The 52,145-nt window shown below is 50.2% G+C and carries 43 protein-coding genes and 1 riboswitch (1 of these 44 only partly in view); of the genes, 11 read left to right on the forward strand and 32 right to left on the reverse strand.

Annotated features, from left to right (window positions below; translation table 11 throughout):
• The 3 genes in view from AC0MA3_RS22330 to AC0MA3_RS22340 are tightly spaced (at most 12 nt apart) and all read left to right on the forward strand, a layout consistent with a single transcriptional unit that may run on beyond the window.
• Positions 1 to 38: the 3' portion of an SIR2 family NAD-dependent protein deacylase gene (locus tag AC0MA3_RS22330; protein WP_474657844.1), read on the forward strand. The gene continues 1,150 nt to the left of window position 1, outside the view; the window shows 38 of its 1,188 coding nt (coding positions 1,151–1,188); its start codon lies beyond the left edge, outside the window; it ends in the stop codon at positions 36 to 38.
• Positions 28 to 1,827 carry an ATP-binding protein gene (locus AC0MA3_RS22335; protein ID WP_474657845.1) on the forward strand — a complete coding sequence of 600 codons (1,800 nt, stop codon included), beginning with the start codon at positions 28 to 30 and terminating at the stop codon, positions 1,825 to 1,827. The genes AC0MA3_RS22330 and AC0MA3_RS22335 overlap by 11 nt, the downstream gene beginning before the upstream one ends.
• A 12-nt stretch (positions 1,828 to 1,839) precedes the next feature.
• Complete coding sequence (locus tag AC0MA3_RS22340) at positions 1,840 to 2,055, forward strand: KTSC domain-containing protein (protein ID WP_474657846.1); 216 nt, start codon at positions 1,840 to 1,842, stop codon at positions 2,053 to 2,055.
• 111 nt (positions 2,056 to 2,166) lie between these two features.
• On the opposite strand, the gene AC0MA3_RS22345 is transcribed toward AC0MA3_RS22340, so the two are convergent.
• The 8 genes from AC0MA3_RS22345 to AC0MA3_RS22380 all read right to left on the reverse strand — a co-directional run bounded on the left by AC0MA3_RS22345 (position 2,167) and on the right by AC0MA3_RS22380 (position 13,118).
• Positions 2,167 to 3,840, reverse strand: coding sequence for an extracellular solute-binding protein (locus tag AC0MA3_RS22345; protein ID WP_474657847.1), 1,674 nt, complete (start codon positions 3,838 to 3,840; stop codon positions 2,167 to 2,169).
• The gene (locus AC0MA3_RS22350) at positions 3,837 to 5,234 is read right to left on the reverse strand and encodes a response regulator transcription factor (protein ID WP_474657848.1); all 1,398 of its coding nucleotides are present in this window, start codon (positions 5,232 to 5,234) and stop codon (positions 3,837 to 3,839) included. Before AC0MA3_RS22350 ends, AC0MA3_RS22345 begins: the two co-directional genes overlap by 4 nt.
• Positions 5,227 to 6,972 (reverse strand): sensor histidine kinase, encoded by a 1,746-nt coding sequence (locus AC0MA3_RS22355; RefSeq protein ID WP_474657870.1) that lies wholly within the window; start codon positions 6,970 to 6,972, stop codon positions 5,227 to 5,229. Before AC0MA3_RS22355 ends, AC0MA3_RS22350 begins: the two co-directional genes overlap by 8 nt.
• Positions 6,973 to 7,108: 136 nt before the next feature.
• Entirely contained in the window at positions 7,109 to 8,944 is a 1,836-nt protein-coding gene (locus AC0MA3_RS22360) for a type 2 periplasmic-binding domain-containing protein (protein ID WP_379150745.1), read from the reverse strand.
• Between the two features lie 109 nt (positions 8,945 to 9,053).
• Complete coding sequence (locus AC0MA3_RS22365) at positions 9,054 to 9,947, reverse strand: carbohydrate ABC transporter permease (protein WP_074087733.1); 894 nt, start codon at positions 9,945 to 9,947, stop codon at positions 9,054 to 9,056.
• A gap of 15 nt (positions 9,948 to 9,962) precedes the next feature.
• The gene (locus AC0MA3_RS22370) at positions 9,963 to 10,922 is read right to left on the reverse strand and encodes an ABC transporter permease (RefSeq protein ID WP_379150739.1); all 960 of its coding nucleotides are present in this window, start codon (positions 10,920 to 10,922) and stop codon (positions 9,963 to 9,965) included.
• A gap of 287 nt (positions 10,923 to 11,209) precedes the next feature.
• Complete coding sequence (locus AC0MA3_RS22375) at positions 11,210 to 12,124, reverse strand: fumarylacetoacetate hydrolase family protein (RefSeq protein ID WP_474657849.1); 915 nt, start codon at positions 12,122 to 12,124, stop codon at positions 11,210 to 11,212.
• Between the two features lie 118 nt (positions 12,125 to 12,242).
• A complete protein-coding gene (locus AC0MA3_RS22380) occupies positions 12,243 to 13,118 on the reverse strand; it encodes an SMP-30/gluconolactonase/LRE family protein (protein ID WP_474657850.1) in 876 nt (291 codons plus the stop codon).
• A gap of 174 nt (positions 13,119 to 13,292) precedes the next feature.
• Between AC0MA3_RS22380 and AC0MA3_RS22385 the strand changes: the two genes are divergently transcribed.
• A complete protein-coding gene (locus AC0MA3_RS22385; RefSeq protein ID WP_474657851.1) occupies positions 13,293 to 13,919 on the forward strand; it encodes a GyrI-like domain-containing protein in 627 nt (208 codons plus the stop codon).
• 44 nt (positions 13,920 to 13,963) lie between these two features.
• Here AC0MA3_RS22385 and AC0MA3_RS22390 read toward each other — a convergent pair whose 3' ends face one another.
• Positions 13,964 to 15,436: an MDR family MFS transporter gene (locus tag AC0MA3_RS22390; protein ID WP_474657871.1), complete on the reverse strand. Its 1,473-nt coding sequence runs from the start codon at positions 15,434 to 15,436 to the stop codon at positions 13,964 to 13,966.
• 302 nt (positions 15,437 to 15,738) lie between these two features.
• A complete protein-coding gene (locus AC0MA3_RS22395) occupies positions 15,739 to 16,353 on the reverse strand; it encodes a 50S ribosomal protein L25 (RefSeq protein WP_474657852.1) in 615 nt (204 codons plus the stop codon).
• 560 nt (positions 16,354 to 16,913) lie between these two features.
• Here AC0MA3_RS22395 and AC0MA3_RS22400 point away from each other — a divergent pair.
• The 3 genes from AC0MA3_RS22400 to AC0MA3_RS22410 all read left to right on the forward strand — a co-directional run bounded on the left by AC0MA3_RS22400 (position 16,914) and on the right by AC0MA3_RS22410 (position 19,369).
• On the forward strand, positions 16,914 to 17,192 hold the full coding sequence (locus AC0MA3_RS22400) for a GNAT family N-acetyltransferase (RefSeq protein WP_379150723.1): 279 nt from the start codon (positions 16,914 to 16,916) through the stop codon (positions 17,190 to 17,192).
• A 49-nt stretch (positions 17,193 to 17,241) separates the two neighbouring features.
• A complete protein-coding gene (locus tag AC0MA3_RS22405; RefSeq protein WP_379150719.1) occupies positions 17,242 to 18,093 on the forward strand; it encodes a GNAT family N-acetyltransferase in 852 nt (283 codons plus the stop codon).
• Positions 18,094 to 18,298: 205 nt separating this feature from the next.
• Entirely contained in the window at positions 18,299 to 19,369 is a 1,071-nt protein-coding gene (locus AC0MA3_RS22410) for an SDR family oxidoreductase (protein ID WP_474657853.1), read from the forward strand.
• Between the two features lie 66 nt (positions 19,370 to 19,435).
• Here the strand turns inward: AC0MA3_RS22410 and AC0MA3_RS22415 are convergent, their stop codons facing one another.
• From AC0MA3_RS22415 to AC0MA3_RS22435, 5 genes are all read right to left on the reverse strand, one after another.
• Entirely contained in the window at positions 19,436 to 19,804 is a 369-nt protein-coding gene (locus AC0MA3_RS22415; protein ID WP_379150713.1) for a winged helix-turn-helix transcriptional regulator, read from the reverse strand.
• Positions 19,805 to 19,887: 83 nt separating this feature from the next.
• A complete protein-coding gene (locus AC0MA3_RS22420; RefSeq protein WP_474657854.1) occupies positions 19,888 to 20,586 on the reverse strand; it encodes a hypothetical protein in 699 nt (232 codons plus the stop codon).
• Between the two features lie 83 nt (positions 20,587 to 20,669).
• A complete protein-coding gene (locus AC0MA3_RS22425; protein WP_379150708.1) occupies positions 20,670 to 21,122 on the reverse strand; it encodes a flavodoxin in 453 nt (150 codons plus the stop codon).
• A 204-nt stretch (positions 21,123 to 21,326) separates the two neighbouring features.
• Entirely contained in the window at positions 21,327 to 21,692 is a 366-nt protein-coding gene (locus AC0MA3_RS22430; protein ID WP_474657855.1) for a VOC family protein, read from the reverse strand.
• Positions 21,693 to 21,790: 98 nt separating this feature from the next.
• Complete coding sequence (locus AC0MA3_RS22435) at positions 21,791 to 22,657, reverse strand: helix-turn-helix domain-containing protein (RefSeq protein WP_474657856.1); 867 nt, start codon at positions 22,655 to 22,657, stop codon at positions 21,791 to 21,793.
• A 280-nt stretch (positions 22,658 to 22,937) separates the two neighbouring features.
• On the opposite strand from AC0MA3_RS22435, the gene AC0MA3_RS22440 reads away from it, so the two are divergent.
• Complete coding sequence (locus AC0MA3_RS22440) at positions 22,938 to 23,801, forward strand: class I SAM-dependent methyltransferase (RefSeq protein ID WP_379150699.1); 864 nt, start codon at positions 22,938 to 22,940, stop codon at positions 23,799 to 23,801.
• Between the two features lie 12 nt (positions 23,802 to 23,813).
• Positions 23,814 to 24,551, forward strand: a complete 738-nt coding sequence (locus AC0MA3_RS22445; RefSeq protein ID WP_474657872.1) for an RluA family pseudouridine synthase — start codon at positions 23,814 to 23,816, stop codon at positions 24,549 to 24,551.
• A gap of 79 nt (positions 24,552 to 24,630) precedes the next feature.
• Here AC0MA3_RS22445 and AC0MA3_RS22450 read toward each other — a convergent pair whose 3' ends face one another.
• The 8 genes from AC0MA3_RS22450 to AC0MA3_RS22485 form a co-directional block, all read right to left on the reverse strand.
• Complete coding sequence (locus tag AC0MA3_RS22450) at positions 24,631 to 25,086, reverse strand: MarR family winged helix-turn-helix transcriptional regulator (protein WP_474657857.1); 456 nt, start codon at positions 25,084 to 25,086, stop codon at positions 24,631 to 24,633.
• Between the two features lie 253 nt (positions 25,087 to 25,339).
• A complete protein-coding gene (gyrA, locus tag AC0MA3_RS22455; protein ID WP_474657858.1) occupies positions 25,340 to 27,781 on the reverse strand; it encodes a DNA gyrase subunit A in 2,442 nt (813 codons plus the stop codon).
• A gap of 491 nt (positions 27,782 to 28,272) precedes the next feature.
• A complete protein-coding gene (gene parE / locus AC0MA3_RS22460; protein WP_474657859.1) occupies positions 28,273 to 30,255 on the reverse strand; it encodes a DNA topoisomerase IV subunit B in 1,983 nt (660 codons plus the stop codon).
• 65 nt (positions 30,256 to 30,320) lie between these two features.
• Positions 30,321 to 31,298, reverse strand: coding sequence for an ABC transporter permease (locus AC0MA3_RS22465; protein ID WP_379154057.1), 978 nt, complete (start codon positions 31,296 to 31,298; stop codon positions 30,321 to 30,323).
• Positions 31,299 to 31,302: 4 nt separating this feature from the next.
• The gene (locus AC0MA3_RS22470; protein WP_474657860.1) at positions 31,303 to 32,283 is read right to left on the reverse strand and encodes an ABC transporter ATP-binding protein; all 981 of its coding nucleotides are present in this window, start codon (positions 32,281 to 32,283) and stop codon (positions 31,303 to 31,305) included.
• Between the two features lie 55 nt (positions 32,284 to 32,338).
• Complete coding sequence (locus AC0MA3_RS22475; RefSeq protein WP_379150681.1) at positions 32,339 to 33,244, reverse strand: GDSL-type esterase/lipase family protein; 906 nt, start codon at positions 33,242 to 33,244, stop codon at positions 32,339 to 32,341.
• Between the two features lie 205 nt (positions 33,245 to 33,449).
• Positions 33,450 to 34,244 (reverse strand): CAP domain-containing protein, encoded by a 795-nt coding sequence (locus AC0MA3_RS22480; protein ID WP_474657861.1) that lies wholly within the window; start codon positions 34,242 to 34,244, stop codon positions 33,450 to 33,452.
• 289 nt (positions 34,245 to 34,533) lie between these two features.
• Positions 34,534 to 36,495: a WG repeat-containing protein gene (locus tag AC0MA3_RS22485; RefSeq protein WP_474657862.1), complete on the reverse strand. Its 1,962-nt coding sequence runs from the start codon at positions 36,493 to 36,495 to the stop codon at positions 34,534 to 34,536.
• A 123-nt stretch (positions 36,496 to 36,618) separates the two neighbouring features.
• Positions 36,619 to 36,718: riboswitch (purine riboswitch) on the forward strand.
• Between the two features lie 57 nt (positions 36,719 to 36,775).
• Here AC0MA3_RS22485 and ade point away from each other — a divergent pair.
• The gene (gene ade, locus AC0MA3_RS22490; protein WP_474657863.1) at positions 36,776 to 38,530 is read left to right on the forward strand and encodes an adenine deaminase; all 1,755 of its coding nucleotides are present in this window, start codon (positions 36,776 to 36,778) and stop codon (positions 38,528 to 38,530) included.
• Between the two features lie 410 nt (positions 38,531 to 38,940).
• On the forward strand, positions 38,941 to 39,195 hold the full coding sequence (locus tag AC0MA3_RS22495) for a hypothetical protein (protein ID WP_474657864.1): 255 nt from the start codon (positions 38,941 to 38,943) through the stop codon (positions 39,193 to 39,195).
• A 516-nt stretch (positions 39,196 to 39,711) separates the two neighbouring features.
• Here the strand turns inward: AC0MA3_RS22495 and mglC are convergent.
• From mglC to AC0MA3_RS22540, 9 genes are all read right to left on the reverse strand, one after another.
• A complete protein-coding gene (mglC, locus tag AC0MA3_RS22500) occupies positions 39,712 to 40,719 on the reverse strand; it encodes a galactose/methyl galactoside ABC transporter permease MglC (protein WP_379150665.1) in 1,008 nt (335 codons plus the stop codon).
• Between the two features lie 14 nt (positions 40,720 to 40,733).
• Positions 40,734 to 42,245, reverse strand: a complete 1,512-nt coding sequence (locus tag AC0MA3_RS22505; RefSeq protein ID WP_379150662.1) for a sugar ABC transporter ATP-binding protein — start codon at positions 42,243 to 42,245, stop codon at positions 40,734 to 40,736.
• Between the two features lie 124 nt (positions 42,246 to 42,369).
• Positions 42,370 to 43,446, reverse strand: a complete 1,077-nt coding sequence (locus AC0MA3_RS22510; protein ID WP_379150659.1) for a galactose ABC transporter substrate-binding protein — start codon at positions 43,444 to 43,446, stop codon at positions 42,370 to 42,372.
• A 139-nt stretch (positions 43,447 to 43,585) separates the two neighbouring features.
• On the reverse strand, positions 43,586 to 44,605 hold the full coding sequence (locus tag AC0MA3_RS22515; RefSeq protein ID WP_474657865.1) for a substrate-binding domain-containing protein: 1,020 nt from the start codon (positions 44,603 to 44,605) through the stop codon (positions 43,586 to 43,588).
• Complete coding sequence (locus AC0MA3_RS22520; protein ID WP_474657866.1) at positions 44,602 to 46,422, reverse strand: sensor histidine kinase; 1,821 nt, start codon at positions 46,420 to 46,422, stop codon at positions 44,602 to 44,604. Before AC0MA3_RS22520 ends, AC0MA3_RS22515 begins: the two co-directional genes overlap by 4 nt.
• A 3-nt stretch (positions 46,423 to 46,425) precedes the next feature.
• Entirely contained in the window at positions 46,426 to 48,075 is a 1,650-nt protein-coding gene (locus tag AC0MA3_RS22525; RefSeq protein WP_379150649.1) for a response regulator, read from the reverse strand.
• 214 nt (positions 48,076 to 48,289) lie between these two features.
• A complete protein-coding gene (locus tag AC0MA3_RS22530; protein ID WP_379150645.1) occupies positions 48,290 to 48,754 on the reverse strand; it encodes a GNAT family N-acetyltransferase in 465 nt (154 codons plus the stop codon).
• On the reverse strand, positions 48,744 to 49,934 hold the full coding sequence (gene purT, locus AC0MA3_RS22535; protein WP_474657873.1) for a formate-dependent phosphoribosylglycinamide formyltransferase: 1,191 nt from the start codon (positions 49,932 to 49,934) through the stop codon (positions 48,744 to 48,746). Before purT ends, AC0MA3_RS22530 begins: the two co-directional genes overlap by 11 nt.
• 147 nt (positions 49,935 to 50,081) lie before the next feature.
• Positions 50,082 to 52,145 (reverse strand): dynamin family protein (locus AC0MA3_RS22540; RefSeq protein WP_474657867.1); only part of this gene is annotated, 2,064 nt, incomplete at its 5' end.

The following is a 52,145-nucleotide window of genomic DNA, read 5'->3' on the forward strand; positions in this document are numbered from 1 at the left end:
AGAAAAAGAGCATAGAGGAGGCTGTGCATGGAAAATGATATTACTTTCTTAGGGAAAATTATCAGAGTCGATTCAAATATTGTAGAAGTAGAAATTAGTGATAACATACCATCTTCTAGCCCAATCATTGAAGGAAAGGTATACAAAATCGGTCAAATAGGCACTTTTGTAAAAATGCCAATTGGCAATGTGGTATCATACGGAATTGTTTCCAGCGTGAGTAATACTCCAAGCAAACTTAACGATAGTGATTTAAAACAAACAATCGGGTCACGATTTCTAACCGTTAACTTAGTTGGAGAAAAGATAGGAAACGGAGATTTTGAAAAAGGAATCGGTTTATATCCAACTATAAATGACGAAGTGCATATTGTAACAGAATCTGATTTGGCCGATATATATGGAAAAGGAAGCGAGGGTTCCACTCCTATTGGAAAACATTCGTCATCGGATAATTTAGATGTATTCGTTGATATACATAAGCTTGTACTCCGGCATGCATCAATATTGGGTTCAACAGGAAGTGGAAAATCAAATACAACTGTGGGAATAATTAAAAGAATTATTAATGATTATTCAAACTCAAGAATGGTTCTCATTGACCCTCACGGAGAATATGCATCAGCATTTCCTGAAGCCAAAGTTTTTAAAATCAATGATCAAGTTAATCCTTTATATATTCCTTTTTGGCTTATGAATTTTGATGAATTAGCTTATTTTCTTGTAGGTGCTAAACCAACAGACGATCAGAGGCCTGAGTACAGATTACTAAGAGAATTGGTTGTCCAGTTTAAAAAAGAAAATTGTCGTTTGAAAGCTGGAGACGTTAATCAAGACTATATAACTGCCGATTCGCCGATACCTTTTAACTCCAAAAAGCTATGGCACGAAATGAATTGGTGGTTAAATGCAAGTTTTTCTTCAACTAAAAAAGATGAGCAAACTAAAGAAGATTCCGAGAAATATCTCAAAACACAGGAAGATCAATTAACTAAAGATACTGGAGATCATGAAAATCTTCAAGGAGCAAAATTCCATTCTCATTTGGATACTGCTGCAAATACGCCTCCATATAAAAGCCAACATAACGAGTACTATTCCTATGAAAAAAAGCTACTTAGCAGACTGAGAGACAGCAGGTATAACTTCATGTTCCATCCAGGTGATTACAAAGACGCAGATTCTCCAAAGGATTTGCATAACCTACTTAATGACTGGATTGGCAATCATCAAAGACTGACAATTCTTGATTTGAGTAATGTTCCTTTTGAAGTACTGGACATAGCAGTTGGCTTAATAACACGTTTTGTCTACGATAGTATGTTTTGGGGCCGAAACGATATTCGTACAGGTAAAAATAGACCACTATTTCTTGCCTATGATGAGGCACATTCATATTTGGGAAAGAACGATGCCACCAGTTATGCTAAGGTTGCTGTAGAAAAAATCTTTAAAGAAGGCCGGAAATTTGGATTGGGTGCACTTGTAATCTCACAACGTCCTTCGGAAATTTCAGAAACCATATTGGCACAAGTCGGTACCTTTATAGCTCTTCGACTTACTAACTCATCAGATCAGTCGATTGTAAAATCTTTAGCGCCCGATAATATGAATAGTTTAATAGATTTATTACCATCTTTAAGAATTGGAGAAGCTATCGTTGTAGGGGAAGCTATTAAAATTCCATCTAGAATTCGGCTTCCATTACAAAATCCTAGACCAGATAGTGCAGATCCTAAGTTGGTTGAAAAATGGAAAAATGAATTTACAGAAGATCTTCAGTGTTATCAAAAAGTAGTAACTAAAATTAGAGAACAAAAATTATAGGGAGGCTTTTTTATGGATAGAAAATATGTTGAATCATCAATGATAACTAGCATTGGGTATGATGAATCTCAAGCTGTTTTAGAAGTGGAATTCAAGTCAAATGGACATGTCTGGCAGTACTATAATGTAACAGAGTATATTTGGTTTGAAATGAACTCTGCCCCTTCAGTCGGTAAATATTTTCTTGCTAATATTAGAGGAACATTCTCTGAAAGCAGAGTAGGCTAGCAATAGTGCGGGGCAAACTTTCTAAAAGTATGCCCCGTTTCCTTAATGTTGGTCTTTTGCTCTTGCACCTCGTAAAAAAATAACGGTTTGGGTCGCTCGTAACAATTCATGTTACTTGGCGCCCACAATCTGCGTAACTTCTTGGGTAATTACCTCTCCGCCCATACGCTTCCACTTGGCTACAAAGAGGTCAAAATCACTGAGAGGCGAATCACCTACGATAATATTCAGGAAGGTTTCACTCTCCAGCTTCTGCAGTTCAGGCCACTTGGTGCGCATATGCAGTGTACTGCCGTAATAGACACTCCGCACTCTCTCAATTGCTGTCGTAGTCAATACAGCAACTCCGTATTTGTAGGCATTTGTCGCCTTCCAGCCCTCCAGATTTTTTTTGGGCTGCTCTTCCTCTGCAAGCCAGTGTTCATAGAGCAGTCTGGTCTCAGGGTCCAATGAATCCGGATCGATCTTGCCGTGAACTGCCTGCTGCAACTCCGCATAATGCTTCTCGGTGGCATCCGAATAATCAATCAGCAGATCGAACGGGTAATACGCACGCAGCTGAATACCGGTCTGCGCCGAGAAATCATCCAGGCTGTGAACCGCAGCCTCGTTCGGATCTCTTCTCCGCTCCAGCCGGGTAAAGACATTCAGCAGCTTCATTACCGCTTCGGGATGCTCATAGCCTTTGCGGACGACAAGATAGCGGTCAGTGACAGGAGCCATATGCGTTACAAACTTACCGGATGCATCAAGCGGGGCTGCATAGGCCCGCCATTCCGCCTTGGTATCCGCGGCGACTGCCTCCGACAGCGGATAGTACGGCATCCACCACGGGCCGAAGAACATCCCCGCCTTGCCGGAAATAATCGGCTCCTGCGTTTCCTTATACAGGGCAAAGTCAGGGTCAATGAGACCCCGCTTATACCAGTCGGCCAGCTTGCCAAGTGCCTTCTTGGTCTCCGGGGTAATCGAGCCATAGACAATATGACCCTGGCTGTCTTGGATCCAATTGGTAGGGAAAGCATGAAATGCGCTGAATACAGTATCCAAGCCATTAACATGAGGTTTCGTTCCGTACACGATATTGCTATAGGCGCTAAGGCCTACAGTGTCCCGCTTGCCGTTACCATCCGGGTCTTTCTCCATAAATGCCTTGGCAATGGCTTCAATATCCTCAAAAGTACGCGGAGACGGCAGTTCTACCTTGTCCAGCCAGTCTTGACGGACCCACAGCAGAGACGGCGAATCCGCATTAATCGCCACATTGGGCAGACCGTACAACCTGCCGTTCCGGGAGGCATCTCCAAGCGCTTCACCTTGGGTAGAATCATACATATCCTTGATCAGCTCCGACGCATACTCCGTGTAAATATCGGTCAGATCGGCAATCATATCGCTGTCAATCAGCATTTTGAGCTGGTCCCTGTCGACCACCATGGCATCCGGGAGATCGTTGCTATCGATTGCCAGCTGGACTTTTTGCGTAAATGTCTCCTCACCTTTCGCTTCCCAGGAGTGAATAACCTTGATATTCGTCAGACTCTCCAAATAACGGGAGATCGGGTTATTGTCATTACTATCTCCCGTATTGAGCCTGGAATCCGGCACTTTGAAGCCAATTCGCATCATCACCGGATTCTCATATCTCCCGTAAGCGGCCGCATCTGCAGAATTTGCCGGATCTGCAGTGCTATCTGAGCTTACTGCCGGCATCCTGTCTCCCCGGCAAGCCGCCAAGGAGAGCAGAGCCACGGCAGCAAGAACAAAATACACCGTTCTCCTCACCGCTCCATCCCCTCCGCACGATATTCGCTCGGCAGCTTGCCTACATGTTCACGGAACAGCCTGCTGAAGTAGCGGTCATCCTCAAATCCCGATTTCCCTGCAATTTCACATACTGGATAATGGGTCTCCAGCAGGAGCGTCTTGGCTAATTCCAGACGCATGCTCCGCAGACTATCCCCAAAAGTCTCTCCGGCAAACCGGGCAAAGCATTGGCTGAAATAGCCTCTACTCATATTGATCTCGGCAGCGACATCCCCTTGATTGATTTTGTCTCCCGCATGGGTCCTCATGTAGCGGACAGCACGAATCAGACAGAACATGACCTCTTTGCTCAGCCCGAGCTCAAGCATCCGCCGCTGGACAGATCCGGCGAACTGCCGGAGCCAGTTCTTCCATTGATACCAGTTCAAGTTCCCGGTAATCGAGGCTTCCAGCTGTTCTGATTCTTCAGCCTTCAGGATCAGCCCGCCCCAGTCCTGGAGCAGCGAATGGCTGAATGCCGTAATATGTTCATACCCCGGCTGCAGCTGCTGCACGCTGGAGATGAACCCTTCCCAAGCTGTACCGTCAAGCGTCCATCTAAGATTCAGCCCTTCCTGCAATAATTCTTCTCCTGAGGGAAATGGCTCAACAGCCATTCGTTTCAGCTCACCAAAGTTCAGCCTGGCAGGATCCTCCATCCCGCTGTAATAAAAAAGTGCTTGCCGCAGCGTCTTGCCCAGCAGATGTTCCACTTCCTGAAGCTGCTGGTCTTTCAATCCGCTAACCAGCACCATCCTCCAGCGTCCGCTAAGTATATTTGTGAACTCCAGACAGACTTCATGCTCCGTAAAGCGGCTCAGCAGTGGGGTCATCCACATATCCTGAAATGAGATGAGCGGATTATTCTTCGTTACCGAAAGCCGAAACAGCTCTTCTTCATTCATTCCCTGCAGCCGCGGGAGATAGATCAGCGCCAGGTCAGCAGCCACTACTCTGGTTTCTCCACGCGCCAGCAGCTCCCGTGTGCTGTCTTCCCATTTTACACGCTCAACCAGCCGGCGGATGGTCTCATCGGCATTCTCCACCTCAAGCAGGGTCTTGACTATGTAATCTACGGCTCCGAGACGCAATGCTTCCTGCACATAGTCAAATTCATGATGACAGGTCAGCACTACACAGCGTATAGCCGGGAAGCGCAGTCTTACCTGCCGGATAAGTTCAAAGCCGGACATGCCTGGCATGGTCAGATCGACAAATAACAGGTCAGTCTCCTGTTCCTGGAGCAGCGTCAGCGCGGTATTGCCATCACCGGCTTCGCCGATAATCACCACCCCGAAGGACGACCAGTCAATCAGCGAGATGAAGCCTTTGCGCACCAGGCGCTCGTCATCGACTACAACAGCTTTAATCATCGAAGTCCTCCTTGCCCTTAATGGGAATGAGAATGGATATGATGGTTCCTTCCCCTACTTTACTTTGAATCTGAAGAGTCATCTGCTCTCCGTAATACGTCCTCAGCATACGCATGACGTAAGAGAACCCAATACCAAGCCCGCGTTTTCCTACTTCTCCGTCCGCCAGCAGCTCACCGATCTGAGCCTCATTCATGCCTATTCCATTATCTCTGACGCATAGCTGCACTTCACCGGGGCCGTGGGCTGTAATCATGACATCTACCCTGCCCTTGTCGCTGAGTCCGTGATAGATCGAGTTCTCAACGAGCGGTTGGAGCAGAAAGCGCGGAACCGCCGCATTTAGCACTGCTTCTTCGGCCTGCACATTGAATTCAAACTCATAATCATAGCGGATCCGCTGCAGCTCCATATAATTACGGATAGCTTCAATCTCCTCACGAACCGTTACGATGATACTCTGTTTGCCGAGGTTGTAATGGAGCACCTTCACCAGCAGCGTGACCAGCTTGTCGATCTCCTTCTGGCCATTCAGCCGTGCAAGCCACTGCACCGTATTCAGCGTGTTATGGAGAAAATGAGGGTTGATCTGGCTCAGCAGCTTCTCGATTTCAGATTGGCTTTTCTGCTTCTCATTACGGGCTACCGCCTGAATCAGTTCGTTCACCTGATCCTTCATCTGCTGAAAGTTCGTCAGCACGAAGTCGAACTCCTCCACATTGGTGAAGGATACCGGGGCCGTTACATTCTCCGCCATCCGGATTATTTCAAGGTTCACCTTGCGCAAGGGACCATAGATCCTTTTCCAAATCAGCCAGGCCAGCATTCCGGCAAACAGCAGCGTGGACAGCGCGAGTAGTATCATTTTATAGAACCAGTTATAAATTTCGCTGTTAAACACTGACTTCTTCACCACAGCCACAAGCTTCCAGCCTTGCGGACTCTCATACCGAAACAGATGATAGCCGTCAAGCTCCTCATGCTCAGGCCCCGAGTTTGTACCGGCTGCTTCCACAACCCGTGCAGGTACTTCTCCGTCAATCACATGCGCATTCGTGCCGTCCTGGTTGACCAGCAGATGATTCACCTGCATCCCGTAAGCCTGCGGGTTGAAAATTTTGCGCAGCAGGCTGTAGTTCGTCTCCAGATAAACATATAAATCATGCTGGCCGTTCACCCGGACGATTCTGCGTTCCGAAAAAACAACATTGTCACCAACCGCATACATCGTCCCGTGAGGCCCGTAATAATCAGCACCGTTATAACGCATAAAAGAAGGAAGCCGGCTGATATCGAAATCCCGGCGGGTGCTCATATTGGTGAACAGCACCGGGTCTTCACTGCCCGGCATAATATAGGCGGTCAGTCCGATGTAGGGGTTGGTGAAGTTCACGAGATTGATCTTCTCATTGATGGAATTCATGATCTGGGATTTCCGGTAGATCTGCTTCTCCTCCAGAAAGGACGACATCTCTGCTACGATTTGACCGTCCAGGGCAAACTGCTTGGAGGCAAAATCCAGATTATCGATGGCATTCTCCAGGCTGAGCGCTTCCTGCCGCAGACTTGCGCTGATCCCGCTGCCGATTTTGCCGGACAGAATAGAGTAGATTGAAGTATAGGATACTATTCCGACTATGAGTAGTGGCAGCAGTGTCCCGACCAGCAGGTATATCACCAAGGTCGTCCGCAGTGAATGGCTTGCCGGAGCATGCTTTCCCGCGTTTCTTCTGAGCATCCGCACGTCCTTTTTTCTCCTCCGATGAAAGCGTTTTATCTCATAAATCCAGAATACCAGATTTACGTTCATACGAACAGAATAAGGCAGAGCAGCCATATCTCTGCCCTGCCTTGCTCTTATAGTTCAGGATGTGTTACTTCACGCTTTTACGGGCCTCAAACAGCTCCTGTGCTTTCTTGACTGAGAAGTCCATCACATCGGCATATCCCAGTCCGTTCACCTTGTCATGCATTTCTTTGTTCAGTTTGTCGAATTCGGCCTGGTTTTTGGCAAAGACCATTTTCCAGGAAATTTGCTGAATCACCGTACCGATCTGCTTGTTTTTCTGTTCCAGTGTTTTGTCCATGGTCAGCGGTTCTTTCCCGGTGAAGCCCTGAGGGGCAACGGCAAGCAGATTATTCTTCTCAAAATATTCCTTGGCCGTCAGCACGCCCATTTTTGCTCTCCAGTCACTGTCCAGCTTCGACGGGTTGCGTTCCAGGGAGGTTTTCCACAAATTGTGGTCAAAAGGCTCACTGGTCTGCGGATTCACCATTGCCGGAACCACGAACGAGAAGTTCATCTGATTCGAGCCGTAGTAGTAGTCCCCGCCGCCGTATTCATCCGGAACCTTGGTGTTCTGCTGATCAGCGTAAGCTTTCCAGCCAAAGTCGGTAACGACCGGTTTGCCGCTGCTGTCAATATCCCAGGTCAGTCCCTTCGGACCGTTCGGTACCGCCGTTCCGCTGCCTGCCGAGATCATTGCGCCTTCCGGTGTGTACATCCAGTTGATAAATTCCATAATCCGCGCCGGATCCTTGGCCTTCGCACCGATGGAGATGATCCCATTGCCGCCGTAGACATTGAAGCCTGTAGAATACATCAGCTCATCCTTGAATGGTACGAGAGCGAAGCCCTTGCCTTCTGCCGTTCTTTCCGGTGTATTATAGTTGGCAGCGCCGAGCCAAGGGAACCAGGAAAAGAGAAGACGGCCATCCTTATACTTGGCAACCACATCATCAAATTTCTGTGTCAGAGAGTCGGGATCAAGCAGCCCCATTTGATTGGCCTCAAAATACAGCTTGAGCGATTTCATGTACCAGCTCTCGTCTGAGAGGAAATCATAATATTTCTCTTCATCCGCTTTGACGTAAAGGGCAGTGTCAGGAATTTCATCATAGCCCATCATATTGGCGAATTGTTTCGCCAGTGTCATTTTATAGTTGCCGTCCCAGTCGGACCAGAGCGAGAAGGCATAGGTTTTTTTACCCAGCTCATTCTTGGGCTCCAGCTCCTGCATCTTCTTCAGCACCGGCAGGTAATCCTCGATCTTGTTGATCGCCGGAGCCCCGATTTGCTGATACAGATCCCAGCGCAGATCCGGTCCCCAGGTCATATCCTTGCCTTCAGAAGGTCCTGACGGGTTCGTTGCCACATTGTTCCCCATCCCATAGACTGCGTTGCCCCCGCCAAAAGCAACCTTTGCTTTCTCAATGGCTTTGGGAAACTGCTTCGCAATATCCGGGGCGTACTTGTCGAGCAGACCGTCCTTGGTCCAATCCAGCAGCAGGTTGCCCTTAATGGCATTCGGATAATGGTTCTTGTCATCCCCGAAGATGATAATATCGCCCAGATCACCGGAAGCCATCATTGCCGAGATTTTAGTGTCGCCTCCGGTCAGATTGGAAGCTACGATATCCAGCTCAATATTGAATTTGTCTTTGATAATTTTGGCGAACCATCCGGTCTGCGGACCTGCATAGTTAGCTGTGGTCGAGAACACCGTCAGCTTGAGCGGCTTGGAATGGTCGAGTGTCCCGTCACTGGGCGCTGTCGTCTCAGCTGCTGCGTTGGTTGCTTCAGCCGTAGGCTTATCACTGGCCTTCGCTGTGTTCGTCTTGTCCGAATTCCCGTTCCCTCCACCGCAGGATGCCAGGACCAGCACCATAATCATGCTCAGCAAAATAAGCGGCAGCTTCTTAAATCTCATTGTGTCATACCCCCTAATGAATTGGTAAGATGTGAAATGGTGCTCATAAGTTAAAGCTCCACCGGCTTGGCAGAGCCGAACTCCAGCTGTACATGCTGTTACTGAACAGTCAGCCCTTAACAGCGCCGATCATGATGCCTTTGACAAAAAAACGCTGGAAAAACGGATATACAATCAGAATGGGCAGCACAACGATCATCGTCACCGTCATCCGCACAGAGGTTGGTGTCTGCATGTTCTGCACACTGGCCGCCATATCCGGGGAGCTTCGGATGAGTGCAGCCAGCGAGCTGGACTCATTCAGGTACCTCCAGAGCAGGAACTGCAGCGTGAAATATTTGGTGTCCGTCATCAGGAATGCCGTATCAATGAAGGAGTTCCACTGGTTGACCGCCGAGAAAATCGTAATGGTAGCCAGAATCGGAGTGGTCAGCGGGACAATAATACTCCAGAATGACCTCAGGTATCCTGCGCCGTCCATAGCTGCCGACTCCTCCAGTGAGGGCGGAATCGCCTCAACGAAGGTTTTGACAAGAATGATGTTGAACGGAGTAATAATCGTCGGCAAAATATAGGCCAGATAATTGTTGGTCAAATGCAGGTTGTGCATCGTAATGTACCAGGGAATCAGCCCTGCGCTGAAATACATGGTGACTACGACGCTACGGTACCAGACCTGACGGCCCCACATCTCCTTCTTCGTGAACAGATAACCGAGAAAGGCCGAAGCGCCTACAGTTAGCAATGTACCGACAACTGTCCGGTAGACCGAGACCAGCGCTGCATGGCTAAGCCCGCTAATCCGCAGCACCTTGGAATAGTTGTCGAAATGGATCTGCTGCGGGTAGAACTTGATGTAGCCTGCCGCGCTGAGATCATTGGAGCTGATCGTGTTGATGAACAGGTAATAGAAGGGATAAATACAGCTCAGGGTGAACAAACCAAAGAGCACATAGATGATTCCCTGGAACAGGACATCGCCGGGCTTTAGCTTTTTACGCAACTGGAATCACCGTCCTTAAATAATCGATTCATCGCGCACAACTTTGGACAACGTATTGGCCGCAAACAGCAGAATGACACTGACGACCGACTTCAGCATGCTGACCGCCGTGGCGAACGGAAAATTGTTGGCAAACGCGATATTGTACACGTATAAATCGAGCACCTCTATCGCATCCTTGTTCATGGCATTCTGGAAGGCAAAATACTGCTCCATGCCGTTGTTGACAAAATTCCCGATGGAGAGCAGCAGCAGTACGAAGAAGGTCGGAATGAGACCGGGAACGGTAATGTGCCAGATTTTGCGGAACCGGCTGGCCCCGTCTACTTCTGCCGCTTCATACAGTTCCTGGTCAATGCCGGCAATAGCCGCCAGATAGAGAATAGCCCCCCACCCCAAGGACTTCCACCAATACCAGGCAATCATCGTCACCCAAATATGCGAACTGGAGGCCAGGAAATTGAATTCCTCATTCACAAAGCCCAACTGGATCAGAATGTGGTTCACCACGCCGTTGTCGACAGAGAACAGGGAGAAGGCCAGGGCATAGACCAGAATCCAGCTGATAAAATTCGGTATCGTCGTCAGCGTCTGCACGAACTTGCGGTACCAGCCTGCCCGTATCTCCGTCAGCAATATGGCGAAAATAACAGGAAAGACAGAGGTGACCAGACCGAGTGAACTCATAGCTACTGTGTTCTTCAGTACGCGCAGCACCTCTTCTGTCTGCGTGGGATTAGCAACAATGGTCCTGAACCACTTCAGTCCTACATAAGGTGTATCCGCCAGCGGAATCCCAGGGATGAAATCATAAAAGGCGTAGATCCACCCGCTAACCGGCAGGTAATAAAAAACAAAGGTCACTACAAGAAAAGGAAGCGCCATCAGAAACAGTTTGTGTTTGTTCTGCAGCTTCCTGCGGGATCGCCGGACCGGATCCACACCGCGAAGCAGTTCGCCAGAAGGTACCCCCATATCAAATCTCCTCTACCTGGATTTTGTTTGCGCTTTCATTGTAGGGCATAACAAATCTCCGCCGGGAGAGAGGACCGCCAGGCCTTCTGCGAGAGCCGTAAGACAGTATCAGACGATTTTCACAGGTCAACGGACGAATTTCCCATAGCAGGCTATGGGGTCCAAAAAAAGAGGAGCCGTTCATTGGCAAGCTCTGCCAATGAACGGCTCCTTCCTTCGTACATCCCATGAATTCGTGCGGACGCCAGGATGCAGCGGATATTCCGCTGTATCCCCATCTCCTCCGCCTAAGCCTTGTCTGTAATCATGCGGTTAGTTAAGCTCCCAAGCTTCTCAATCTCCACAGTAACCTCGTCACCCGGCTGCAGGTACATCTGAAGCTCCGGCGGATATCCCATCATAACGCCCTCCGGGGTTCCTGTAAGAATGATGTCCCCTGGAGAAAGTGTCATGCACCGGGAGATATAGCTGATGATCTGCTGGCAATTGAAGATCATGTCCGAAGTGTTGGAATCCTGGCGGATCTCCCCGTTGACTGAACTTCTGATGCGCAGCAAACCGGGCTCCCCCACCTCATCTTTTGTTACCACATAAGGCCCGACCGGCGCGAACCGGTCGCATGATTTACCTGCGAGCCACTGGCTGGTGCGCGTCTGCAGATCACGTGCGGACAGATCATTGGCGGCAAAATAGCCAAACACTGCATCCAGCGCCTCTTCCTCGGTTATATTCTTGACGGTCCGCCCGATCACAATGCCCAGCTCAGCTTCATAATCGACCTTCTGTGTGGTGCCCGGGAGAGGAACCTCCATGCCGTGTCCGGCCAGACTGTTCGTGAATTTGCTGAAAAGAATCGGATATTCAGGCAACGGCATTCTGGTTTCTTCGGCATGTTTGCGGTAGTTCAGCCCGATACAGATGATTTTGCCGGGATCAGCCACACAGGGCGCGAAATCAAGCGAATCTTCCTCTTTATAAATAAACTGGGTACCTTCGCCCATTACTGACAAGTTGTCCACGAATTCACGCAAACTGCCGAGTGCGGTCTCTCCTCCGTCCAGTAATTCTCTTAGTGTAGCCGGTACAGCTTCCGCTATCCGCGCTGGCACCGTACGCAGTGCCTCTTCTACATCCAATATGCCTTCTGCTCTCTTCACGCCGAGATGCAGGGTTCCTGATTCCCAATAATTCAAAAGCTGCATACCCGTTCCTCCCCTAATCACAATATCATTTCCAGTTCAGCTGATCTAAATCCTATGTACCCCCTGCTCCATGCTTAATCAGCAGGAGAACAGGATGGGCGGCTTCCCGCTATGCACCTTAACCTGCAAAACGGTTGCCCTGCAATCCCTTCACACCCGTGTCCGCCTTGAATAATCCGCCAGCCAGCGGCCAGCGCTGCAATTCTTCCGGATTCATACCACCTCTGGCTGTAGTGATGTACAGCTCGTCCAGATGATCACCTCCGAAAGCGCAGGAGGTTACGAATGGAGCCGGTACTTCGATCCTGCCAATCTGCTCTCCGGTATGGGGATTCCAGCGCGAGACACAGCTACCGTTCCAATGGGCCACCCAGATCATTCCCTCACGGTCAATCGTCATTCCATCAGGGCTGCCAACACCTTCCGTGAACCGTACCACATTTCTGCGTCCGCTTACTGTCCCGTTCTGCAGATCATAATCCATCACATCGACTCCCCGGGTCAATGTATCAATGTAATACATTAGCCCGCGGCTGTCGTCCCAGGCCATGCCATTGGAGATGCCGATACCGGGCAGCACCTTACGCACTTCGCCTTCGGGCTCCATCACATATAAGCTTCCCGCATCTTGCTTGTTCTCCATGCTCATCGAGCCGAACCATAATCTGCCCTTGCTGTCGCATTTCGCATCGTTCAGCCGGTTCCCGGGAAGCTCTGTCTCTACTGCGGCCAGTAATTCCAAAGACTCATCTTCTCGGAATTTGTATATCCCATCCTGCAAAGCCACTACCCAGCCGCCGTTAACTGATGGAACAGCCGCACTAATCATTTGCTTGAAGCTGTAGATCTTCTCATTAAGCGTGCGGGAATCCACTATCCGAAGCTGCTTGCCCTCAATATTCACCCAATTTAGCCGCCCGGCTTCAGGGTCCCAGTGGGCACCCTCGCCAAGCTCAGCCTTTGCATCCAGCACTAGTTCTGCCTTTATGATCAATGAATTTCCTCCTAGCTTACTCTAGAATATTGCACTTCTTTTCCATTCTACCTTCGCAGAGTATTATTATCCACTTTTGGCTAATATGACAGACACCTGTCCAGTTAGGCATGATATTCTGGAGGCAATTATGAATCATAGCGGCCAGCCGCTATGATTTACGGAGGGATAACTATGAAATACGAGTGGAAAAAACAAGAAAAAGCATTCTACCTGCCCCCTTCTGAACCGGGACTGATAAAGGTTCCCGCCTACCCCTACTTCATGGTGACAGGGAATGGCAACCCGAACAGTGATGAGTTTGCAGAGGCTGTTGGTGTCCTGTATTCACTATCTTATGCCGTCAAGATGCTGCCCAAAAAAGGTCCGGCACCGGAAGGTTATCATGAATACAGCATTTTCCCCTTGGAGGGTGTATGGGATCTAAGTGAACAAGGACGTTTGAAGGCAGAACTTGATAAGGATGAGCTGGTCTACAACATAATGATCCGGCAGCCGGATTTTGTCACACCGGTTCTTGCCGCCGAAATGATGGAGAAGGTTAAGCATGCGAAGCCGCAACCCTTGCTGGATAGAGCCGTCTTCGCGAGCTGCGAAGACGGACTGTGTGTGCAAATGCTACATTTGGGACCCTACGATAATGAGCCAGCGAGCTTCAGGAGGATGGAGGAATACTGCAGGCTGAATGGACTTCGGCGGATCTCCAAAACCCACCGGGAAATATATATCACGGATAACCGCAGAACAAAACCGGAGAATCTGAAGACCGTCCTGCGTTTTCTGGTCTCCCGTGAAGAGTAGTACGGGCAAGTGCGATTGGTCGAATTTAGCACCGCATGTCCGTCTCAGTGGCTGGAAGGCACCTTCCCTTCCGCCGAAGCATCCATCCTCTGGCGTCCCATGAAGCATGCAGCCACCAGCGCCAGCACTGCAGGTATGACAGCCCAGGCGAATGTGGTAGTGATCGAGAAAGATAGGCCATTCGTTATTTTGTCCAGAATTTCCGGCGGAATCTGAGCCCTTAACTCGGGGGATAGAAGCGCATGCGGGTCCTTAAAATTAAGTGGGCCGCCCGAAGGATCTCCACCGCTCCACCACGCAAGATCATTTAACAGCTTGGAGCTGAGATAATGGCTCTGAAGGATTCCAAAGGTTGTGATTCCAATGGTCATGCCGAGCGAACGGATAAAATTCATGGTCGCGCTGGCTGATCCGCGCTGCTGAGGCGTCAGGCCATGAATCGCTGCTGTGCTGAGTACCGAAAAGGATGCCCCGATACCGAGTCCAATAAGGATCATATACAGCGTCAGGAGAAGGCGCGAGGCATCGGGTGTAAGCGTAGCTACAAGACCCGTTCCCAGTACAAGCACGGCCAGTGTCGGCACCATCAGGCTGCGGTAACTGGTTTTGGCCATCAGGAAACCGCCGGTGGATGCTGTTACGACTGAGGCGACCATCATCGGCAGCAACACCAGCCCCGAATTCGTAGCCGATCCGCCAAGCACACCTTGGATGAAGATCGGGATATACACGGAAGCGGCGATAAAAGCCGCACCGCTGAATAAGGCACACAGAATACTGGAGGCATACAGTCTTTGCCGGAACAGGGCAAAAGAAATAATCGGCTCCTTAGCCTTCGTCTCAACGAACAGGAATAAGACTGTAAGAACAGCAAAAACTCCGAACAACCCCAGAATTAACCCGGAGCTCCAAGCGTATTCTTTACCGCCCAGTTCCAGAGCAAACATCAAGCTGATCACGGCGCCCAGCAGCGTTCCCGCACCCAGCCAGTCAATCGGCTGCTTCGAATGCTCCACTGATTCCCGGTAGAAGCCCACGACCATAAGCAAAGCAATCACTCCCAGCGGCAGGTTGATATAGAAGACCCACTGCCAGGCAATATGATCTGTAATATAAGCCCCAAGCAACGGTCCGAATATGCTGGAAAGACCGAACACCGCTCCAAAAGCGCCGCCGAGCTTACCGCGTGTCTCCAGCGGGACCGCATCGAACATAATGGCAAAGGCTATCGGTACCAGCGCCCCCCCGCCGATTCCCTGAATGGCCCGGTAAGCGGCCAGCTGGGTAATCGTCTCTGCCGTACCGCACAAGGCTGAGCCGCCCATAAACACAATAATTCCAAAGATAAAAAACTTTTTACGGCCGTACATATCCGACAGCTTGCCGAAAATAGGCATTCCCGCCATTTCGGCAACCAGGTATGCTGAAGTGACCCAGACGAATTTGTCCATGCCACCCAGTTCACCGACAATGTTGCCCATCGCTGTGGCGACAATTGTGCTGTCCATAGAGGCCATAAGTATGCCTAGCAGCAAACCGGCAATAACAATACCCAGATTGGGCGTTTTTAAGGCTGAATTCACAGATTCCACTCCTTATTCTTGGATTCTCCTTACTGATTCGTACACTTGGATACTTCCGATTGTATTCCACAGCAATACAGCAAACCTCCGCCTTTAGGATGATTTCCGCTCATTCTTCAAAACTATTTCAAGGATTCCCATAGGCACGCAAAAAGGAGCAGACCATTCCTTGGCAAGGATAGGGTCTGCTCCTTTTTGCTATACATATGGGTAGGCCGGTTTGGCCGAGTTCAGGCTTATTCCTCAGTCTTTTGCTCTTCGGAAGCTTCAGCAGCTTCCGGTGTGTCTGTTTCCGTATCTGCAGGCTCTTCCAGTGCTACCGGAGGTGCAATACGGACAATCAGCGTATCCTCAGGCGTCAGTACTTCCCAGCCTTCATGCTTCGGCAGATCCGAGACCAGCAATTGGTCCCCAATGTCGAGGCCGGTAATATCCACCTCAAAGGTCGCTGTCAGCTTGTCCGGCAAAGTGCGGATATCCAGCTCATAGAGCTCAACCTGCTGAATGCCGCCGTTCTTCACACCGGCAGGATCTCCAGTGAAGTGAAAAGCAACCTTGGTGTCCAGTGTGGATTTCATGTCAATCTGGTGAAGATCCACATGGAGCAGCTTGCGGGACATTGGCTGGCGCTGCACCTCCTGGATCACTACATTTTTAGAGCCGGAATCCGGGAGTTCCACCTTCAGAATAGCACGGGGGTTTTTGCCAAGAATTTCGTTCAATGTCTTCGCATCCGCTGTAAAGGACTGGCTATCTGAACCTGCACCGTAGACGACAACCGGTACAAAGCCTTTGCTCCGCTGTGAAGAGGTCGATCCGGATCTTTCAGTCAAACGTACTGTGGTATTCATGATATTCCTCCTAAGATTTTTTTGGACGATACACCAGTGGTTAAGCTTAAAAAACTGCGCCGGAAGCATACGCCAAGTTGGATCAGCTTAGCTGCATGGAGTAATTCTTGTTCCAAAACAAAAACAAGACCAATTAGATATGTAAGTCTAATTAGTCTCTTATTAACCATATTTGCCTACAGTGGAAACAGTATAGCACTGAGTACAGAGCAAGCCGATATAGGAGATAGTTCAATTTTATCCCATTTGTATCTGATTTAAACCAAATGACAGGCCACAAAATGTCCGCTTCCGCCACCACGGAAAACAGGAGCCTGCTACTTACCAACCTCCTCGGCAAAAGGGCAGCGGGTGTGGGTTAATATTTCTGTGAACACGCTCTCCAATGGTCGTGACCTCGCTTTTTCCAGATCACGGTAGTAAAATATAGACACTATATAAGATGAACTTGAGAATGGATAACGATCATTGCGGAACGCCATGTATAACAAGACTTTTCGCAATGATGAGCCTAACATTCTCAAGTTCACGTTCTATATAACCGGATTGGAGTGAAGAATATGGGACAGATTGAACAGGGAGAAGGACGTTTTTATATTGCTGGTGACGGACAGGACCTTGCCGAGATTACATACAGAACGGAAGAGGCAACGGGGAATTGGATTATTGACCATACCTTTGTCTCCGAAGATCTGCGCGGCCAAGGTGCCGGTGAGAAGCTTGTGCGTGCGGTTGTGGATAAAGCCCGCGCTGAACAGGTCAAGATTGTACCCCAGTGTCCTTATGCTGCACATCAATTCAAGAAACATGCAGAATACGGGGATGTTCTCAGCAACTGAGAGCAGTACAGAGACCACTAAGGGATTAAACTTTCAGGAGGATATACGTTTGACTACAGCTGATACATTAAAAGATATAGAGCAATTGCAGCAGCGCTGCGAGCAATACGAGGGCATCAGCCTGAAGCTGAATTGGGACATGCTGCGTATGCCTCCAGAATCCGGCGGTGCCGAATGGCTGGTAACTTATGAGGAAGAGGAACTGGTAGGTTTTATAGGACTGTACGGATTCGCCGGCGAAATGGAAGTCTGCGGAATGGTGCGTCCGGGATTCCGGCGCAGAGGCATTTTTACCTCCCTATGGGAAAGAGCCCAAAGCATCATCAAACGCAGTAATATAAGAACACTGCTGCTCAATGCCCCGGCAAGTTCGGCCTCGGCAGCCGGATTTCTGAAGACCCTTCCTCTGAAATTCAATCATGCGGAATATCAGATGAAATGGGATGGAACTTCTGTACCATTAGGCTCGGTCGAAGCCAGTTCTGCCGCTGGAACCGTAATCCTCCGGCCTGCGCGTCAGGATGAAACTGATATTCTTGTCGAACTGGATGCTGAAGGGTTTGACATGTCTAAAGAGGATGCCGCGGAGATGTATATACAGCAGATGAATGACCATCAGCAGGAGCAAATCGTGATTGAAATGAATGGCCAACCTGCCGGCAAGATGCGGCTGTGGACGGAAGACAACGAAACCTGGATCTACGGGTTTACCGTGGACAAGAAGCTGCGGGGACTCGGCATTGGCCGGAGCGCGCTTTTGCAGACGATTGAACGGGAGCGGCACAATTACAATGGCGTGAATCTGGAAGTGGCACTCGACAATCCCAATGCGCTGAAGCTGTATGAAAGCTGCGGCTTTGTTATTTTGAACAAACAGGAGTATTACCGCTATATCGGCTAGTGGATTGCAATCTGAACAGCATCTTTTCTTATGGCTCGGGCCTTAAGATAGGGTGCTTTTTTGTATACCTTTAAGGCTCCACACAATCATCGAAAGCGTCATTGTTACTCTCAGGTGCCTATATAACCTCAAAGTGCGTACTATCCGCTCCCTCATCCAGCAGACATAATGAGGTCATACACAAGTTAAAGGAGAGAACCCGCCTATGATGCTAGATAATACTGCAGGACGCAAAACCGCACTGGTTATAGGAGCGAATGGAGTGATCGGACGCAATCTGATTGAATATCTGGTTACATTGCCTGAATGGGACATTATCGGAATTTCACGCCGGGGCGGAGAAGATACAAGCCGTGTCCGCTATATCGCAGCCGATTTACTTAACCCTGAAGATTCCCGTCAAAAGCTTGCGGCTTTGCCGGAGGTGACCCATCTTTTCTACGCCGCCTATCAGGATCGTCCAACCTGGGCGGAGCTGGTCCCTCCTAATCTGGCCATGCTGGTGAACGTTGTCGAAGCGATAGAGCCTGTTGCATACAATCTGCAGCACATAAGCCTCATGCAGGGCTATAAGGTCTATGGAGCCCATCTGGGCCCCTTCAAGACCCCTGCCCGGGAGACAGACGCCAATCATATGCCGCCAGAATTCAATATTGATCAACAGGACTTTCTTGAGAAGCGGCAGATGGGCAAAACCTGGACCTGGTCAGCACTCCGGCCATCTGTGGTCTGCGGCTTCGCACTTGGCAATCCGATGAATCTGGCTATGGTCATCGCCGTCTATGCCTCAATCTCTAAGGAGCTGGGACTTCCGCTCCGTTTCCCGGGTAAGCCGGGTGCCTATCACAGTCTGCTGGAAATGACGGATGCAGGTCTGCTGGCAGAGGCAACCGTGTGGGCAGCGACAGACACCCGCTGTGCCAATCAGGCCTTCAACATTACCAATGGCGATCTGTTTCGCTGGGAGGAGCTCTGGCCGAAGCTTGCCGCATTTTTCGGACTTGAGACAGCACCGCCGCTGCCGATGTCACTCTCGGCAGTGATGGATGACAAGGAACAGCTGTGGAATCGCATGGTAGAGAAATATGGGCTGGAACCGAACCGCTATCAGGATGTTTCTTCATGGGGATTCGGCGATTTTGTATTCTCCTGGGATTATGATTTTTTTGCCGACGGAAGCAAGGCCCGGCGGTTCGGATTTCATGAATTTGTCGATACAGAGGCGATGTTTATGCGTATTTTTGCAGACTTGCGCAGTCGTAAAATCATCCCGTAAACGCAGGGATTCATCCTTCCTGAACAGCGTAAAAAGCCTGACCCTATCCTGCCGGGTCAGGCTTCTTTAATCTTTCGTTTGCGGCTGGGCCAGCACGGCGGCTTGATCACCGTAGACCCGCTCAATATGGGCATCGCCCCATCTGCACATCAGGTGCAGAATTTCCTTGAGGCTCCAGCCGTAATCGGTCAGCTCATACTCGACTCTGGGAGGAACCACATTGAATACAGTCCGCTGAATCACGCCATCCTCTTCCAGCTCTCGTAGCTGCTGGGTCAGGACCTTCTGGGTGATAATTGGCATCAAACTCATGAACTCACCGTTACGCTTCTTGCCAAAGGTAAGAAAAAATAGAATGACCGGCTTCCACTTGCCGCCAATTACCTCAAGCGTAGCCTCCACTGCAGTGTTATACGTCTTGATTGGTTCCGGCATGGTTTCGAACACCCCCCTGTTCTTAACCTTATCGCCTTGACCGTCTGCTTGCAAGCACAAGCTATACTGTAGGCAGGCTCCACTCACATCAGCCCATATCCCCGTTGAACCAGCTCATCCTGTTCGCTTCTGCGTTCTCCGTATTTCAGCAGCTTCGAAGCCGACTCCTCCCGACCCAGGAATACGGACAACAACCGTACATAATCCATAGATTCCATAAGCGGGATTCCTGCACCATCAAACCTATACCGTCGGCCGTCCAAAAGAGAATATACCTCCACCCTTTCGGCTGGCATTCCATAAGCCTGATGGCAAAATACATTGGCCATATGCAGAAATCCTGTAATGACCTCATCATTTCCATTCACCATGAATTTCTGAATCCTGAGGCAGCGTCCGGGAACCACAGCATTCCAGGCCAGCTGAAAAATCATCGCCAGCTCAATCTCCAGCTCCGGCACCGGGATATGCCACTGCTCATACAGCAGCACCGGCACCTCCTGCAGATGATTCACACTGACGATCCGCATCAGTTCATCGGAGACTGCGTTCTTGACCTCCCAATAATGCATCAGCGATGAAAAAGCATCCCCTCTGGGTGGCCAGCGCCGCTCCAGCAGGAACTGGATCGGCGTTTCGCTGCGCACCTCAGGCTGCAGACTATAGAAGTCATTCAGCGTATGCCCAACCGCATACTGCACTTGTTGTCTCCAGCGCGGCAGCCCGGTGGCCTGCGACCCGTTCCCGGTATGTTCTGATCCTCCCAGCATAATATGCTCCATGCGAAAATCATCCAGCCGTCTGTATTGTACGGCATGTAGATCTCGTGCCCCAACGGTCCTGCTTCCCGCCGCGCCGCCCATTCTTAGGATACCGCCGCGCAGGTCTCGATAAATTGGCGGCCAAAGCTGCGGCAGGCTTCTTTTTCCGCTGCGTTAGGCCCGTATTCAATCTTCAGGCTTTCCTGTATAATATCCGCTCCGCGTTCCCTCAGCTTCTCCTCAATCTGATTCACGGCACCGCAGTATATTTCATAACCCGTATCTCCGCTGCCGAAGGCGGCAGCCTTGAAGGCTGTCAAATCCAGCTCATCCATCTCCTCATAGAAATCCAAGAATTCATCCGGCAGCTCGCCATCTCCCCAGGTATATGCCCCTAGCAGAACGCCTTCATAGGCTTTTATCTCATCTGCATTGCAGTCTGTGACCGATTTCAGAACCGCCTCACCACCGGCCTGGCGTATACCTTCCACAATCAGCTCAGCCATTTCCTCCGTGTTGCCAGTCAAGCTGGCATATGCTACTAATACTTTCGCCATGTATGGTTTCCTCCCAAAGTAAGCACACTTTTTATACCAATCAAACAAGTTTAAATTTAAATCAAGTATTGCTAATCCTATTCTATTTGATAATGATTCTCATTGTCAATATAAACACACAAAAAACGGACCCTCCGGTTCCTTCACCGTTAGAGTCCGCCTTCAACGCTTTCAACAAGTACATTCACCATGGGTACAACAAGCTTAATATGCGCCTTCCAGTAACGTAATTCCATTGCCGTCCGGATCACGGAAGTTCATTTCTTTTCCACCATACTCCATGGTAGCCGGCGCCTGACAATCCAATCCCCGCGCTTTAAGCTGCTCATAGGTCTCGTCCAGACTGCTGCAGGAAAATACCAGATTAACGACTCCGGTAGTGTGCTTGCCCCATTTGTTCTCATCCCAGATAATCAGCCCCGGCTGTCCACGGTCAAAACCGATCTTCGCGCCGTCATAATTACCAAATCCCTCAAATGGAACCGGAACCCCCAGCAGTTCAGCATAAAATTTTGCCAAAGCGGCCGTATCCTTGGTATACAAGTTAATACCTTCAAAAGAAGAAATCATCTGCCCGCACTCCTTCAAGATTATTTACTAGCTGCGCATTGGCCCGCTGACATCAGTGTACCTGCTCCTGTAATTAATGTATTGCAAAAAAACGACATCTACCTCCGGGCATAAGCCAAAGCCTCAAGCGGCGTTCTGCCGGCAAATTTCTTGAAGCTGTTGATCATATGCGACTGGTGGCTGTAATGGTAATCGTATACTACATCCTGCATCGCCCTTTCTGGGGGAGGAGAACGGTATATATCAAGCCATACATTTTGAAACCGGACCAAATCTGCTGTTTTTTTCGGAGAAAGCCCGATGTATTCCCGGAAAAGCCTTTCCAGTTGCCGGCTGCTTACCCCTGCTGAGCTCTCAAGCTCTCTGACATTAACGGCCCCTCTCTGCCTAAGAATACTGTAGACGGCGTTCAGCAAGCTATCCCGGCTATGCCCGGTGCGTTCCAGGCGCTCAAGCAGATATTCTTCCACCATTGCGATACGTTCTGTATATGAAAGAGAGGCGGCCAGCCTATAACCCAGCTCTTTGCGAAAAGAAGCAAAATATTGCTCCACCGGAACATGAACATTAAGAACATCTCTGAGGTGATCATCCGTGAATAAGTGCACGGCCCAGAAATGAAAACGGATAGCGAAGTACAGCCTGCCGGTTGACTCCTCGGCTTGTCCCACTTCAAACGGAGCATCATTAATTCCGCAAAAAAACCCTTCAGACTCCCCCGTATGCTCATCCCACTCCCAAATAATATCCATACAGGTGTCCGGTATAATCACTTCCCGCTCCAGAGAGCCAGAGGTTGGCCCGTCTGTCAGGATCACCTTCGGTTCTAGCCCACTCGCCTGCGGAAGGGCTCCAGGTCCCCAGAAGCAGCGGATATACGGCCGCAGTGCCTTGCAGGGCAGAACCTCACTGGCTCCGGCGGGCCTTGCCGTAATCGGATAATACAGCTGCGAAAGATCAAACATCCGGTCCTGCCTCCCTTCTAGTAGTTCTATAGAACACAATCCGATCATACACAATCATTGCCAGAAGCGCCAGAATTACAGACCTCTCTTTTCCTCTGCGGATCCTTTTAGCTGCACTCATTAGTCTTCATACTTCACTCCATTCTATGGAAATAATATACTTAATGGAGGATTGGGGTAAAATGAGAAGAATCGCAGCTTTACAAGCATTTTGTTTGTAGCTGCAAGGCTAAATGTTGTACAATAAAGGCTAAATGACTTTTTGAAGGATGGATTAATAATGTATATAGCAAGTGATTGGAAGGACTACGAAGTACTAGACACTGGAGGCGGAGAGAAGCTGGAGCGTTGGGGTGATATCATCCTGCGTCGTCCGGACCCGCAAATCATCTGGCCGCTTGCCAATGAGACCGCGAAATGGCGCGATGTGCATGGTCATTACCACCGCAGTTCAGCCGGAGGCGGACAGTGGGAAATGAAGAAGACCATTCCAGACGATTGGAAAATCAGCTACGGCAAGCTGAAATTCCACCTGCGTCCGACCAACTTCAAGCATACCGGTCTGTTCCCCGAACAGGCGGCCAACTGGCGCTGGATGATGGACAAGATCGCTGAAGCGGGCCGTCCGATTTCCGTGCTCAATCTTTTTGCCTATACGGGTGGGGCTACCGTTGCTGCTGCCAGCGCAGGAGCTTCAGTCGTTCACGTGGATGCTGCCAAAGGTATGGTCCAATGGGCAAAGGAAAATGTGCAGCTGTCGGGTTTGGCTGAGCGGCCGGTTCGTTACATCACCGATGATGTCTTCAAATTCGTTCAGCGTGAACAGCGCCGCGGCAGCAAATACGATGCGATTATCATGGACCCGCCATCCTATGGCAGAGGCCCCGGCGGTGAAATGTGGAAACTGGAAGCAAGCCTGTATCCGTTCCTGGAGAGCTGCATGGAGATTATGAGCGACAGACCGCTATTCATGCTGATCAACTCCTACACTACTGGTATTTCACCAACCGTTCTGCGGAACATGCTCTCGATGACAATGGGCAAACGTTACGGCGGTAAGCTGACCTCCGGTGAAATTGGCCTGCCGATTACGGCCTCCGGAATGAACCTGCCTTGCGGAATTCTGGGCCGCTGGGAGGCGTAAAGCATGTCAGGAATGACACCCGGCACACCCAGTGAATCCGGTAGTGGAAGCTCCCGGTTCGAGATTCTGTACGAAGACAATCATCTGCTGGGCATCGTGAAGCCTGTGAATATTCCGGTGCAGGAAGACGCTACAGGTGATCCTGATCTGCTCAGCCTGCTCAAAGAGGATGTGAAGGAGCGCTTTCAGAAGCCGGGCAACGTATATATGGGACTGGTTCACCGGCTAGACCGTCCGGTTGGAGGAGCCATGATCTTCGCCAAGACCTCCAAAGCCGCTTCACGGCTGTCGGAGAGTGTCCGCTCCCACAGTTTCCACAAGGTCTATCTGACCGTGGTTCACGGCAAGCCACCGGCTGCGCAGGGGCGTCTGGTCAACACTCTCCTAAAGGATGCCAAGAGTAACACGGTGACGATAGTCCGCCAAGGCACACCCGGGGGCAAAGAAGCCATTCTGGATTATACGGTTCTCGGCAGTGTTGAAGGTTACAGTCTGCTCAAGATCGATTTACTCACCGGACGTTCCCACCAGATCCGGGTTCAGCTCAGCGGTATCCGCTGTCCCCTTTATGGTGATCAGAAATACGGGGCTGCTGTGAACAAGCCCGGCCAGCAGATCGCTCTGTGGTCCGCACTTGTCGGCTTCCCGCATCCCGTCACCAAAGAAGAAGTTGAACTAATCTCACTGCCGCCGCAGACCCATCCGTGGAATCTGTGGACACAGCATATACAAAAGCAGGCCATCCGTTAAAGGAGGCCTGCTTTTGTATATGCATGAATATATTTCTCTAAGAATGAAAATAGCACATTCTTATAGACCGCCGCCGGCATCAGGGCATTGAGCCCTCTGGTGTCGGTGTCGGTGTCGGTGTTGATGTTGGTGCCACCGCCATCTTCCCCATCAGATAGAGCAGCAGCTGCTGGTTATGAGAAGAGATCGGGTCTAGCGCTTCAGCAAAAAAATCGCTGCGGATCTGAAGTCCGCGTTCGGTCTCTTTCTTGCCCGTCTCCGTAATGCTCACCCATACAATCCGCCGGTCCGCAGCATCACGCTCCCGCACTATCAGACCATGTTTCTCCATCCGGTCCAGCAGCATCGTTACTGCTGCCGGGCTTGTCGCCAGATGCGGTGCAAGATCAGAAGGCTTCATCGCGTCACGCTCCTGCAGTAATTCCAGTACAGTAAGTTGCGCGTCTGTAAGTGTAGGGGCAAGATTGCTGTCCATATGTAACTTGTAATCCTTTAATATTTTATGCCAGATCTTACTGAATTCAGTGGAGTGCACACGTATTCCGTCCTTTCTTGATCAATAAGGATGGGTTCATTTCGGGTCGTCATATCTACATTTTCGCGAGAAAACTTCCATTTCCTGCAAAAGGAAAAAATAAATAGCCCAAAGCCATACTGAAATGCATCCTTTGAATCAGAATCAGAGTATGGTGTATGTATCATAAAACGGTGTCCTTGTTCTCCAAATGGGGATTCAGGACACCGTTAATTTCTTCATAACTTTGTGAAATCAAGAAAATTACATATTACTACTTAACTGCAGGGAATAGGCTGATAATCTCGTCCTTCTTCTCAATGGCGACCAGTTGCTTGCCTATCGAACGCCGTTCGCTGAGCGGCGCCGCTTCCGAGGAGAAGGAATAAGTTGCTCCACTACGGGATATTGCCACCAGTTCAAGCGGTTCGCGGCAATAAAAAGCGCCTGAGATTCTGCTGCCGTTCGGACGGACCCGCTTGCCCTCTTTGAATTCGAAGGTTGGCATCCCTTTGCCGCCGCGGCTCTGCGCCGGGTAATCCAGCAGCAAGGTTCGTTTGGCATAACCAATTTCGGTTACCGACAGGATTTCACCTTCATCTTCACTGACCCAGAAGCAAGAGACCACTTCGTCACCTTCACGCAATTGAATTCCCCTTACCCCACTGGCTACACGCCCCATAGGGTTCACTTCGCTCTCACGGAAACGGATGCTCATGCCCTCCCGGGTCACCAGCACAATCTCCTTATCACCACTGCTCAGTGCCACTGTGATGACCTCATCCCCATCGGCCACTTTGCATGCCGCAACGGCCCCTGAACGGGTGGTGGAGTATTCCTTGAGCTCGGTTCGCTTCACCTGTCCCTTGCGGGTGATGAAGACCAGACTAGCCTGCGGATCCTCCATATTGCCGACAGGAAGAATGCTTACAATTCCATCTCCTTTGGCCAGACCAATCACGTTCACTATCGCTGTTCCGGGTTCCTTCCATTTGAACTCCGGGATCTGGTGCACGGGCAGAAGGAAATATTGCCCTTTGCGGGTGAATACAAGCAGGCTGTCCCTTGTATTCAGGTCCATCAGCTTGATGATATGGTCGCCTTCCTTCACGCCCGAAGCGTGGCGTTCGCCGCCTGAACGTGTGAAGGAAGGCATGCCTGTACGCTTGATATATCCGTCAGCTGAAAGAGCTACAAGGACATCCTCAGCGTTCACAAGCACTTCAAGACTGACCTTAAGCTCTTCGACCTCACCCTGTATGAGGGAGCGGCGGTCGATACCATATTTATCGCGGATTTCGATAAGCTCTTTACGGATAACAGCGATCAATTTCTTGTCGCTGTCCAGAATACCCTGCAGTACAGCAATCCGTGCATGCATATCGTCCAGCTCCTTCTGGAGGGAATGAATCTCCAGATTGGTTAGTCTGTACAATTGCAAGGTAAGGATGGAGTCCGCCTGTCTTTCACTGAATCCGAACATCCAGACCAGATTGTTCTGGGCATCCTGGCGGTTCTTCGACGCTTTAATAGCGGCGATCACCTCGTCCAGGATATTCAGCGCTTTAACCAGCCCTTCCAGTACGTGGGCACGGTCCTCTGCCTTTTCCAGGTCGAACTGGGTGCGGTGGGTAACTACCTCACGCTGGTGGGCAATATAAGCCTCCAGAATAGCTTTAAGGCCAAGCTGCTGTGGAGACTTGTTAACAATAGCAACCATGTTGAAATTATATGTGATCTGCAGGTCGGTTTTTTTGAGCAGATAGGCAAGAATCCCCTGGGCATCCGCCTCTTTCTTAAGCTCAACTACGATTCGCAGGCCATCGCGTCCACTCTCATCGCGGACTTCGGCGATACCTTCAATCTTTTTCTCCAGCCGGATATTCTCCATGGAAGTGACCAGCCGGGATTTGACGATCTGGAATGGCACCTCAGTGATCACAATCTGCTGTTTTCCGCCGCGAAGCGTTTCAATCTCCGTCTTGGAGCGTAAATAAATGCGCCCTTTGCCTGTGCGGTAAGCATCCATGATGCCTTCGCCGCCCATAATAGTACCGCCTGTCGGAAAATCAGGACCTTTGATAAAGGTCATGATATCCTCCAATTCAATATCCGGCTTCTGCATGACAGCGATGCAGGCGTCGATCACCTCACGCAGATTATGCGGAGGAATTTCTGTCGCAAAGCCAGCCGAAATGCCACTGGTCCCATTGACCAGCAGATTCGGATAACGGGAGGGTACCACCACCGGCTCCTTGGCTGTGTTATCGAAATTGTCCTTGAACAGCACCGTGCGTTTCTCGATATCGCGCATCATCTCCATCGCGATCGGTGACAGCCGCGCTTCTGTATAACGCATCGCTGCCGCGGGATCATCATCCATCGAACCCCAGTTGCCGTGTCCGTCTATAAGCACATGACCTAATTTCCAGGGCTGCGCCATCCGTACCATACCTTCGTAGATGGATGAGTCTCCATGCGGATGATAATTCCCCATCACATCCCCGACTGTTTTGGCGGACTTGCGGTATGGCTTGTCCGGGGTGTTACCCGAATCATACATCGCATACAGAATCCGGCGCTGCACCGGCTTCAGCCCATCGCGTACATCCGGAATCGCCCGGTCCTGAATGATATATTTGGAATACCGGCCAAAGCGGTCACCGACGACCTCTTCCAGAAAAGCCGGCAAAAACTGTTCTGATAAACTGCTCATTCGTTCACCTTCTGTTCCTCAAATCTGTCCGCGTTTTAAATATTGGTGATACCTTACCACCTAGCTGAAGGGAAATTCTTCGAGGTTTGTTGCCAATAATGTTCAATAGAAAAAGACTATGCTGATTGGTGTCCGGCGTAACTGCGGGGAATGTTTGGACTTCCGGCCTCTGTTATGTTTGGATTTCCGGATTTTAACCGTTATTAGCGGTAGAAATCCAAACATAAAGGCGGATGCTCCGCTCCTACAGTTCCAAACTTCCCCTTCGTTACTTTCCACTCCATAAGCTTCGCTTTATTCTGTAGAACCTGGCGGCAAAACCAGAGAATTCTCCTTTTTGCTTCGCATAAAAGGATCACCAAAAAATTAAAAACAGCGGAAGTAATCGTCACTTACCGCTATACATTTACCTACCTCGTAGATATCCTGCCGCTAAATAACGCGGGACGGACAAATTACAGAGATACGTTCAATTCCGACAGAAATTTCTGCTATTCCTCTATCTCCGTGAAATCGACATTCTCCACGATCCAGCGCTTACGCGGGTCGACCTTGTCACCCATCAGCGTGGATACGCGGCGCTCTGCCTTGGCGGCATCCTCGATCTGCACTTGAAGCAGATTGCGTGAGTCCGGATTCATCGTGGTTTCCCACAGCTGATCCGGGTTCATCTCGCCAAGTCCTTTGTAGCGCTGCAGCTCGAAGTTCTTACCAAATTCCTTCAGGTAGTTCGCCAGCTCCTCGTCGCTCCAGGCATAACGTACCGTCTCCAGCTTACCCGATTTGCGCGTAAGCTTGTACAGCGGCGGCTGAGCAATAAAGACTTTGCCGGCATCAATCAGCGGCTTCATATAACGGTAGAAAAAGGTCAGCAACAGGACCTGTATATGCGCCCCGTCAGTATCAGCATCGGTCATGATAATAATCTTGGAATAATTGCTGTCTTCTACGGCAAATTCCGGCCCGATTCCTGCACCGATGGTGGAGATGATAGCCTTGAATTCGTCGTTCTTGAGCACATCCAGCAGCTTGGCTTTCTCAGAATTCATCGGTTTCCCTTTCAAAGGCAGGATCGCCTGAATCTTGGAATCCCGTCCCTGTTTGGCTGAACCACCGGCAGAATCGCCTTCGACGATGAACAATTCTGTACGCGTTACATCCTTGGACTGTGCAGGCGACAGTTTGCCACCCAGGTTCGAGCTTTCACTGCGTTTCTTGCCGCTGCGGATTTCATCGCGGGCCTTACGCGCAGCTTCCCGTGCTTTGGAGGCCTGAATCGACTTCTTCAGGAGGCTCTGTGCCACCTGCGGGTTTTCTTCCAGAAAACGCGCCATATTCTCGGATACAATATAATCGACAGCACTTCGGGCCGATGCGCTACCGAGCTGGTCCTTCGTCTGGCCGACGAACTCTACCTCGGACATCTTAACGCTGATCACGGCCATCATGCCTTCGCGCAGATCATTACCCTCTAGGTTCTTGTCCTTTTCCTTGAGCAGCTGTGTACGGCGGGCATAATCATTCAGAACACGGGTATAGGCTGTCTTGAAGCCTGTCTCATGCGTGCCACCGCTGCGGGTAGGAATGGAGTTCACGAAGGAAGCAATCGTTTCTGTATATCCGGCATTGTATTGCAGGGCAATCTCAACCTCAATATCATCCTTTTCCGAGCTGAAATGGATCACATCATGCAATACATCCTTGCCCTCGTTGAGGAACTGTACGAATTGGCTCGCTCCGCCTTCATAAAAGTATTCATCCTGCCGGCCGCTCCGCTCATCTGTCAGATTAATGCGCAGGCCGGAGTTCAGAAACGCGATCTCCTGTACTCGTTCCGCCAGTGTGTCATAGTTCAGGGCAATTCCGTTCGGAAAGACACGAATATCCGGCTTGAAGGTGATCTTCGATCCGGTCTTATTCGTATTTCCCATAACCTCAAGTCCGGTCACGGGCTCACCGACATGCTCTTTGCCCTTTTTGTCCACCCAATATTCAAACCGCTGCCGGTGAATCTTGCCATCCCGGTATATTTCTACTTCCAGCCACTCGGACAAAGCATTGGTCACCGAAGCTCCCACGCCGTGCAGACCGCCGGATTTCTTGTAGCCAGAGCCTCCGAACTTGCCCCCCGCGTGCAGAATAGTAAAAACCACCTGCGGTGTAGGCACTCCTGTCTTGTGCATGCCGGTCGGTATTCCGCGTCCATTGTCGAGTACGGTCACCGAACCGTCCTTGCGAAGTGTAATATCGATTTTGGAGCAAAACTTGGCCAAATGCTCATCTACGGCGTTATCTACTATTTCCCATACCAGATGGTGCAGTCCCGAGGAACTCGTACTGCCGATATACATGCCGGGCCGTTTGCGTACTGCAACCAGACCTTCGAGCACCTGAATGTCGTCAGCATCGTATCCAGTCCGGGCGGTATCGCCGGTCTTAGAGACTTTTGCAAACATATCGATCTGTTCGAGCATTCATGCTCCTCCTTCTTTCTCTATCTGCGAAATGCAAACAAACGTTTTCGTTCACTTTGTACATTCTAATTCAAAATATCCCGTTTCGTAAAGACGGTGAATGAAATGATCACCGAAAGAATTCCCCAAACGGCCAGTACACCCATAGAAAAAGATAGTGTCATCCCCTCAATAGGGGCGGGCGATCCGGACAAATAGCCGGTCAGGCCCAGGTTGACCATGAATAAATATTTTGCCGTAGTCCAGGCTGAAGCCATATTTGTCAATATAGTGCCGGCAATCAGCGCCGCCATCATCACAACAATACTTGCGGCTGTGCTGCGTACGAGCACTGATACCATGAATGCCAGAAGCGCAACAACTACACTCACGAACCAGATCAGTCCGCCCTGCATCAGTATATATTTCCATTGCGGCACCGCATGCACGGTAGACATATTGACTGTATCTCCATTCAGCTGAAAACCTGTAAAGACAGGGACATTAAATCCTTTATAGCCAAAAGCCAGACCCGACACCAGATAGCTGATCAGAAAAGTCGAGAGCACAATCAGCGAGACAAACATCAGCAGTGCCGCCATTTTACTGAACAGCACCTTCCAGCGTTTTACCGGGCGGGTCAGCAGCATTTTGATGGTACCTGTGGTGCGTTCTCCAGAGACCAGATCGGAGGCTACAGCCATGATCAGGAGTGGAATAAACAAGGTTACCGAATTGTCCAGAAACTCACGGGTGAAGGTTACTCCGCTGGGCTCATTCGGATTCACATCATGATCCAGATAATATTGCAGCTGCTGGACAAAAATTTTCCGGTAAGACTTCCATTCCTCGGGGATCCGGTCACTGCCGAGTGAATTCTGATTGTCTATGATCTGCTGCTGAATCTCAAGCCTCCAGTCCGAGTTGAACTTATCCCGGCTGCGCTCGGCAATCCGCATCTGCGCGTATGTAAACATAGGCACCAGCACAAGCAGAATGAGCAAAATAATATAGAAACGTTTCTTTTTAATAATCTTCAGGCACTCATTACGGATGAGCGGCATCAGGCTAGTCAATAGTCTCACCTTCCGTTAGCTTCAAGAATAGCTGTTCCAGTGTGGGGTTGATTTTATGCACGGCTCTTACTTCCACCTCATCTGTAACCAGTACGGCTACAATCTCCGGAATCAAATCCTCCTCCATCAAGGTGATCAGAGAATTCGCACCCATCCCGGCAATAATGGAATCATCCAGAGTCACTTCATCCATCTCCATGAGTGAAATATCCGGACGGCCGCCAAGGACCTCTCTTGCTCTGCTTAGCGGCTCCAGTTCCCACAGCACATATGGTGAACTCTGGGCAACCAGATCATCCACTCCGCCTACGGCGAGCACACGTCCTTTGCTGATAATGGCCACCCGGTCACAGAGCAGCTGAATTTCGCTCAGCAGGTGGCTGGAGACAAATACAGCTAGACCTTCATCGGCCAGGCGGCGGATAAATTCACGAAGCTCCTTGATCCCTTTGGGATCCAGCCCGTTCGTTGGCTCGTCCAGGATTAGAAGCCGGGGACGTCCCAGAAGGGCCTGGGCTATCCCCAGGCGCTGGCGCATGCCCAGTGAATACGTGCTTACCTTGTCATGTATCCTCTGGTCCAGCCGGACGATATCTACTACCTCAGCGATACGGTCCTTACCCACTCCCGGCTGCATCCGGGCAAAATGCTGCAGGTTCTCCCATCCGGTCAGGTAGGTATATACCTCCGGATTCTCCACAATGGAGCCGACATATTGTAATGCTTTTTCAGGTTCACGGTTCACATTGTAGCCGCACACGGTAATTTGCCCTTCGCTTGGCCGGATCAAATCTACCAGCATGCGGATGGTTGTTGTTTTGCCGGCTCCGTTCGGACCGAGAAAACCAAATATTTCACCTTCGCGCACGTCAAAGGTTACGTCATCAATAATCCATTTACGCCCTATCTTTTTGCGGACACCGTTGACAGACAGCACTACCGTTCCGGAGCCGTCTCTTGGGTCTGTTGTCATTCTTCTCGCAGCTCCCTTCAGCTGACTTATTAGTCCTGTTTACTAATGACCAGGCTTAACGCACTGCCTGCACAACCCGCTCGCTTATCCGCTGGTAACCGTCACCATTCGGATGAAAATGATCGCTTGACAGGTACTTATCCAAGTGCCGGTTGAATAAATCAAAGGTCGGCACAAGAGTCATGTTAGAGTGCTTATTAATAATATCCATTGCGGCATTATTCCAGGCAGTCACCGCCTGATTCCCGGGCACCAGCAGTTCAGGAACATCTCCAAAAGGATTATAAAGCCCCAGATAATAGATCTGCGCCTCAGGATTAATCTGTGTAATGCGTTCGAGAATGGTATTAAGCCTTTTAGCTGCTTCAGGCAAGGCTGCCAGCAGGGAGGCAGGAGTTAATTCTTTAGCTCCATCTGCGATACCAACATCTGCACTTGCATCAGCATCAGTATCCATGCTTCCAATTTCCGGACTTTCCGTATCCGGTGTTGCAATTTGCTGGCCTTCACTTCCGCTTCCCAAAAGATCAGATCCCCTGAAAAGGTCATTCCCGCCAATAGACACCAGAATCACGTTAGACTGGCGAAGCGTATACTTCACACCCTCCTGATCCAGCTTGCTCAAGAGTCCTGCTGTTGTCAAACCGTTGATCCCCATGTTGCCGATCAGATTCGTCTTACTTCCTTTTGCTGTTAACCCGTCTAACGTACGCTTCACGTAGCCGCTGCCTTCATTGTCTCCTGTTCCCTTAGCCAGGGAATCGCCTAATGCTACTATTCGGATGGCTTCTCCGGCTGATGAGGCCGGGGCAGCGGTCTGTTCCGGGAGAACGGTCAGCGTGGCCTCTCCTTTCGGATACAGAACATCTTTTACCGCATATACAAACCCGACGATTAAAAGAATGGTAGCTGCTATGGAAATCAGGCTGACTGCCCGCCAGGTCCATCTGGAATCGTTCAATGCTATCCCTCCGTATGCCGTTCTATTCTGTATTGTTCCACATTTTACAAACTTCTTAACTATGTAGATAAACATAATTCTTCTATGTACAATTTGCAAATAAAAACCGCTCCCCGGCTGATCCGGAGAACGGTATACTGCTGCAGGCGCCGCAGTTCTTCATAAGAGAGAATGAATAACGGTTACACCATGCAAGGGTTGTTGTTTATTTGCCGATGAATTCTTGTACCCAGTAGTTATTGTCGTAACCAACGCCAATATAATTGAAATTGGCACTTAGAATGTTAGCCCGGTGTCCGGTACTGTTCATCCAGGCAGTCATGACTTCCTGAGGTGTTTTCTGTCCCATGGCGATGTTTTCACCTGCATACTGGTAGCTCACCCCAAAAGAAGACATCATGTCAAAAGGTGATCCGTACGTAGGAGACGTGTGGGAAAAGTATTGGTTCGAACGCATGTCTGTGGCTTTGGCTGCTGCTACTTTGTTAAGGCTCGCCAATGCGGTTACAGGCGAAAGTCCGGCTGCTGCGCGTTCCTTATTGACTAGTGTTACAATCTGCTGAGTGAATGCAGCCGTACCGGTTGTAGTTGCAACTGCAGGTGCCGCTGTTGCTACAGGTTTGGCTGTTGCCACAGGTGAAGCTGTTGGTGCAGGCGTTGCTACGGGTTTTGCTGTTGGCGCTGGTGTCACCGCTGGCTTTACAGGCTGAACCGCGGGTGCTGGTGTAACAGCAGGCTTTGCTGTAGCTGATGGAGCAGCCGCTGCCGGCTTAGCAGGCACAGGCTGAAGCTTCGTGATCGTTATGGTGGAACCGTCAAATAACCATCCGTTAGCGCCGTATTGTTCAAGGTAATCCATGAATTGTGCGAAGTTAGTGGTCTTTATGGTGACTGTCTGAGTTTGTGAGGCTGCATTTGCTTGTAATGGAAGAGTGAGGCTAAGCGCCATAACAGCCGCTACACTTCCACCAATTACTGCTCTTAAAGTCTTGCTCTTCATTCTGCCATCTCCTTGTTCTGTTCTTGTTGTAAGGTTGTCTTCCGCCAAAAGCCATTTGAATCATATGTTACAAAATTGTAATTTGTTCCTCAGTCATTGTAACATAAATCTATTTGCCGTGCGCTTCTAAATTCTGGATAATAATAGATTCCAGCACTGCTTGTCCCATTTAGCGCCTGATTAGCCTAAGCACCCAGTGGATATGGCTCAGCCGTTCCTCCCGGAACGGCCGCAGATACTTTAAATTTAATTTTCTTTCATTATATATTGGAACGGGGCAGAGTCCCTCTTAATGATAAGACTGCCAGAATTCCCCCTCGGTTGAGATGAGGCCCATAATCTCTGCATAAGGAATACGGAATGTAGGGAATCCAGCAGCATAAGGAGCAATCTCATATGGGGCAAAATAGAGATAAAGTGCCTCCTCATCCACATAAAACGGCTGGTCAGCGGTAATGCCCTTATAGGTATCGGGAAATACATAAGAATACTGGGGATCGTTCGCAATCTGCTTGCCGACAATATCACTTAGCTTCTGCACATATTTGCTGCCAGGCTTGAACAAATCACCCAGCTTGTAAAATTTACCATTCCGCAGATTAATATGCGTATAGATTTTTGTTGGCATCCCGTGTGCCGCTCCGAATGGGAAGCGATAACCGTTCAGCTCCAGAACCAGGAGATTTTTACGGAAGAAGGACACGTTAAAATCACCGGTATAGCTGAAATCTTGAGATGCGCCGCCTGTACCTGCCCCCTCGGCCAGAGATAGGCTGCGCAGCTTGTCGTTCACAGCTCTGGACACATCCGTAATTGCGATGCCTTCCACCACCGGATAATAGACCAGATAGTCTTTATTCGGCTTATATTTTTTCTCCAATACGGAATATGGCGGCCGGAGCGGAATCACACTGTTTTGTCTCCATACCTGTTTGCCCCGGCGGTCATAATAAGACGTGCGAAGATCGACATCCGCCCGGATCAGACTGCCGCTGAATGACAAAGTGCCGGCACCAGGGATAACAGGGGGCTGGGCGGCTTTTTTGCCGCTTTTATCTATAAAATAGGTCTCCTTGTCATCATATACAGACGCCAGGCCATTCTGATAATTGTTCACACCGAGCAGAGGATGATTACTGAGAATCCTGCCAGTTACCGCATCTGCGATAACATAACGAGACCCGATGTAAGGCCGGGCAGCGTCCAGCGGGGTTCCAAGTGCAACGCGATCCTCGCCAAGCTGCAGCACTACATAATAAGTGGCAGGGATGATCTGTTGTCCCTTCGCATCTATCAGGCCGTAGGCATTGCCGTAATCCGCAGCTGTATTGATGACCGCTCTTCCCCCGGAAAAAGGAAGGGCAGCGGTAAATTGCGGCTGTATGGCTATAGTTCCATCCGTGCGGAGATAGCCGTATTTGCCGTTGACTTCCCCCTGGAAGGGGAGCAGTCCGTCTCCCGGATACCCGACAAACGGATAGTGATACGAATGTAATACAGTTCCCTGCAGATCGATCAGCGCGAACTCTCCGTCTTTCATTTTGACAAGTGCAGTTCCGCCATTGAAATCGCCAGCATCCTCATAGACGGCTGGAAGAACTTCTTTCCCCTGCGCATCCCAGTAGCCATATTTGGCAGTGCCAGTGTTGCTCTGTCTGGAAAAAAGCGCCCGTCCTTCATGCAGAGAATTCAAATAGTCGGCCCGTGCAGAGGTTACCTCTTTGCCTTTTTCATCAATCAGGGTATACCCTTTTGCATCGGAGACTACCGCCCGGCCTTCGGAAAAGGGGGCAATAAAGGAATAGACGGGCTTTACCTTTTCCTTGCCGGTGCTGTCGATCAGCCCGCTGCCGTTCTTACGCTGCACGATAGCCAGCCCGTTCGGCTGAAATTCCTCGGCATAATCGTATCTGGGCTCGATGACTGTACGGCCCTCATTATTTATATAGCCCCAGAGCGTGCCCTCTCTCAGCTTGAAAGGCGCAGGATGCAGCAGATCTGCCCGCAGTGTATGCTCCTCTGCTTCTGGATGAACCCACTGCTGTTCTAGAGGTTGGCGGATATAGTCTACCCGGTATAAACCCTCTACTGCAGGGATCGTTACGAACACATCTTCATCCGCAAGGATGAAATCCTCTTCCTGCCGGGAGATACACTCGTTCCAGCCGATTCCGTCCCACCGCCATACTTCTGTCTGGATAAGGCTGTTGTCCCCGACTGCTCCCAGCTCATTCAATTTGATCCTCAGCATCCATTCGCTCCCCTTTGCCCAAACCTTATGATTACAGGATATGGGCTGGGGCGGATTAATGTGCCTAACCAGGCACATTCTATATGACATGTGGTGTGATCTTGAAAATCATAGCGTCCTCGCATACTATAGACATAACATTGTTGTATAACTTCGGCGATATGGGCCGAGGGTCTCTACCAGGAACCGTAAAATCCTGATTACAAAAAAATGCCGGTGTGCATTTTTTTGCGATCAGGATTTTTGGCGTACCTTATATTCAGAAAAGGGAGTGAATTCTATGAGCTACAGTACGAAGTCCTTGCTCTCCAGACGTATTCAGGTGGCAGGCAAGCAAATCCCGGCGGATCTCGTAATCAAAGGCGGAACCATAGTCAATGTATTCACTGGTGAGCTTATGGAGGGCGATATTGCGATTGTGGATGGATATATCGCAGGCATTGGCTCGTATGAAGGCAAACGTACGGCAGATGCGGCCGGTAAATGGATTATTCCCGGCCTGATCGACGGGCATGTACACATTGAGAGTTCTATGCTCACGCCCAAGGAGTTCGCCAAGGTCGTGCTTCAGCATGGAGTAACGGCAGTAGTCACCGATCCTCATGAAATCGGCAGCGTATCCGGGGTAGAGGGCATTAATTACATGCTGGAGCGCTCCAGGGACCTGCCGGTGGATATTTACGTCATGCTTCCCTCCTGTGTGCCGGCAACAAAGTTTGAGAGCTGTGCTGCCCAATTAGAGGCCGCTGACCTCAATCCTTTGTATGCGGACCCCATGGTTCTGGGACTCGCAGAAGTGATGGATTTCCCCGCCCTGGCTGGACCTGAACCAGCGATGCTGGATAAACTGGCCGGTGCACTGGACCATGGGAAACAGATCGACGGGCATGCAGCCGGGATTAGCCGGGAAGATCTGAATATCTTCCGTTCTGCAGGCATCCGGACAGATCATGAATGCGTCAATGCGGAGGAGGCCAGGCAGCGCCTTGACCTGGGCCTGTATCTCATGATCCGTGAAGGAACCGCCGCCAAGGACCTGGAGGCCCTTCTACCTGCCGTCACGGCAAAGAATGCCAGACGCTGCCTTTTCGTTACCGACGATAAATTAATCGATGATCTGCTGGAAGAAGGCAGCGTGGACCACAACATCCGGCTCGCCATCAGCAAAGGTCTTGATCCCATCACAGCCATCCAAATGGCAACGCTGAACACAGCAGAATGCTTCGGGCTTCAGGACAGGGGAGCCATTGGGCCGGGATACCGAGCGGATCTGGTGGTGCTGGACGATCTGAATTCACTCTCCATCACTCAGGTCTTTAAGCACGGTGAATGTGTTGTTGACGATGGAACGCTGGTTCCGGGAGTGTTCACAGTGAATCAAGGAGCCGAGGTTCAACATTCAATCGCCGAGAGCTGCCGCCTGGCCGATATGGAGATCGGGGATTTGGCAATCCCTCTGCAATCTGGCAACTGCAATGTGATCGGGATTATTCCGAATTCCATTGTAACCCGTCATCTCCATGAGCAGGTTCAGGTACAGAATGGCTGCTTTGCCCCTTCGATCGAGCAGGATCAGCTCAAACTGGCTGTCGTGGAAAGGCATAACCGTACCGGGAACATCGGTCTGGGTATCGTAAAAGGTTTCCAGTTCTCCAAAGGTGCCATCGCCGCAAGCGTAGCCCATGATTCGCATAACATCATCGCCGCTGGTGTCTCCGATCAGGAGCTGCTTACCGCCATCCGCCACATCGAAGCCATGAATGGCGGGCTGACTGTAGTATCCGGCGGCACAATTCTAGCCTCTCTGCCGCTTCCGGTGGCAGGACTGCTGTCCGAGCAGAGCTATGAACAGGTCTATACCGAGATGAAGCAGCTATACGCCGCCCTGCGCGAGATCGGTGCCCCGGATCACTTCAATCCGTTCCTGACCCTTTCCTTTCTGGCCCTGCCGGTTATTCCCGCGCTCAAGCTGACAGACCGGGGTCTGTTCGACTTCGCTTCTTATTCGCATATAGGGATTGAGGAAATCGTATAGATCAGGTCACAAGACTGACATCGATTATAGGTACAGTGGCTGCCATGGACGAGAAAGTCCCGGTCTGCCGCTGTTTGCTTGAACTATCGTTCCAATTAATAATTAGTCCCTGTGATTAAAGCGAAGACAATTTTACGTTTATTAGAATCGGATGAGCCTTTGCTCTAAAAGGGATATTATGTAGAGTTGTTATTCATGATTATGTCAGGTAAAATTTTCTTTAGATGCTGATTTTCTCTTTGATGTTCAGGATGCGCTAATTATACCGCTCATAGACTAACGGTATAATAGGGACCTATTCTCTCGGCGCAGTCGCTCAAATTTATACTGATCCTGAACCTCATCTTGCTTTGCAGGTCCGAGAATAGTAGTTATCTTCTAAAGAATTATTCTATTTTAGAGGTGAGGAATTGAAAGTTGTCGAATTGGCAATTGTATTAAATGATGATCCTGGAAACCGCGTTGAGTATTCTGACTTGGTTGCCTTGCCTTTTGTCCCAAGAGTAGGAGAAATGCTTTTATGGAATTATAAATCTTACCTTGTGACTAATGTTCTGTATGGTTTTAAAACAGACCCGGCTGATTATAATTATGACGCAAGTCCCACTACACAAAGCTTGGTTGCTCATGATGTATGCTATAAGGTTTATTTGAAATCTTGCTAGACAAAATCTTGCCCTCCGACAGCCGCCATAAATAGGGCGGCTTTTTTCATGTCAATAATTAGTCTACTATACCCAAATCTACTAACCTGACAACATCGGCGGCAAGTCCCTGTCCTCTCCCACCACTGTACATGCGAGTCCGCATACGGTTGTTCCAAAGGATATCGAAGTTCCAGATGAGAGCAAACTGGTCTCCACTCAACAGCAACCGTATTCCTAATTCATCTTCAAAGTAATCTTGTACCTTCTTAAATACCAAAAAGCGTTTGCCGGTTACTCAGCAAACGCTTTTTTCTGCCGCCCCCCTCGCGAAGCAGGGAGGGGAACTACCTAAGGTGATGCAAGTGGCGGAGGGGAGGTTTGGAGCTGAAGAAACGAAGTGTTCGCCTTTATCCTCGGATTTCTACCGCTGACAGCGGTTCGAATCAGGAAATCAGAGGATAACAGCGATCGGAAGCCCAAACACTCACAGGAGCAACGCCCAATCACCTCAAGTAGTTATTGTTGTTGTTTCGCTTATTTCTTCGACGAATATTTCCGCATATCAAACGATACAGCCGCGATGATGATGAGACCTTTGATAATCAATTGGTAGTAAGGGCTGATGCCGATAAAAGTCAGACCGTAGTTGATCAGGGTGAAGATAATAACACCGACCAGAACGCCCGGTACCGTACCGATACCGCCTGTTGTGGATACGCCGCCGACTACGCAAGCTGCGATAGCGTCAAGCTCGTACATGTTACCATAGTTGTTGGTTGCGCCGCCTGTTCTGGCAGCCTCAAGCACACCAGCCAGACCGTACAGGGCACCCGCGATAGCGTAGATGTAGATCAGGTTCTTGGATACGTTGATCCCGGATACCTTAGCAGCCTGCATGTTGCCGCCGATAGCGTACATGTTTTTGCCAAGCTTGGTTTTGTTGAACAGCACCCAGACAATGGCGGCGACTATCAAGGCTATGATTACGATATACGGTAGAGAGTACTTCCCGCTACCAATAAAGCCGGAGCCTATTTTGGTGAAGTCAGGACGCAGACCGCCGATCGGCTGCGATTGGTTCGGGTCCATATCAAAGTACAGAGAGTTCAAACCGTATACAATCAACATCGTACCCAGTGTAGCGATGAATGGTGGAACATTTAGCTTGGAGACAATAATCCCGTTCACGAGACCACAGAGGAGACCGGCAACGATAGCGATCAGGATAGGAAGCCATACCTGCACTTGCGGCAGATCAGGGAAGAACCGGCGTGAATAATCAGGTATCTGCAGCATAGAAGCAGAGATAACCGCCGTGAATCCTACAACCCGGCCTGCGGACAAGTCCGTTCCGGCCGTGATCAGTATAAATGCCACACCCAGGGCAATAATAACGCGTGTGGATGATTGAATCAGTACATCACGCAGAGTATTGACAGACATGAAGCTTGGCTCATAGATGATAATACCCATAATCAGCAGGACGAGTACGATATAGATCGCGTTTTGAGTGACAAAGGATTGCGCTTTTTTAACGTTCATTAGTAGTTTCCCCCTTAATGCTGTGCAGCGAGACGCATAACTTCGGTTTCCGTAGCCTGCTCGCCTTCTAGTATTCCTGTAAGCTTGCCTTCCGACATGACCATTACACGGTCGGACATCCCGAGCAGCTCTGGCATTTCCGATGAGATCATGATGATGCTTTTGCCCTGCTTCGCCAAATCGGCAATGATTGAATAAATCTCGAATTTGGCCCCGACATCAATTCCGCGGGTTGGTTCATCCAGCAGCAGCACTTCAGGCTCGGTTAACAGCCATCTGGCCAGCAGAACCTTTTGCTGGTTACCGCCAGACAAATTCATGATCTGTGTTTTGGTGGTTGGTGTCTTGGTGCGCAGCTTTTCAATCATCTTATCAACTTCAACTTTTTTCTTTTTTCCGTCAAGCAGCAGATAAGGCGTCTGATAACGGTCCAGATTGGCAATAGCCCCATTCTCGTGAACGGACAACACTGGGAAAATCCCCGTTACACGCCGTTCTTCGGTAAGCAGCGCCAGCCCGTGTTTTTTGGCATCCTGCGGCGACTGAATATTAACCTTTTTGCCAGCAATGGAGATGCTTCCGGATTTTATTGCACGGAGTCCGAACAAGGCCTCTATAACCTCCGTACGCTGTGCGCCGACCAATCCGCCGACCCCCAGAATCTCACCGCGTCTGAGCTCGAAGGATACATCCTTGAACGATCTCGGTTCAGGGGATGTAAGCCCCTCCACCTTCAGGAAAACTTCACCGGGAACGTTGGTGCGTTCAGGAAACCGGTTCGTGAGATCACGGCCGACCATTCTGGAAATAATCAGATCCGTTGTCAGCTCTGCCGAAGGCCAGGTTCCGATTTTTTTGCCGTCACGCATGATCGTCACTTCGTCAGAAATCTCGAGGATTTCTTCCATTTTGTGGGATATATAAATAATGGCTACGCCTCTTTTTTGCAGATCCCGGATAATCCGGAATAAATGCTCCACTTCCACACTGGTCAACGAGGAGGTAGGTTCATCCATAACGATAACGCGTGAATGAAAAGAGACGGCTTTGGCGATTTCGATAGATTGGATTTTGGATACAGACAATTTGCCTACAAGGGTCTCGGGATTCAGATCGATATCCAAATCCTTGAAAAGATTCTCAGTATCCGTAAACATTTTCTTGTGGTCAATGAACTGAATCGGTCCGAACCCTTTTGTCGGAAAACGCCCCAGCCAGATATTCTCCATTACATTGCGGAACGGCACAGGATGCAGCTCCTGATGTATCATAGAGATTCCGAGACCCAAAGCATCATTGGAGTTCGTGATATTAGCCTTTTCACCATCCAGGTAAATCTCACCGGCATCCGGCGAATAGATCCCAAACAAACATTTCATGAGTGTGGACTTGCCCGCACCGTTCTCGCCCATCAGTGCATGGACCGAACCCGGTCGAACCTTTAGGCTCACGCCGTCCAGCGCCTTAACGCCGGGAAATTCTTTGGTAATATTGTTCATTTCCAGCAAAAATTCAGTTTTTGCCATGTTGTTACGCCCCCTACGCTTTTTTTCTTTTTCCATGAGAGGCACAGCGGTTCCATCCTGCTCCCTACCCGAAAGGAATTCCGGGGAGCAAATAAACACTCCCCGGATTTATTTGTATCAAGCTTTATTTAGCGTCAGCTACATTGTCTTTAGTGATTTTTTTGTAGGAAATCCATACATATTGATTGTCTGTGATATCAAAGCCTACATTTTCTTTGGTAGGTGTTTCGCCTTTAGCCAGCAATGCAGCCAGTGTAATTGCAGCTTTACCTTGGTTGTTGGCATCATTCAACACTGTACCGAGCATGGTTCCGTCTTGCAGGGCTTGAACTGCTGGTGCAGTCGCATCTACACCTACAACCGGCATATACTTGTCGCCAGTGAAGTAACCGGCAGCTTTCAGAGCTTCGATCGCACCGAGGGCCATATCATCGTTGTTGGCAAGAACGGCTTCAATCTTGTCACCATGGGAGCCGAGGAAGGCAGCCATTTTTTCTTGTCCTTTTACACGATCCCACATTGCAGTATCTTCAGCCAGTTTCTCTACCTTGATGCCTGCATCTTCAATGGCCTGGATGGAGTAGGTTGTACGAAGCTCAGCATCCTGGTGTCCAGGTTCGCCTTTCAGCATTACATATTGGAGCACGCCGTCTTTGTTCTTGTCAGCTTCCGGATGAGCCTTCCAGTAGTCTACAATCAGCTGGCCGGACATGGTGCCGGACTCTTCAGCCTTAGCGCCAACGTAGTATACTTTGTCCCATTTCTTCATATCTTCAGGAAGAGGTTCACGGTTCAGGAACACTACCGGAATGTCTGCTGTTTTGGCTTTATCGATGATTACGCCTGCTGCTGTACGGTCAACCGGGTTGATCAGCATGCCGTCGTATTTTTTGGTGATGAACAGGTCCACCTTGTCATTCTGTGTAGGCTGTGAGTTCTGGCTGTCTACGATGTCTACAGTAGCGATGCCTTTGGCAGCTGTGTCGATTGCGTTGCGGACACCAGTCATGAATGTATCATCAAATTTGTAGATGGCCACGCCGACTTTTGGAGTCTCACCAGCAGCACCGGAGTTTGCACTGTTAGTTGCTTTTGCAGCATTGCCTGTATTCTCGGTTTTTGCATTGTTGTTACCGCCGCAGCCTGCAAGTGCAGCCCCCAGCAAAGCACTAGCGAGTAGAACGGAAGTGATTTTTTTCATAATTATTTGACCTCCTGATAATGTTTCTTTTTAGTTTGCCCGGTGTGTCCCGGGTACATCCTTATTATGCCCGACGTGAAAGCGGTTGCGAATATAAAATCCTACTCACTTTTATAAAAATTCTAATGATGTAAGCGATCTACCGGACAAAAGGAAATAATAATTTCTGGTTCTCCGGCCATAGCATGTTCTCCAGATCGATTAGTTTGGTACCTGTATCGACACGCTCAGGCACATTAATGCCCTCAGCGGCTTCCACGGCATATTTCACAGCCAAATATCCGTTACTGAAGGGATTCTGGATAACTGTTGCCTGAACCGTACCATTCTGCAGCAGCTCCATCATTGACGGAGAACTGTCGAAGGCGACCATCTTCAACTTGCTGTAGCCCAGTTCCTGGATCACTTTGCCTGCCCCCTGAGAGGCCGTTTCATTCAGAGTAGCAATTCCGCGGAGGTCAGGGTGCTTCAGCAGCATATCCCGGGTCAGTTGTTCCGCTTCGCTGGTATTGGATGAAGTATAGGAAATCTGCACGACCCTGACATCAGGAAAACGCGCTGCATAGTTCAAAAAACCCATTTCCCGTTCATTTGCATCCCGTGCGCCATAATCAATTGTTCCAGAGGGAGCTTGATTTCCGCTGGAATTGGTGAAATTAATAATTCCAACCTCCCCGTAGCCATTCAAAAGCTCAATCAGCCTTTCTGCAGATTTCTGCCCGGCCTCATAGCCGTTTGAGCCTACATAGGATTTCACCTTGGCTGAACCTACCTCTGCATCTACCGAAATGACCGGAATCTTATAATATTCTGCCTGGTCCACAACCTGTGCAAGCCCCATATAACTGCTCGCTGCAAGGATAATCACATCCGCCTTCTGCTTGATGGAGTCCTTCACCATCGAGATTTGCTCGTCAATGTCGCTCTCGGAATCCGGGGCCTTAAAGGTCAGCTTCACATTGAACTCCTTCGCAGCGGCCTCTGCGCCCAGCTTCACGGTGTTCCAGTAATCGCCTCTGTTCATTTTTACAATCATGTGCACGTTGCGTGTTTTGGCAGTGCTGATATAGGCCGGAGAAGTGCCCAGGCAGGAGGTAACCATAACCCCCAACACCGCACATATCAGCAAAATCACCCCTATGCGTAAGCCTCTCATCATACGGATTCCTCCTTTCCTTCTTCTAGACCCTCCTGGGCCCGGACCGCAGGAAAGATGATCGTAACCGTAGTACCCTCTTCAATCTCACTCTCAAAGGTAAGCCCGAATTCACGTCCATAGACAAGTCCGATCCGTTCATTCACATTCCGGACACCTACACCTGAACCCCCGCTGCTTTTGCCTCCGCTGAGAATCGTTTTTAGTGTCTCTGGATTCATGCCAAGCCCATTGTCGCTGATCCGGATAACTATCAGACCTTCCTGCAATTCCGCTGTAATCGTAATCAGACCTTCATCAGGCATCATCTCGATACCATGGTAAAGAGCGTTCTCAACAATAGGCTGCAGAATCAGCTTAATCGTCTGGCAAGGCAGGACCTCATCCTGCGCTTTAATCTCATAACGGAATCTATTCTTAAAGCGAAAGCTCTGAATAACCAGGTAATGCCGGATATGATCGAGCTCCTCCTGCATAGTAATCATATTTTTCCCTTTGCTTAGGCTGATGCGGAAAAATTTGGACAGGGACTGGATCATTGTGACCACTTCATCTGTTTTACCGCGTTCCGCGAGCCGGATTACCGAATTAAGCGTGTTATACAGAAAATGGGGGTTGATCTGGGATTGCAGAACTTCAAGCTCACCTTTGCGCTTGGTCTCCTGCTCGTAGATAATCTGGTCCATTAACTGTCTGATCCGCTGGAGCATCAAGTTAAAGCGCCGGGACAGCTGTTCCACCTCGTAAGGGCCGCTGACATCGATTGGCGAGTTCAGATCCCCTTCGCCAACCAGCTTAACCGTCCGTTCCAGCTTGCGGATGGGACTGGCAATCAGCCAGGACAAGAAGATGGATAACACGATGACACCCAAGATAACGAAGCCCAGAAACCAGATCAAAAAATGGTTCAAATCGCGTTTGGTGGTTACAATCTCATCATAATAGGCCACACCGACGATCTTCCAGCCTGTCTGAGCCAGTGTACGTACCGTGATAAACCGTTTCTCTCCTGTCGATTCATCCAGATAGCTGCGGTATTCATACGCCAGTACCGGCTCTACATTCTCATACTTCAACCCGGCATAAATCAGCTGCTGCTGCGGGTGGTATACAATGTTGCCTTGGGGATCAAGGATGTAAGCGTAACCTCTATTGCCCAGTTTAACCTGTCTGCTGAGCTGATCTATCGTACGGAAGTTGAAATCGATCAGCAAAACGCCGGTTTTGGCCAGCCCGTTTTCTTTGTATTCAATCTTTTTACTGATAGAGACCACCCAGGTATAACGTCCCTTGAACAAATTCTGGATATGGGGGGGAGAGTAGGAAATCTGCGGGTTTTTGTTCGCTGATGTGAACCAGCTTTGACTTTGCAGCTGGGTATTGAGCCGCATGCTCTGGCCCGGAGTCCCGACTACATATTTCCCCTGCGGTGTGAACACCGCCACTGAGACGAGATCCTCACGGCTGCTCATCAGCGTATCCATCCGCTCAGCAAGCAAGGGAGAATCAATCGAAGGGCTGGCTGTAATCTGCTTCTCCGCTGTTTCAAAAATACTCCCCATCCCTTTAACATACAGCTCCAGGTTGTAATTCACCTGCTCGATAATCTGCTGCATGTTCATATTGGCATTATTCTCGGCGGTTGTGGCAAATTTGTTGTACAGCATAAAACTAACGATCACTGCAACGAGCACAGTGACCGCCGTAAAGGTAAGTGTAATAATGAGCTGGATACTCCGCAGCTTGGAGGACCAGCGAAGCTTCCCCTTCTTGTGCGGCTGCGGGCGAAGCGGAAAAAAATAAGCCTTCGGTTTATTCATGGCTTATCCTCCCCGGGAGCTGTTTTTGTACTCTTTAGGTGATTGACCGTATTTCTTGCGAAAGCAGAAGCTGAAATAATTCGGATCGGCAAAACCGATTTTTTCAGCGATTTCAAAGGCCTTAAGCTCTGTCGAGCGCAACAGCTCCTTAGCTGCTTCCAGCCGGATCTGCAGCAGGTAGCTGACAAAAGTCATCTTCATTTCTTTCTTGAAAATACTGCTGAAATAGCCGGTACTGATATGCAAATGCTGGCAGACTCTGCCGATCGATATATCGGACTCCTCATAATGGCTGCGGATATAGTCCTTGGCCTGGTCTACTAGCTGTCTGTAACTGGACTGCCGCTCTGACGCTATGGAATCCATAAGCCGGCTGCACACACCGATTATCCATTCTTTGGCTTCACCCATATTATTAAACTTCTGAATCTCCGTTAGGGAAGAGAATCCTAAGCCGCTAAAATCACTCATCTCACTACCTGATTCCTTGGCCACCCTAAGAATCGTAGTGATCACTTCCAGAAGAAAAATCTGATACTCCTGCGTACTCACCTGGGCCGCATCCAATCCTTCAAACAGCTCGTCCACTACCTCCTTCAATTCCTGAAGGGTGCCCAGCTTGATGGTGCGGGTCAGCGACTGCTGGGTCAACTCGTCATACGCCAGCATGCGTCCTACCCGGGATTCCACATCTTCGATCCAGATTACTCTATTATTCCCAAGGATTTGACGGTAATCCAGTGCCTGTAGCGCATCGTGGAACGAATGGGACAGGAGTGAAGGGGATTTGCAGGCCGTACCGGAACCCGCTGTCACAGTCAGCTTAAGATAACGCTGCACGTTCTGGCGGATTTCTTCGAGAATCGCATAGGTTCTTCCGGTAATGACGGCTTCATCCCTGTCTTCGCTGAGTGAGAGGAGCACCACATCATCGCGGTAAATGAATACTTTACCGAATCCATGTCTTTGGCATATTTCTTCAGCAATATTCAGTACAGCGAACAGTTGAAGATTACGTTCACCCGTATCTCTGAGCGATAACGGCTTTTTGCCGGTTATAGCCTCTCCTGCACCTTCGCGGATATAATCCACGCGGATCACAGAAGCCTGAAACAGCTCACCGTCTAATTCAATGCCGTATTCCGAACTCTTCCCGGCAATCTCAGCGGCTGGAAGTCTGCGGGAGACCAGCGAGGAGAGAAACTGCTCACGGAGCACCGGCAGACTTTTGCGGTAATGCTCGCTGAGCAAAAATACATTCTCCTTCTCGGCAATCTCAGCCTCTATCCCTGACCTTACCTTAAGCAGAACGTCAATCAGCTCCTGAGCAGAAAACGGCTTTAAGAGATATTCATCTATTTGCAGCTTGATCGCCTTCTGGGCGTATTCGAATTCATCATATCCGGTCAGAATAATTATTTTCGTATTGGGATGACGGCTGCGAATCCACTCCGCCAACTGCAACCCGTTCATAAAGGGCATCTGGATATCAGTTACGACGACATCCGGCATCAGCCGGTCAATAGAATCCGCGGCTTCCCGTCCGTTCTCTGCCTGATCTACAACCTCAAACCCGTAGTGCTCCCAGTCGATCTGTGCGATAATTCCTTCTCTAACCTCTTCTTCGTCTTCGGCCAGAATCAATTTATACATACTTCATCCCTCTTTGAATCAGGTTTATGTCACTCTACACCATTCTATCTGATTCGAACGGCTCAATCTATGGTTAAGTTAGGGAAGGTGGATTTGTGAAGGTAATCTAAAGAATACATACGCGTATAGAGCCATGGAACTAATTAACAGAACAACAGGGCAAAAAAAAACCATCCCGCTTGAACCGGGATGGGGATGATTGGTGCGTATGGGTCTATAGCAATGATTTGTTGAAGCGGTAGCCGGCAGTTTTCTCGAATCCGATATGACGGTAAAACGCATGTGCCGGCGAACGCTCCACCCGATTGCCGCTTCTAAGGAAAAGCTGACAGCATCCTTGCTGGCGTGCCCAATCCTCTGCTGAAGCCACCAGTCTTTTGCCAAGACCGTTGCCTCTAAGCTCCTCTGCTACGATCAATGCGGTTATCTCCATAATACAGTCTGCATGCTTGTAATAGGATCTTACCTTCCGTAGTCCAATCATTCCCACAACTTCATTATCCAGTTCTGCGACGAGTGTGCAGTGGAAAGGATCCGTCTCCATGTCTTCCATTCTTTCTTTCATCACGCTAAGCGTTGTCGGATAGCCGAATTCCCGCAGAAGGGCTGTCACTCTCTCCAGATCATTCAAGCCGCATTTGCGAATCTGCAGTACTTGCTCCTGAGTACTACTGTTCATCCTCAATTACCTCCACTTTTAGCATAGACGCTGCCTGTTTGGCTGCCGTCCGCGCGATTTCCACATCTTCCGCTGCACTTAACGCTACGGCCATCCGCCGTCCAGGGCGGATCTCCGGTTTGCCGAACACTCGAATCTGAGTACGGGGAAGCGCCAGCGCCTCACCAATACCGGTTATTCTAAAAGCTTGTCCGGCTGTGTCTGCCTTCAATGTTGCTGATGCGCCCGGTGACAGCAATTGCACCGAGTCGAGCGGAAATCCAAGAATGGCTCTGACATGCAGAGCAAATTCTGATAAATCCTGAGTAATCATGGTAACCATGCCGGTATCATGCGGTCTAGGCGAGACTTCGCTGAACAATACACCATGATCCGTAAGAAACAATTCCACGCCGAAAATTCCATATCCGCCCAGCTGGTCTGTTACGGCCCGGGCGATTTCTTGAGCCTCGGCCCACTCAGCCGTACTCATCTGATGAGGCTGCCAGGACTCCACATAGTCGCCGTCCTTCTGGATATGTCCGATCGGAGGACAGAATACTGTACCACTGACTGAACGTACGGTGAGTAATGTGATCTCGCTCTCGAAGGTCACAAAGGCTTCTACAATGACTCTAGTTCCTTTGGCACGTGCACCTTCCAGTGCCGTATTCCAGCAGTTCTCAGCATCCTCGGGCTTCCTGCAGACGCTTTGCCCTTTGCCGGAAGAACTCATGATCGGCTTTATTACACATGGGGTGCCCAGGATCTCTATGGCCTGCCGCAGCTCGTCCAGACTATCCGCGAAGCGGTAGGCTGCTGTAGGCAGGCCAAGCTCCTCGGCGGCTAGCCGGCGAATGCCTTCCCGGTCCATAGTCAGGCGGGCTGCACGTGCAGTAGGGACTACGAAGAACCCTTCTTGCTCCAGCTCCTGCAGTGCATGCGTAGCAATCGCTTCGATCTCCGGAACAATCAGATCCGGCTTCTCGTCACGAATCAGCTTTTTCAGTGCATCCGCATCAAGCATATCAATGACATGGGAACGATGAGCCACTCCCATGGCGGGTGCATCTGCATAACGATCCACAGCTACGGTCTCTACGCCAAGGCGCTGAGCTTCGATAATGACTTCCTTACCCAATTCCCCGCTGCCCAAGAGCAACAGCTTACGGCTTCGGGCTGAAAAAGGAGCTCCCCACATTGTCGATTCCAACCTCTTTCGGCAATTTGAATGCTGCGTTCTATGTTTCTGTAAACGATGCAGTTCAAATTGTAAATTTTCAGGCTCCTTTATTTTCTTCCATCCTCAGTCAGAATGCAAGTTTTCTTCGACATTTTCCTACAAACTTCACAGATTGTTGTCCACGATATCGCCCAAAGCTTGTTCGAGTTGCAGGAGTTCGCTGCTAAGATGGCTCCAGTGCTCTGCAGAATCACCCCCTTCCAGGAGTTCTGTGATCGCTGCTTCCCGCTCGGACAGATTCTCACGCAGCACCTTCACCACCCTGGAGAACGCGGTGTCCAGGCTTCCTGCGTAGAATTCAAGCAACAAGCTTTCCTGCCCTTCAGCCGCCGCGGCCACGGCTTCCTTCATCCCGGGCTCCGCACCCGCTCTGACTTCATTACGGCCAGTCCCTTCGAAGAAATGGCGCGGTGATTTGAAGCGGCTCCACAGCGCTGACCAATCCAGCGGCTCCAGTCTGACTTCCAGCTTGGCCGGGGCTGGCCAAGGCTCTTTATCATTCTGAAGGAACTGAAGCTCTTCTGCGGGTATAGATAATTCTTCAGCGGCAGCGATGGCGGCTGAGTGCACCATACGGCGTCCGGCAGCCTCCAGACGGAGCGTGGTGGCCCACAGCTCCTGCTCCAGCTCACGCTGGATCGTCCGTTCCAGCTCTCTTCCGCAAGCTGTAAAGATATCCTTCAGATGACCGCCGTCTTCACGAAGCAGAGAGGGATGGAACGATTCCTGATAGAATTGGCCGAAGGAGAAGGAGATCCGCTGACGGACATGATACAGCAATTCCTCACCTTCCCGGCGCAAGTCTCGGCGCGGCCGCTCCTCAGAGACCAGTTGAACCAATCGTCGTTCTGCCTGGCTCCGCTGCTCTTGCAGCTCCCTCATTTGCACTTCACGCTGACCTGCCGCCTGACGCGCCTTCTCCTGCCACTCCTCCGTCCTGCGCCGGACGGTGCCAAGGCTATCTCTGGCTCCTGCCAATGCCAGCTTCGGCAGCTCTCCGCCAGCGAATTGGGCAAGTGCCTGCTCGAAACTGCTGAACCGGGAAGCTTCATAGATCTCCTGATTATTTGTCGTCTTCCCTTCCAGGGCAAGCAGGCTGGAGAGAGAGTACATTTGCGGTGCAGTCAGACCTCCAGCGCGAAGATTCTGCGCGACATGCCGCTGAACCTCCTGCAGCTCTTCCTCATCCGAGGCCAGATCCGAAGCATTGATGATAAAAAACATTTTATCCAGCGCAAAGCTGTCTTTGATCCGGCCCAATTGGGTGAGCAGGCCTCTATCCGCCTTGGAAAACGCATGATTGTAATAGGTCACAAAACATATCGCGTCGGCACTCTTCATATAACCAAAGGTTACTCCCGTATGACGTGCATGGAGTGAATCTGCCCCAGGCGTATCCACCAGCACGATACCGCTGGCCGTTAAAGGACAGTCGTAATAAAGATCTATTCCCTGGATGAAGCAGGCCCGCGTCTCTTCAGCAACTAACAGCCGATATTCCTGCAGATCGACCGTGCGGACGCTTCCGAGCAAGGGTCCGGACTCCTTCCAGCCTGCCGCGGCTGCCCGCAGAAATCCGGCATGCGGCAATGCCGAAGGATGGAGCCCGCTGACTTCAAGGTTCGCAGCGCTGCTAATCCAGCTCTCCGGCTGCGGCTCGGCAAGCTGCAGCACGCTGAAGGAATGGAGGATATCCTCCCAGAAATCCTCCGCACTCTTCATGGTGACTACCGCACTGGCGTGAAGGAAGTCTCCTTCCGGGGCCAAGATGCGGTTCACCGCTGCTGTGGCAGGGTGAGGCGACACAGGCAGCACCTCTTCGCCCAACAGTGCATTGGCGAAGGAGGACTTGCCGGCGCTGAACGCTCCGAACAGCGCCAGCGTGAAGCGGCCGCCGGCGAGATCCGCCGCCCGTGCCGCCAGGCTGCGCGCGGCCGAGGCCATGGCCGGCTCGCGGCGCAGCAGCTCCGCCGCAGCGTCCAGCACCGCTGCGGCCTTCCCGAGCCGGCGGCGCCCGCCCGCCGGCGAAGCCATACCCGCCGCAAGTCCTGCGGCGGGGCTTCCAGCCGCTGCGCCAAGCGGCGGCTGGGTCTTCCGCGGCGGGGCGCTCAGCGCGCCGGCCAGTGGGGTGACCCTCACCTCCGGCAGCGTGCCGGGGGTGAGGGTGCG

The sequence above is a fragment of the Paenibacillus sp. LS-5 genome (genome assembly GCF_056121505.1).

Excerpts from the sequence above, each read along its gene's own strand:
- AC0MA3_RS22335 (WP_474657845.1), top strand. The coding sequence starts at position 28 with ATGGAAAATGATATTACTTTCTTAGGGAAAATTATCAGAGTCGATTCA.
- AC0MA3_RS22340 (WP_474657846.1), top strand. The coding sequence starts at position 1,840 with ATGGATAGAAAATATGTTGAATCATCAATGATAACTAGCATTGGGTAT.
- AC0MA3_RS22350 (WP_474657848.1), bottom strand. The coding sequence starts at position 5,234 with ATGATTAAAGCTGTTGTAGTCGATGACGAGCGCCTGGTGCGCAAAGGC.
- AC0MA3_RS22355 (WP_474657870.1), bottom strand. The coding sequence starts at position 6,972 with ATGCTCAGAAGAAACGCGGGAAAGCATGCTCCGGCAAGCCATTCACTG.
- AC0MA3_RS22360 (WP_379150745.1), bottom strand. The coding sequence starts at position 8,944 with ATGAGATTTAAGAAGCTGCCGCTTATTTTGCTGAGCATGATTATGGTG.
- AC0MA3_RS22370 (WP_379150739.1), bottom strand. The coding sequence starts at position 10,922 with ATGGGGGTACCTTCTGGCGAACTGCTTCGCGGTGTGGATCCGGTCCGG.
- AC0MA3_RS22375 (WP_474657849.1), bottom strand. The coding sequence starts at position 12,124 with ATGCAGCTTTTGAATTATTGGGAATCAGGAACCCTGCATCTCGGCGTG.
- AC0MA3_RS22385 (WP_474657851.1), top strand. The coding sequence starts at position 13,293 with ATGAAATACGAGTGGAAAAAACAAGAAAAAGCATTCTACCTGCCCCCT.
- AC0MA3_RS22390 (WP_474657871.1), bottom strand. The coding sequence starts at position 15,436 with ATGGCCTCTATGGACAGCACAATTGTCGCCACAGCGATGGGCAACATT.
- AC0MA3_RS22395 (WP_474657852.1), bottom strand. The coding sequence starts at position 16,353 with ATGAATACCACAGTACGTTTGACTGAAAGATCCGGATCGACCTCTTCA.
- AC0MA3_RS22400 (WP_379150723.1), top strand. The coding sequence starts at position 16,914 with ATGGGACAGATTGAACAGGGAGAAGGACGTTTTTATATTGCTGGTGAC.
- AC0MA3_RS22410 (WP_474657853.1), top strand. The coding sequence starts at position 18,299 with ATGATGCTAGATAATACTGCAGGACGCAAAACCGCACTGGTTATAGGA.
- AC0MA3_RS22415 (WP_379150713.1), bottom strand. The coding sequence starts at position 19,804 with ATGCCGGAACCAATCAAGACGTATAACACTGCAGTGGAGGCTACGCTT.
- AC0MA3_RS22420 (WP_474657854.1), bottom strand. The coding sequence starts at position 20,586 with ATGGAGCATATTATGCTGGGAGGATCAGAACATACCGGGAACGGGTCG.
- AC0MA3_RS22425 (WP_379150708.1), bottom strand. The coding sequence starts at position 21,122 with ATGGCGAAAGTATTAGTAGCATATGCCAGCTTGACTGGCAACACGGAG.
- AC0MA3_RS22430 (WP_474657855.1), bottom strand. The coding sequence starts at position 21,692 with ATGATTTCTTCTTTTGAAGGTATTAACTTGTATACCAAGGATACGGCC.
- AC0MA3_RS22435 (WP_474657856.1), bottom strand. The coding sequence starts at position 22,657 with ATGTTTGATCTTTCGCAGCTGTATTATCCGATTACGGCAAGGCCCGCC.
- AC0MA3_RS22440 (WP_379150699.1), top strand. The coding sequence starts at position 22,938 with ATGTATATAGCAAGTGATTGGAAGGACTACGAAGTACTAGACACTGGA.
- AC0MA3_RS22445 (WP_474657872.1), top strand. The coding sequence starts at position 23,814 with ATGACACCCGGCACACCCAGTGAATCCGGTAGTGGAAGCTCCCGGTTC.
- gyrA (WP_474657858.1), bottom strand. The coding sequence starts at position 27,781 with ATGAGCAGTTTATCAGAACAGTTTTTGCCGGCTTTTCTGGAAGAGGTC.
- parE (WP_474657859.1), bottom strand. The coding sequence starts at position 30,255 with ATGCTCGAACAGATCGATATGTTTGCAAAAGTCTCTAAGACCGGCGAT.
- AC0MA3_RS22465 (WP_379154057.1), bottom strand. The coding sequence starts at position 31,298 with ATGCCGCTCATCCGTAATGAGTGCCTGAAGATTATTAAAAAGAAACGT.
- AC0MA3_RS22470 (WP_474657860.1), bottom strand. The coding sequence starts at position 32,283 with ATGACAACAGACCCAAGAGACGGCTCCGGAACGGTAGTGCTGTCTGTC.
- AC0MA3_RS22480 (WP_474657861.1), bottom strand. The coding sequence starts at position 34,244 with ATGAAGAGCAAGACTTTAAGAGCAGTAATTGGTGGAAGTGTAGCGGCT.
- AC0MA3_RS22485 (WP_474657862.1), bottom strand. The coding sequence starts at position 36,495 with ATGCTGAGGATCAAATTGAATGAGCTGGGAGCAGTCGGGGACAACAGC.
- ade (WP_474657863.1), top strand. The coding sequence starts at position 36,776 with ATGAGCTACAGTACGAAGTCCTTGCTCTCCAGACGTATTCAGGTGGCA.
- mglC (WP_379150665.1), bottom strand. The coding sequence starts at position 40,719 with ATGAACGTTAAAAAAGCGCAATCCTTTGTCACTCAAAACGCGATCTAT.
- AC0MA3_RS22505 (WP_379150662.1), bottom strand. The coding sequence starts at position 42,245 with ATGGCAAAAACTGAATTTTTGCTGGAAATGAACAATATTACCAAAGAA.
- AC0MA3_RS22510 (WP_379150659.1), bottom strand. The coding sequence starts at position 43,446 with ATGAAAAAAATCACTTCCGTTCTACTCGCTAGTGCTTTGCTGGGGGCT.
- AC0MA3_RS22515 (WP_474657865.1), bottom strand. The coding sequence starts at position 44,605 with ATGATGAGAGGCTTACGCATAGGGGTGATTTTGCTGATATGTGCGGTG.
- AC0MA3_RS22520 (WP_474657866.1), bottom strand. The coding sequence starts at position 46,422 with ATGAATAAACCGAAGGCTTATTTTTTTCCGCTTCGCCCGCAGCCGCAC.
- AC0MA3_RS22525 (WP_379150649.1), bottom strand. The coding sequence starts at position 48,075 with ATGTATAAATTGATTCTGGCCGAAGACGAAGAAGAGGTTAGAGAAGGA.
- AC0MA3_RS22530 (WP_379150645.1), bottom strand. The coding sequence starts at position 48,754 with ATGAACAGTAGTACTCAGGAGCAAGTACTGCAGATTCGCAAATGCGGC.
- purT (WP_474657873.1), bottom strand. The coding sequence starts at position 49,934 with ATGTGGGGAGCTCCTTTTTCAGCCCGAAGCCGTAAGCTGTTGCTCTTG.